Genomic DNA, 56,105 nt, shown 5'->3' on the forward strand with positions numbered 1-56,105 from the left:
GGTGTAGCTCAGTTGGTTAGAGCGCCGGCCTGTCACGCCGGAGGTCGCGGGTTCGAGCCCCGTCACTCGCGCCACTTTCCCTGACCGGAAAGTCGGAAGGTAAACAGATTTGCATCATCTGGTGGCCATGGGTCACGATAGGATGCCGCCCTGCGCGGGTGTAGCTCAGTTGGTTAGAGCGCCGGCCTGTCACGCCGGAGGTCGCGGGTTCGAGCCCCGTCACTCGCGCCACTTCATTCCCGAAGTGATCTGATCGCCAGGCGATCCTTTTTTCTCACATCGATACAGGCCAGCGGGCCGACACCAACGGCATCGGCCCGTGACGATTCGTCTCAGAGATGCTCGCCGGTCACATGCGGCGGCAGCGGTTCGTTGGCGAGCCAGCGATAGACGCCGCCGGCGGCCAGCGCGCCGATGATCGGCGCCACCCAGAACAGCCAGAGCTGATGCAGCGCCAGCCCGCCGACCAGCAGGGCTGGGCCGGTGCTGCGCGCCGGATTGACCGACGTGTTGGTGACCGGGATGCTGATCAGATGGATCAGCGTCAGCGCCAGGCCGATCGCGATCGGGGCAAAGCCCGCCGGCGCGCGGCTGTCGGTCGCGCCCAGGATGACGCTCAGGAAGCCGAAGGTCAGCACCATCTCGATCGCCAGCCCCGATTCGAGCGTGTAGCCGCCCGGCGAATGCAGGCCATAGCCATTGACCGCCAGGCCGTTGGGCGCCAGCTCATAGCCCGGTTGGCCGCTGGCGATGAACAGCAGCAGGGCGGCTGCGATCACCGCGCCCACCAGTTGCACGACGACATAGGGGGCGATGTCGCGGGCCGGGAAGCGGCCGCCGGCCCACAGGCCGATCGTCACCGCCGGATTGAGGTGGCAGCCCGAAATATGGCCGATCGAAAAGGCCATGGTCAGCACCGTGAGGCCGAAGGCCAGGGCCACGCCCAGCAGGCCGATGCCGACATCGGGAAAGGCCGCCGCCAGCACGGCGCTGCCGCACCCGCCAAACACCAGCCAGAATGTACCGAAACATTCGGCAAATAGCCGCTTGCTCAATGGAACCATCAACGCCTCCTGTTGCACTGTGCGCCTGCCACCGGACATGGCTTGAAACCGGTGCGGGGTGGCGCCGCCCGGAGAATGCAGGATGATCGATGGGAGCGGTCCGCGGCATGGGCGGCCGATGCTGGTGACTGGCGCATGGACATGCCGTTGCCCCCGTTTCCGGCGAGCCGCCTGCATCGCGCTAAGCCGCGATGCGTCCGCTATGGTCGCCTAACGCTCAGGGATAAGGCGAAAGGCCATGGGCTGGGCATCGGGATTAACCCTGACGCCAGCGCCCCGTTTCCATCCAGGCGAGCAGCCGCCGCAGCGGCAGGATCCAGATCCAGATCAGGCCCAGGAAAATATAGACCGGCACCTGGCCCCACATCGGCAACTGGCCGATCAGCGGCGACAGGCTGCCGACCAGCACGGCCCAGCCCAGGATCAGCCCCAGGATCGCGAACATGCCGGCCGGCTTGCGCCAGCTGGGCTGATGATAATGGCGCGGGTCGATGCTCATCGGGGTCAGGCTGCCTCGATCACGGCGGTTTCGGTCAGGATCATGTCGAGCGGCAGATCCCATGGGTCGGCCGGCACATCATCCAGTTCCTGCGCCGACCAGGCAAGGCCGACGCGCAAGGCATCGGGATGGCGGGCAAAGGCGCGGTCATAATAGCCGCCACCCTGGCCAAGGCGGTTCATCCGCTGGTCGAAACCCAGCAGCGGCGCGATGATGACATCCGGCACCACCGCACCGCCGGATGGCTCGGGGTGGCTGGTGCCGAACAGGCCGGGGAACAGTTGGTCCTCCGGCCGCCACAGCAGGAAGTCCATGCTGCCCAGCCGATCGAGCACGCGCGGCAACGCCACCTGCTTGCCCATCACGCCCAGTTGCGGGGCCAGACGCTGCGCCGGCGCCTCGTCATCCAGCGCCATGTAGAGCGCGATCACCTGCGCGTCGGCGATGCGCTGGGCGAGCGGGGAGGGGACGGCCTTGAACGCCAGCCTGTGGGTCAGCGCGTCGAGAGAGGCAACGAAGTTGCGCCGCCGCTGCCGGGCGATCGCGCGCAGGGTCGGCTTGTCGGCGGCATCACTGTCGTCGGGCATGGGGTGCCTTTGCTGGTAGGGGCAGGGTGACGGGACCGCCTTGGCCGTTTGCTGGAATATCCTCTGACGCCTCAACGTCAGGTGGGGACCATGTAGATCGGGCCAGAGCCCGCCCAGGGACAGCCCCCGTGGATGTGATTATCGCCTCAGGGATGTTCGCTAAAGCTCGCACCAGGCAGTGCCCGTCGCCGCCAATCTAGGCGTCGGCGGCGCGGGCGGCAAGAGCCTCGCTCAGCTTTTCTACGCGCGCGGCCAATGCCTCGACCGCGCGGGCGGCCGGCTCGTCATCGCCATCCAGCGCTAGCTGCTCCTGCCGGCCGGCTGCGGCGCGCTTCAGTTCGTTGAGTTCGTCCGCCATGAACAGCGCCGCGAACAGCAAGGTGCGCACCTCGGTCAGGCCCGGCGTGCTGCGCTGCGCCTGATAGGCCTTGTCCTCGATGATCTGGGCCAGATGTGCCATATGCGCTTCCTCGCCATCGCGGCAGCGCAACTGATAGGGGCGGCCGGCGATCTGCAACATGATTTCAGCCATCGGTGCGCCCTCGCAATTCTCCGATCAGATCGTCCAGCGATTGCAATGCCGCCTGGGCGGCCATCTGGTCGATGCCGGAATTGCCATGGGGGACAGCCTGCGAAAGGCTGGCCACATTCTGTTCAAGCCGACTGATCGCGCGCTCCAGCGTGCCGATCGCCTGCATCATGCGGTCGCTTGCCATATTTTCTGCATAGCCAATGTTTTCGCCTTGCAAAAGCGCTGTTTGGACGGCTTGCCGCGCACCACGCCCCGCCTGCGGTTGACGCATGGGGATTGACGCGACAAAGGGAACCCAAATCGACTCGCCCGTTCGCGCGGGCATTCCATGCCAGTCATGAAAGACATCTTCCCGCTATGACCGTTTCCGACACGCAGCTCGCCAACGCCATCCGGGCGCTTTCCATGGACGCCGTGCAGGCTGCCAATAGCGGCCATCCCGGCATGCCGATGGGCATGGCTGACGTCGCCACCGTGCTGTTCAAGGATTATGTGAAGTTCGATCCGGCTGCGCCGAAATGGGCCGACCGCGACCGCTTCGTGCTGTCGGCCGGCCATGGCTCGATGCTGATCTACTCGCTGCTGAACCTGACCGGCTATGCCCGTCCGACGATGGACGACATTCGCAACTTCCGTCAGCTCAGCAGCCCCTGCGCCGGCCACCCGGAGAATTTCGAGCTGGCAGGGGTCGAAGCGACCACCGGCCCGCTGGGTTCGGGCCTCGCCACCGCCGTCGGCATGGCGATTGCCGAGCGTCACCTGAACGCCGAGTTCGGCGACGATCTGGTCGATCACCGCACCTGGGTGATCGCTGGCGACGGCTGCCTGATGGAAGGCATCAACCATGAGGCGATCGGCCTTGCCGGTCACCTCAACCTCTCGCGCCTGATCGTGCTGTGGGACGATAACAAGATCACCATCGACGGCGCCGTCAACCTGTCGAGCAACGAAGATGTCCGCGCCCGCTATGCCGCCACCGGCTGGCATGTCGTGTCGTGCGACGGCCATGACGTTGCCGATGTCCGCCGCGCCATCGACGAAGCGCTGGCCGATCCGCGTCCCTCGCTGATCGCCTGCGCCACCAAGATCGGTTATGGCGCGCCGAACAAGGCCGGCACCTCGGGCGTCCATGGTTCGGCGCTGGGCGAGGCCGAAGTCGCCGCCGCCCGCGAGTTCCTCGGCTGGACCGCCGAACCCTTCGTGGTTCCCGCCGACATCGACGCCGCCTGGAAGGCGATCGGTGCCAAGGGCGGTGATGTTCGCGCTGCATGGGAAGGCCGCCTGGCAAATGCCGCGGAAGGCGCTGAATTTTCGCGCCGCATGGCGGGCGAACTGCCGGCCGGCTTCTCGCTGGACGCCTATATCGACAGCCTGATCGCCAACCCGCAGAAGGTCGCCACCCGCAAGGCCAGCGAACTGGCGCTGGGCGCGATCAATGATCTGCTGCCCGAAACCGTCGGCGGCTCGGCCGACCTTACCGGCTCGAACAACACCAAGACCAAGTCGACCGGCCCGCTGACCCGCGACGATTATTCGGGCCGCTATGTCTATTATGGCATCCGCGAATTCGGCATGGCCTGCGCCATGAACGGCATGGCGCTGCATGGCGGCGTGATCCCCTATGGCGGCACCTTCCTGGTCTTCTCCGACTATATGCGCGCCGGCATCCGCCTCGCCGCGCTGCAGGAACAGCGCGTGATCCACGTCCTCACCCATGACTCGATCGGTCTGGGCGAAGACGGCCCGACCCACCAGCCGATCGAGCATGTCATGTCGATGCGCATGATCCCGAACCTCGACGTCTATCGCCCGGCCGACATCGTCGAGACGGCGGAGTGCTGGGAACTGGCACTGAAGGATGCGACCGGCCCGTCGGTGCTGGCGCTGACCCGCCAGAACCTGCCGCAGCTGCGCCTGGAAAAGAGCGAGAATCTGTCGGCCAAGGGCGCCTATCGCCTGGTCGCCGCGACCGCCGATCGCAAGGTCGTGCTGCTCGCCACCGGTTCGGAAGTCGAGATCGCCGTCGCCACCGCCAAGGCGCTGGAAGAACAGGGCATCGGCGCCGACGTCGTCTCGATGCCCAGTTGGGCCCATTTCGACGCGCAGGACGCCGCCTACAAGGCCGACATCCTGCCCGCCGGCGTGCTGCGCGCCTCGATCGAGGCCGGCACCACCTTCGGCTGGGAACGCTATACCGGCCTTGACGGCCTGCGTTTCGGCATCGACAGCTTCGGCGCGTCGGCCCCGGCCGAAGTGCTCTACGACCATTTCGGCCTGACCGCCGCCAAGATCGCTCCGCAGATCAAGGCCGCGCTCGGCGCCTGAGCCCAAGACCTACACGCAAACCGGGAGACAAGTGCAGTGGCAACGAAGGTAGCAATCAACGGTTTCGGCCGCATCGGTCGTCTGGTGGCGCGCGCCATCCTCTCGCGCACCGACCATGATCTGGAACTGGTGAGCATCAACGACCTGGGCGATGCCAAGGCCAATGCCCTGCTGTTCAAGCGCGACTCGGTCCATGGCAACTGGGCTGGTGAAGTCAGCGTCGACGGCGATTTCTTGGTGGTCGACGGCAAGAAGATCAAGGTGACGGCGGAGCGCGATCCCGCCAACCTGCCGCACGCCGAACTGGGCGTCGAAATCGCCCTGGAATGCACCGGCATCTTCACCAGCAAGGACAAGGCCGGCGCCCACCTGACCGCCGGCGCCAAGCGCGTCGTCATCTCGGCGCCGGGCACCAACGTCGACAAGACTGTCGTCTTCGGTGTCAACCATGACGAGCTGACTGCCGACGACATCATCATCTCGAACGCCAGCTGCACCACCAACTGCCTGGCGCCGCTTGCCAAGGTGCTGAACGATTCGATCGGCATCGAACGCGGCTTCATGACCACGATCCACAGCTACACCAACGACCAGAACACGCTGGACCAGATCCACAAGGACATGCGTCGCGCCCGCGCCGCTGCCCTGTCGATGATCCCGACCACCACCGGTGCCGCCCGCGCCGTGGGTGAGGTTCTGCCCGCGCTCAAGGGCAAGCTGGATGGTTCGTCGGTCCGCGTGCCGACCCCGAACGTCTCGGTCGTCGACCTGAAGTTCATCCCCAGCCGCGCCACCACGGTCGAGGAAGTCAACGGCCTGCTCAAGGCTGCGTCGGAATCCGGCCCGCTCAAGGGCATCCTGGGCTATTCGGACGAGCCGCTGGTCTCGATCGATTATAATGGCGATCCGCGCAGCTCGACCGTCGACAGCCTGGAAACGGCCGTGATCGAGGGCAACCTGGTCCGCGTGCTTAGCTGGTACGACAATGAATGGGGCTTCTCGAACCGCATGATCGACACCTCGGGTGTCATGGCGAAGTTCCTCTAAGCCTTCTCAGCCCCGCCGGACCAACCGGCGGGGTTTTTCTTCTGACATAATTTCCAAATTCTAGGAGCGATCATGGCCAAGCCGTTCAAGACACTCGACGACATGGGCGACATCACCGGCAAGGTGGTGCTGGTGCGCGAGGATCTGAACGTGCCGATGCAGGACGGTTCGGTCAGCGACGACACCCGTCTGCGCGCGGCGATGCCGACCATCCTGGAACTGGCCGATCGCGGCGCCAAGGTGCTGATCCTGGCCCATTTCGGCCGGCCCAAGGGCCAGAAGAATCCGGAATTTTCGCTCAGCAAGATCACCCGTCCGCTGACCCAGGTGCTGGGCCGCGAGGTGCAGTTCATTCCCGACTGCCAGGGTGAGGCCGCGACCGACGGCATCAAGGTGATGCGCAACGGCGACATCGCGATCCTCGAAAATACCCGCTTCCATGCCGGCGAGGAAAAAAATGATCCCGCGCTGGTCGACGCGATCGCCGCGATCGGCGACCTCTATGTCAACGACGCCTTTTCCGCCGCGCACCGCGCCCATGCCTCGACCGAGGGGCTGGCCCACAAGCTGCCCGCCTTCGCCGGCCGCTCGATGGAAAAGGAACTGGACGCGCTCGAAGCCGCGCTCGGTGCTCCGGTCAAGCCGGTCGCGGCCGTCGTCGGCGGCGCCAAGGTGTCGACCAAGCTCGACGTGCTCAACAATCTCGTCACCAAGGTCGATCACCTGATCATCGGCGGCGGCATGGCCAACACCTTCCTCCACGCCCGCGGCGTCGATGTCGGCAAGTCGCTGTGCGAAAAGGATCTGGCCGACACGGCCGACGCCATCTTCGACAAGGCGGAAGAAGCCGGCTGCATCATCCATCTGCCCTATGACGTGGTCGTGGCGAAGGAATTTGCCGCCAACCCGCCGTCGGTCCGGACCTGCAACGTCCATGAAGTCGCCGAGGACGAGATGATCCTCGACGTCGGTCCGGCCGCGGTCGAGGCGCTGGGCGATGCGCTCAAGAATTGCCGCACCCTGGTGTGGAACGGCCCGCTCGGCGCGTTCGAGATCGCGCCCTTTGATGCCGCGACTGTCGCCCTCGCCAAGACGGCGGCGGCGCTCACCAAGGAAGGCCAGCTGGTCTCGGTCGCGGGCGGTGGCGACACCGTCGCCGCGCTCAACCATGCCGGCGCGGCCGCCGACTTCACCTTCATCTCGACCGCCGGCGGCGCCTTCCTCGAATGGATGGAAGGCAAGGAACTGCCGGGCGTGAAGGCGCTCTACGCCTAAAGCCTTTTGGCGGCAGGGGCGTCAGCGCGTGGCGCTGGCGCCCCGGTCGAACAGGATGAAGACCAGCGCGGCCACGCCGCCGATCGCCGCACCGGCGATCGCGCTCAGGCTCCAGCCGCCCGCTTCATAGGTGGTCGACCCGATCACCGATCCCAGCGCGCCGACCACGAACATCACCGTCATATAGGCCGCGTTGATCCGGCCGCGGGCATGGGGATCGAGCGAGAAGATCAGCTTCTGCCCGGTGATCTGGCTGACCTGCACCGCCGCGTCGATCAGCACCGCCATGATGGTGAAGCCGATCAGGCTGCCCGCTGCCACCGTCCAGTCCGCCAGCAGGAAACCGATGGAGAGCGCAATCAGTGCGCCGAGCGAGGCCGGGCCGGTCAGTCGCCGGTCGGCCAGCCAGCCCGCCACCGGGGCCACCAGCGCGCCGCCAGCGCCGGCCAGGGCAAAGGCACCGATGCCATTATGGCTGAGGCCAAAGTCATGGATCAGGCTCAGCGGCGCAGCGGTCCAGAACAGGTTGAACGCCGCGAACATCGACGCCTGATAGAAGGCGCGCATCCGCACGACGCGATATTTGCCGAGCTGCGAGAAGGTCGAGGCCAGCACTTCGCCATAATGCATGCCCCCCTTGGGCCGGCGCTGCGGACAGGCGATCAGCAGCGCGATCGCGACCAGCGCGATCACCCCGGCCGACAGCAGGAAGGTCGCACGCCAGCCCATCGATCCGGCGAGGAAGCTGGCGATCGGCCGCGACAGCATGATGCCGAACAACAGGCCGCTCATCACCGTGCCGACCACGCGCCCCTGCCGCTCGGGCGGGGCGAGGTGGGATGCCAGCGGGATCAGCACCTGCACGCCGGTCGCGCCCACGCCGGTCATGACCGACGCGATCAGGAAGGTCGCGGGGCCATTGGACAGGGCGATGGCGATACAGCCCAGCACCGTCGCCACCGCCGATATCAGCACGATCCGCCGGTTTTCGAACAGGTCGGCCAGCGGCACGACCAGGATGATGCCCAGGCCATAACCCAACTGCGTCAGCGTGGTGATGAGGCCCGCGACCCCTGCCGACATGCCGATTTCCGGCCCGATCACATCGATCAGCGTCTGGGCATAATAGAGGTTGGCCACCATCGTCCCGCACGCGACCGCCATCAGCAATATGGCGAAGCGGGACAGGGGCGCATCATCGCGCGGTAGGGGCAGGGCGGCAGAATGGGTCATGCCGCCCTAATGGTCCCGCCATGGCCGGCTTTCAACCGGATGACGGAAATTTCATTGTGCAATGCAACGGAAATTGGCCTCAGGCGGGCGGCTGTTCGTTGAGCAAGGGCACCAGCAGCGCATTGAGATCCTCCAGATCGAACGCGCCTGACTTGGCGTAGCGCAGCCGGCCCGCCCGATCGATGACGAAATTGGTCGGCACCCCGGTCAGTGGGCCATAAGGCCCCTTGATCCTTTTGGCCGACGGGATGTGCATCGCCGCGAACAATTGCTTCAGCTGCGCGATCGGCACCGATCCTTCGGTCGTTATCGCAAATACCCTCAGCCCATGTTTTCGGTTGATGCCATAATAGCTGTCGAGCGTCGGCAATTCCTTGCGGCACGGCACGCACCAGGTCGCCCAGAAATTGAGCAGCACCACCTGGCCCTTCAGCTCCGCCAGCGACACCTTGCTGCCGTCGATCAGCGTCAGCTCGAAATCCGGCGCCATCTCGCCGACGACCGGCTTGGTCGCCGCCTGCGCTGCCCCGATATCGATCAGCCCCAGCATCAGCGCGGCCGCCATGACGGGCCGCATCTTCCCGATCCCCATTCTTCCCCCGATTCAGACATTTGGCCACAGCCTATCAGGCACTTTCGCACGCGCCAACGATATTGGCGGCCGCCCCGTCGCCGCGCGGGGTCAAGCATCTTGCGGTGCGACATGGGACTAGCTAACAGCCCGGATACCGGCGGGCCTGACGGCGCGCTACAGTCATGCCCTCGGGTTCGCCCGATGGCTTCCATCTTTCCGCGCTGCCGAGGGGGCGGCGCGCCCCAAGAGAAGGTATGTGCAGATGCTGGATCAGGACATGGTCAAGAAGGTTTCCGACGGTCAGGGCTTTATCGCCGCGCTCGACCAGAGCGGCGGTTCCACGCCCAAGGCGCTCAAGGGCTATGGCGTCGAGGAAAGCGCCTGGAGCAATGACGAGGAGATGTTCGGCCTGATCCATGGCATGCGCAGCCGCGTCATCACCTCGCCCGCCTTCACCGGCGACAAGGTGCTGGGCGCGATCCTGTTCGAACGCACCATGGACGGCACCGTCGACGGCAAGCCGACCCCGACCGCGCTGATCGAACGCGGCGTCGTGCCCTTCATCAAGATAGACAAGGGCCTGGAGGATGAAGCGAACGGCGTGCAACTGATGAAGCCGATGCCCGAACTCGACGCGCTGCTCGCCCGCGCCAAGGGCCTGGGCGTGTTCGGCACCAAGGAACGTTCGGTCGTCAACCTCGCCAATCGCGAGGGTATTGCCGCCGTGGTCGCGCAGCAGTTCGAAGTCGGCAAGCAGGTGCTGGCCGGCGGCCTGATGCCGATCATCGAACCCGAAGTGAACATCAAGTCGCCCGAACGCGCCGAGGCCGACCAGATCCTGCTCGAGGAAATCCTCAAGCAGCTCGACGCCCTGCCCGAAGGCGAGCAGGTGATGCTCAAGCTCTCGCTGCCCGCCAAGGCCGGCCTGTTCGATCCGCTGGTCGATCATCCCAAGGTGCTGCGCGTCGTCGCCCTGTCGGGTGGCTTCAGCCGCACCGAAGCCTGCGCCGAACTCGCCAAGAATCGCGGCATCATCGCCAGCTTCAGCCGCGCGCTGCTCAATGACCTGCGCCACCAGATGAGCGACGACGAATTCAACGCGTCGCTGGGCGAGGCGATCGACGAAATCTACGCCGCGTCGGCCACCAAGACCCCGGTCGCGGCCTGACGCATATGGACGGCGCCGGGCAGGGGGAAAATCCCGCCGGCGCCGCCTTTATCGTAGCCTTCGGCCTACGACACCCGCACCCTGGCCCGTTCGCTTCGAGCGTGTCGAGAAGCGGATAGCGCAGCACTTCCGCTTTACGGCTTGCCCTTCAGCATAGGCAGCGCCTTGTCGAGCGGCAGCGCCTCTGCCGTGCCGCGATTGCCGACCACCGTCTGCGCCTTGAACAGCGCGTTCAGCACCGCTTCCTCGGTTGCCTCGATGGTCGCCTGGAACAGCGGCGACATGCGGTCATTGGGCAGGTCGTCCAAGGCCGCCACCGCATTGCGCTTCGCCGCCGTGCGCCGCACCGCGTCGCTGGTCGAGAAAGCGATGGCATAGTCGCCCGACCCGTTGGAGAAGCTGGAGCCGGTCCGCGCGATGCCGCCAAAGGCGCGTTCGGCGACGCGGCGCAGATTGCGGTCGGACAACGGTGCATCGGTCGCGATCACGATCACGACAGAGCCGTCCGCCTTCTTCTCCTCGACCTGCTGGCGATAGTCATAGCGGCCAAGCTTCACCCCCACCGGCACGCCCGCGATCGTCAGCACCCCGCCATAATTGGCCTGCACCAGCACGCCCACGGTCCAGCCGCCCAGCGACGCCGGCAGCTTGCGCGACGATGTGCCGATCCCCGCCTTGAAGCCGAAGGCCACCGTGCCGGTGCCCGCGCCCACGCCGCCTTCCTCGACCGGGCCGGCCTTGGCGCTCTCGATCGCGCGCCGCGCGTCGGCGATGGTGACATGCCGCCCGCGAATGTCATTGAGCATGCCGTCATTGGTCTCGCCCACCACGGCATTGACCGACCGCACCTCCTCATTGCCGGCCTGCGCCAGCGTCCATTCGACCGAGGCCGCGCCGGCCTCCGCCACGTTCAGCGTATTGGTCAGCAGGATCGGCGTCTCGATCTCGCCCAGCTCCGCGACCTGGGTCGATCCCATGAACTTGCCGAACGCATTATAGGCGACGAAGCCGGCCGGCACCTTGTCCTGGAACAGGTTGCCGCCATGGGGCAGGATCGCGGTGACGCCGGTGTTGACGTCCTTGCTGCGCAGCAAGGTCACCTGGCCCACCTTCACCCCCGCGACATCGGTGATCGCGTTGAGCGGGCCGGGCTGGAGGATGCCGACGGTTACGCCCGCTTCCCGCGCGCGTGGCCGCGGCGCCTCCTGCGCCAGCACGGGCGCGGCGGACAGGAGCAGCAGGGCGGCGAAAGCGTGGCGCATGGAATATCCTTCGGTTCTTTGCTTGCGGTCATAGCCGCACTTGGCGCGGCCGCGCGAGCGGCTATAAGGCGCGCATGACCGATTTCACTGACGAAGAACTGGCGCTCGACCCCCATTTTGCCGAGCAGTTCGAAAAGGGCTTTCGCCCGGCCTGCCAACTCTATCTGATTTCGCCGCCGGCGATTGACGAGACTTTCGTCGATCAGCTCGCCCAGGCGTTCGACGGCGGCAAGGTCGCCGCCTTCCAGCTGCGCCTGAAGGGGATCGACGATCATGCCATCGCCGCGCTCGCCGGGCCGATCCAGGCGCTCTGTGCCGAGCGCGAGGTCGCCTTCATCATCAATGACAGCATCGGCCTTGCCAAGCGGCTGAACGCTGATGGTGTCCATCTGGGGCAGGAAGATGGCGACCCGCGCGAGGCGCGCAAGCAGCTTGGCCCCAAGGTCCAGATCGGCGTCACCTGTCACGACAGCCGCCATCTGGCGATGGAAGCGGGTGAGGCGGGGGCCGACTATGTCGCCTTCGGCGCCTTCTACCCGACCACGACCAAGGAAACGACGCACCGCGCCGAACCGTCGATCCTGGGCTGGTGGACCACCCTGTTCGAACTGCCCTGCGTCGCGATCGGCGGCATCACGCCGGACAATGCCGCCCCCCTGATCGCGGCGGGTGCCGACTTCCTGGCGGTCAGCGGCACGGTGTGGAATCACCCCGAAGGGCCCAAGGCCGGCGTCGCCGCCTTCGCGTCGGTGCTGGGCGGGGCCTAATCGCGGGTTTATCCCGATAGGCAAAGGGCCGCCGCCGGGCCAGCATCCCCGCAATCGGGCAAGGGGTGCTGGGCATGGCGTTGGAAGAATTCGTCCATCAGTTGGCGGAATATGTCGCGCTGCTGGTCAATCTGCTGGCGATCCTGGCGATCGCCATCGGCTCGGTTCAGGGCGCGATCGGCCTGACGGGGCTGCTATTGTTCAAGGCGGACGAATCGAAGCTCATGCCGGTCTGGATGAGCTTTGGCCGCTGGGCGGTCGCCGGGCTCAGTTTCCAGCTTGCGGCCGATATCGTGGAAACCAGCATCGCCCCGACCTGGGCGGAAATCGGCAAGCTCGGGGCGATCGCGGCCATCCGCACCTTCCTCAACTATTTCCTCGACCGGGATCTTGAGGGGATACGCGAGCGCGAGAAGGCCAAGGCGGAGGCCGAAGCTATCTGATCGCAGCGGCACAGGCAGCTTTCCGCCGCCTGCTGCGTTGTCTCTTCCATGATGTGGGAGAGTATCGCCTTGAAATATCGTCTTCTCGGCCTGCCGCTACTGTGCGCGGCCTGCAATGTGTCGACCACCGACGCCAATGAAAGCCAGCCAGCCGCGCCAACCAACCAGGCACCGATCAACCAGACACAGGCCGCGTCCGATCCCTCGGCCGCCTATGCTTTCCAGGTGGTCGAGGAACCCGGCGGCAAGCCCTGGCAGCCCAACCAGATATTGCAGGCGCAGGTGGCGCTCGATCGCTGGGGCTTCTCGCCCGGCGTGATCGACGGCAAGGACGGCATGAGCTTCAAGGCGGCCTTGCGCGGCTTCCAGGAGGCGAACAAGCTGCCCGTCACCGGCGATTATGACCAGAAGACCTCGGCCGCGCTGCTGGAGGGGGAGGCGAAGCCGACCACCTGGCTGGTGCGCATTCCCGACGGCTTTGCCCGCGGGCCCTTCTTCGACATTCCCAAGGGGCTGAACAACCAGGCGAGCCTGCCCGCGCTCACCTATCGCAACCTGCTCGAAAAACTGGCGGAGCGCTTCCATACCACGCCCGAAGTGCTGACCGGCATGAACCCGGCCAATACGAAGGTCGCCGCCGGCGCGACCATCCGCGTGCCGGCGATCGCCAACCAGCCGGTGGCACAGATCGATGGCGACGAGCGCGGCTGGGGCGAAACGCTCGCCAGCCTCGGCGTCGCCAAGGACCAGCCACAGGCCGACCATCTGGTGGTCGACAAGTCGGAAGGGCTGCTCAAGGTCTATGGTGCGGACAACCGCCTGATCGCACAATTCCCGGTCACCACCGGGTCACAGCATGATCCGCTGCCGCTGGGCGAATGGACGATCAAGGGCGTCAGCCGCAATCCCGACTTCCATTATAATCCCGACCTGTTCTGGGATGCCGCGTCCAAGGATCAGAAGGCGGTGCTGAAGCCCGGCCCCAACGGCCCGGTCGGCGTCGTGTGGATCGATCTGTCCAAGGATCATTATGGCATCCATGGCACGCCCGAACCGCAACTGATCGGCCGCACCGAAAGCCATGGCTGCATCCGCCTCACCAACTGGGACGCCGCGCGGCTGGCACAGATGGTGAAGAGCGGCGTCAAGGCCAAGTTCCAGGCATGAATGTCCGGCTGTGGGGCGGTATCGCGGTCGCGCTGCTGCTCTGCATCGCCTTCGCCCGCTATTGCGTGCGGATCGTCCCGGCCGATGCGCCGGTGCGATCCGCTGCATCCGCGCCGCCAGCCGTCAGCGACGGTGCGCTGCTGATCCCGGTGGAGGGCGTGCCGGCCTCCGCGCTCAGCGACACCTTCACCCAGGCACGGGCAGGCGGCGCCCGTCCGCATGATGCGATCGACATCATGGCGGCGCGGGGCAGGGCGGTGCTGGCTGCCGCCGGCGGCCGGATCGAGAAGATCTTCTGGAGCGAGGCGGGTGGCCGCACCCTCTATGAGCGCTCGCCCGACGGGCGCACCCTCTATTATTATGCCCATCTCGACAGCTATGCGCCGGCCCTGCGCGAAGGGCAGGCGGTCAGGCGCGGGCAGCGCATCGCGACCGTGGGCAGCACCGGCAATGCCGATGCCGCCGCGCCGCACGTCCATTTCGCCGTCAACCGCATGGCGCCGGCTGATCCCTGGTATGGTGGCCAGCCGATCAATCCCTATCCGCTGCTGGTCGGCCAATGACCTGTCCTATCGGCCCGCGATCGGCTATCATTGGGGCCAGCCGCGATCGAAAATTGCTCAAGTAGGAAAGCGAATTTCAAAATGTGCGGGAAATGTGCGAAGTTAAGCGGAAACGCCGCCCTCTTGCCCTTGGCGCCGTCTCGCGGTAAAGGCGCGGCCAGCCTCGCAGAGGCCGGCTCTTTTCCACATTCAGACATATAGGCAGGCTCTTCCCATGAAGATCAGCGGCGTGGACATTCGTCCCGGCAACAATATCGAATATGAGGGTGGCCTGTGGCGCGCCGTCAAGATTCAGCACACCCAGCCCGGCAAGGGCGGCGCCTATATGCAGGTGGAACTGAAGAACCTGATCGATGGCCGCAAGAACAATGTCCGCTTCCGCTCGGCCGAGAGCGTCGAGCGCATCCGCCTCGACACCAAGGATTTCCAGTATCTCTACCCCGAGGGTGACATGCTGGTGTTCATGGACACCGAAACCTATGACCAGATCAACCTGCCGATGGACCTGGTCGGCGATGCCGCCGCCTTCCTGCAGGACGGCATGATGGTCATGCTGGAAATGTATGAAGAACGTCCGATCAGCGTCCAGCTGCCCGAGACGGTCGAAGCGACCATCGTCGAAGCCGACGCCGTGGTGAAGGGCCAGACCGCATCGGCCAGCTACAAGCCGGCGATCCTTGACAATGGCGTCCGCGTCATGGTTCCGCCGCACATCGTCACCGGCACGCGCATCGTGGTCGATGTCTATGAGCGCGAATATGTGAAGCGGGCCGACTGATGCGGTTCGGGCGCAGCACGGCAGTCGCCGCCATCCTCGCGATCGGCGCTGTGCCGGCTGCGCTCCCTGCCCAGACGGTCAACAAGCCGTCCAAGGCGCAGATCGACAGTGCGGCCTATGTGCTGCAGGTCATCAGCAGCGCATTGGAGTCGAAGGAGGTCGAGGCGCCGGTCAAGACCGCGCTGTTCGAATGCCTCTACAGCAATTCGCTGTCGCAGATCAGTGCGGCGACCGACAAGGTGATCGCGGGCAATCCGGGCAAGGTGAACCGCAAGGATCCCTCGCAGATGCTGGCGGTGATCGCCGGCACCTGTGGCTATCGTCCGGCCGCCGCCAAGCCCGCCCCCAAGAAATAAAGCAAAGGCCGCCCACCGGGGCGGCGGAGATTTTACATGGTATCCCATTCCGGCCTTCTCACCGTCATGGAACGCGCCGCCCGCAAGGCCGGCTCCAAGCTGCGCCGCGACTTCGGCGAGGTCGAGCATCTGCAGGTGTCGCGCAAGGGGCCGGCGGACTTCGTGTCCAAGGCCGACAAGCAGGCCGAGCAGACGCTGGTCGAGGAACTGCAGAAGGCGCGTCCCGACTGGGGCTTCCTGCTGGAAGAGGGCGGGGTGATCGAGGGCGATCCCAACAAGCCGCGCTGGATCATCGATCCGCTCGACGGCACCACCAACTTCCTGCATGGCATCCCGCACTTCGCCATCTCGATCGCGGTCGAGGAGCCTTTGTTCGGTGGCAAGCGCGAAGTGACCTCGGGCCTGATCTATCAGCCGGTCACCGACGAAAGCTATTGGGCGGAAAAGAATCGCGGCGCCTGGCGTCATGACCAGCGTCTGCGCGTCTCGGCCCGCCGTGACCTTGCCGACTGCCTGATCGCCACCGGCATCCCGTTCATGGGCCATGGCAACATGGCCGAATGGACCCGGATCTTCGGTGCGGTGGCGCCTTCGGTCGCTGGCCTGCGTCGCTTCGGTGCCGCCTCGCTCGACCTCGCCCATGTCGCTTCGGGCCGCTATGACGGCTTCTGGGAAAGCGGCCTCCAGCCCTGGGACGTGGCGGCTGGCATCCTGATGGTGCGCGAGGCCGGCGGCTTCGTCAGCGACTTCCGTGGCGGCGACCAGATGATCGACCGCAAGGAAGTGATCGCCGGCAATGACGCGACCCACAGCAAGCTGCACAAGCTGGTGGCCGGCGCGCTGCGCTAAGAGCCTGGTCGCGATTGGGGGAGGTGCTTCGCGTTTCCGCCGATGGCGTGAATCAGGCTCTGCTAAGCTTCTGATTTAAGAGCAAAGGGCGTCGGCCCACCGCGGCGAGTCTTCGGACTTCCAGAGGTGGTCCGGCGCCTGTTTTTTTGTGTCTGCGGCAATCGTCTCTTGCGCTTTTGGTAACGCGATCAAGCCTTTGCAATTGTTGCGAATCATTCTCATGGGTTCGCCCCTTGCTTCGCATATGCAGCAGGCCTAAAGGCCCCCCAGAACAATTTTCGCCCAGGGGATTCCATTGGTCGATCTCAGCCAATATCTGCCGATCCTGATCTTTCTCGGGATCGCTCTGCTGCTCTCCAGCACCTTCGTCTTCTTGCCGATGCTGGTTGGCCGCCTGACCGGTGCGCACAAGCCCGATCCTGCCAAGCTGTCCGAATATGAATGCGGCTTCCCCGCATTTGAAGAGCCGCGCAGCCAGTTCGACGTGCGTTTCTACCTTGTCGCCATCCTGTTCATCATTTTCGACCTGGAAGCGGCATTCCTCTTTCCCTGGGCGGTGAGCCTTGACCAGATCGGCTGGGCCGGCTGGGCGACGATGATGATCTTCATAGCGGAGCTGGTGCTCGGCCTCGTCTATGCGTGGAAGAAGGGAGCACTCGATTGGGAGTAGAACTGACCAGCCCCATTCCCGGCACCATGCCGCCGATGGGGACGCAGCCCGACCAGGACTTCTTCAACGCGCTCAGCAGTGAAGTCAGCGACAAGGGTTTCCTTGTCACCTCGACCGAGGAACTGTTCCAGTGGGCCCGCACGGGTTCGCTGTGGTGGATGACCTTCGGTCTGGCCTGCTGCGCCGTGGAGATGATTCACGTCAACATGCCGCGCTACGACATGGAGCGCTTCGGCGCCGCGCCGCGCGCGTCTCCGCGCCAGTCGGACGTGATGATCGTCGCGGGCACGCTGTGCAACAAGATGGCTCCGGCGCTCCGCAAGGTCTATGACCAGATGTCTAACCCGAAATATGTGATTTCGATGGGCAGCTGCGCCAATGGCGGTGGTTACTACCACTATAGCTATTCGGTCGTCCGTGGCTGTGACCGCATCGTGCCGGTCGACATCTATGTGCCGGGCTGCCCGCCCACTGCCGAAGCTCTGCTCTACGGCATCATGCAGCTGCAGCGGAAGATCCGCCGGATCGGGACGATTGAGCGTTAATATGGGCCATTCTGCACCCAAGATCGTGAACCCCGAAGGGATCGCCGGGGAAATCGGCGCCCTGCTGGGTTCGATGCTGATCGAAACCATCGATCATGCCGATGAGTTGACCTTCGTTGTCGCGCGCGACGACCTGGCCAATGCCATGGTCGCGCTGCGCGACATGGCGCATTACCAGCAGCTGATGGAAATTGCCGGCGTCGACTATCCGGAGCGTCCGGACCGGTTCGAGGTCGCCTATCACCTGCTCAGCGTCACGCGGAACCACCGCGTCCGCGTCAAGGTTTCGACCGACGAGGATACGCCGGTGCCGACCGTCACGCACCTCTGGCCGGTCGCCGGCTGGCTGGAGCGCGAAGTGTTCGACATGTATGGCGTCATCTTCGACGGCAATACCGACCTGCGTCGCATCCTGACCGACTATGGCTTCAAGGGGCATCCGCAGCGCAAGGACTTCCCGCTGACCGGCTATGTCGAGCTGCGCTATTCGGAAGAAGACAAGCGCGTCGTCTATGAGCCGGTGAAGCTGGCCCAGGACTTCCGCAGCTTCGACTTCATGTCGCCCTGGGAAGGCGCGCAATATGTGCTGCCCGGGGACGAGAAGGCGGCGGCACCTGCTGCGCCGGCTCCTGCGCCCGCAGCCGCACCCACGCCCAAGGCGACGGAAAGCAAGGCCGACACCGGTGCCGGCGATGCCGCCAACAAGAAGGCCGAGGAAAAGTCGGCCGACGCGCCGGCCAAGTCCGCCGCCGAAACCGATGAAGGCAAGGGGGCTGCCAAGCCCGAAGGTAAGGCCTGATGTCCGACTATCTCGAAAAGATGGATCATGTCACCGATGCGGCCGACCCGGCCTATGGTGACACGGAAATCCAGAACTACACGATCAACTTCGGTCCGCAGCACCCTGCAGCGCACGGCGTTCTGCGTCTGGTCATGGAACTGGACGGCGAAATCGTCGAGCGCTGCGACCCGCATGTCGGCCTGCTGCATCGCGGCACCGAAAAGCTGATCGAGCACAAGACCTATATGCAGGCGCTGCCCTATTTCGACCGGCTGGACTATTGTTCGCCGCTCGGCATGGAGCATAGCTATGTTCTGGCGGTCGAAAAGCTGCTGAACCTGGAAGTGCCGCTGCGCGCGCAATATCTGCGCGTGTTCTTCGCGGAACTGACCCGTATCTGCAATCACATGCTGAACCTGGGTTCGCACGTCATGGACGTTGGCGCGATGACGCCGAACCTGTGGCTGTTCGAAATCCGCGAGGATTGCCTCAACTTCTTCGAGCGCGCTTCGGGCGCCCGCATGCATTCGGCCTATTTCCGGCCGGGTGGCGTCCATCAGGACGTGCCGCTCAAGCTGCTGACTGACATCGCCGACTGGCTCGACACCCGTCTGCCGCGCCTGTTCGAGGACGCGATGAGCTTGGTCGTCGACAATCGCATCTTCAAGCAGCGCAATGTCGACATCTCGATCGTCAGCAAGGAAGATGCGCTGAAGTGGGGCTTCTCCGGCCCGATGTTGCGTGGTTCGGGCATTGCCTGGGACATCCGCAAGGCGCAGCCCTACGACGTCTATGACCGCATGGAATTCGACGTTCCGGTCGGCACCGCGTTCGACTGCTATGACCGGTTCATGGTCCGCGTCGAGGAAGTGCGCCAGTCCGCGCGCATCATGAAGCAGTGCCTCAGCGAAATGCCCGAAGGGCCGATCGCCAGCTTCGACCGCAAGGTCTCCCCGCCCAAGCGCGGCGAGATGAAGAAGTCGATGGAAGCGCTGATCCACCATTTCAAGCTCTATACCGAGGGCTTCCACGTCCCCGCGGGCGAAGTCTATGTGGCGACCGAAAGCCCCAAGGGCGAATTCGGCGTCTATCTGGTCAGCGACGGCTCCAACAAGCCCTATCGCTGCAAGATTCGCCCGACCGCCTTCAGCCATCTGCAGGCGATGGACTTCATGATGAAGGGCCACATGCTGGCCGATACAACCGCTGTACTGGGCGCGATGGACATCGTGTTCGGAGAATGTGACCGATAATGGCTGATGCAGTTCATATCCCCGATGAGGCCGAAACCCGCGCGCGCTGGGGCGCGTTCGAGTGGACGCCCGAAAATGCCGAGCAGGCAAAGAAGGTCATCGCGCGCTATCCCGCCGGTCGCCAGCAGTCGGCGGTGATGCCGCTGCTCGACCTGGCCCAGCGCCAGGTCGGTGCGGAAACCCAGACCAATGGCTGGCTGCCGGTTCCGGTCATGGAATATATCGGGCGTCAGCTCGATATGCCGTACATGCGCGTCTATGAGGTGGCGACCTTCTACACCATGTACAATCTGGCGCCGGTCGGTCGCTACCATGTGCAGGTTTGCGGCACGACGCCGTGCATGCTGCGCGGGTCGGACGATGTCTTTGCCGCGTGCAAGAACAAGGGCCTGGTCAAGGGCGGCACGACCCCCGACGGCCTGTTCACCCTCAATGAGGTCGAATGCCTTGGTGCCTGCGCCAACGCGCCGATGGTCCAGATCAACGACGATAATTTCGAAGATCTGACCTACGACAGCACCATCGCCATCCTGGAAACGCTGGCCGCCGGCGGCCAGCCCAAGATCGGTCCGCAGATCGATCGCCAGACCAGCGCGCCGGAAGGTGGCCCGACCACCCTCAAGGAGATGGTCGGCGAAAATCACGACTATCGCGGTCAATGGAACGAAGGAGCGACGGCATGACCGATGCACCCGCACCGGCCCCCTTCGTCGGGCCGCTGTCCGACAAGGACCGCATCTTCACCAACGTCCACGGCTTCCAGGATTGGGGCGTCGACGCCGCGATGAAGCGTGGCGATTGGGACAATACCAAGAAGCTGATGGAAATCGGCCAGGACGCGATCATCGACACCATCAAGGCGTCGAACCTGCGCGGCCGTGGTGGCGCCGGCTTCCCGACCGGCATGAAGTGGAGCTTCATGCCCAAGGAAAGCAAGGACGGCCGTCCCAGCTTCCTCGTCATCAACGCCGACGAATCCGAACCGGGTTCGTGCAAGGACCGCGAAATCATCCGCCACGATCCGCACAAGCTGATCGAAGGCGCGCTGATCGCCGGTTTCGCGATGCGGGCGCGTGCCGCCTACATCTATATCCGCGGTGAGTTCATCTACGAGGCGAAGGTGCTCTTCGCCGCCGTCGAGCAGGCCTATGAAAAGGGCTTCATCGGCAAGAATGCCTGCGGGTCGGGCTATGATTTCGACGTGTTCGTCCATCGTGGCGCCGGCGCCTATATCTGCGGCGAGGAAACCGCCCAGATCGAAAGCATCGAGGGCAAGAAGGGCCAGCCCCGCCTGAAGCCGCCTTTCCCGGCCGGCGCGGGCCTCTATGGCTGCCCGACCACCGTCAACAACGTGGAATCGATCGCGGTTGCGCCGACGATCCTGCGTCGCGGCGCCGCCTGGTTCAACGGCTTCGGTCGTGAGAACAACCGCGGCACCAAGCTGTTCCAGATTAGCGGCCATGTGAACAAGCCCTGCGTCGTCGAGGAATCGATGTCGATCCCGTTCCGCGAACTGATCGATCGCCATTGCGGCGGCATCCGTGGCGGCTGGGACAATCTGCTCGCGGTCATTCCGGGCGGGTCGTCGGTGCCGCTGGTTCCTGCGAAGGAAATCATGGACGCACCGATGGACTTTGACGGTCTGCGCGCGCTGGGCTCGGGCCTGGGCACCGCCGCCGTCATCGTCATGGACAAGTCGACCGACATCGTCCGCGCCATTTCGCGTCTCTCCTACTTCTACAAGCATGAGAGCTGCGGCCAGTGTACGCCGTGCCGCGAAGGCACCGGCTGGATGTGGCGCGTCATGGAGCGTCTGCGCACCGGCGACGCGGACCAGAGCGAAATCGACATGCTGTTCCAGGTGACCAAGCAGGTTGAAGGCCACACCATCTGCGCGCTTGGCGACGCAGCGGCATGGCCGATCCAGGGGCTGATCCGGCACTTCCGTCCGGAAATCGAGCGCCGGATCAACGAGAACAAGGGTAGTGCCCCCGTCATGGAGGCAGCGGAGTAACCATGCCGAAGGTCAAAGTAGACGGCGTAGAACTCGAAGTCCCGGCGGGCGCCACAGTCCTCCAGGCTTGCGAGCAGGCGGGGAAGGAAATCCCCCGTTTCTGCTATCATGAGCGCCTTTCCATCGCCGGCAATTGCCGCATGTGCCTGGTCGAGGTGAAGCCTGGGCCGCCCAAGCCGCAGGCGTCGTGCGCGCTTCCGGCCACCGAAGGCCAGGAAATCCGCACCGACAGCGAAATGGTCAAGAAGGCCCGCGAAGGGGTGATGGAGTTCCTGCTCATCAACCACCCGCTGGATTGCCCGATCTGTGACCAGGGTGGCGAGTGCGATCTTCAGGACCAGTCGGTCGCCTATGGCCGTGGTTCGTCGCGCTATGACGAGAATAAGCGCGCCGTCACCGAGAAGAATATGGGGCCGATCGTCAAGACGGTCATGACCCGCTGCATCCAGTGTACCCGTTGTGTGCGCTTTGCAGAGGAAGTCGCGGGCGTGCCGGAAATCGGCGCCATCTATCGCGGCGAGAATATGCAGATCACCACCTATCTCGAACATGCCGCCAAGAGCGAGCTGTCGGGCAATGTGGTCGACCTGTGCCCGGTCGGTGCGCTGACCGCCAAGCCCTACGCTTTCGAAGCGCGTCCGTGGGAACTCAAGAAGACCCATGCGATCGACGTGATGGACGCGCTCGGCACCAACATCCGCCTCGACAGCCGTGGTCGTCAGGTGCTGCGCGCCGTGCCGCGCATCAATGACGACGTGAACGAGGAGTGGGCGTCGGACAAGACCCGTCACAATGTCGACGGTCTGGTCCGCAAGCGTCTCGACAAGCCGTTCGTCCGCAAGGATGGCAAGCTGGTTCCGGCGACCTGGGCGGAAGCCTTTGCCGCCGTCGCCGCCGTCCAGCATGGCGGCAGCGTCGCGGCGATCGCCGGCGACCTGCTCGACTGCGAAACCATGTTCGCGGGCAAGGCGCTGGTCGAAAAGCTCGGCGGTTCGCTGCTGGAAGGCCGTCAGACCGGCCTGTCCTACGATGTGTCGAGCCTGTCGTCGGTGGTGTTCAACACCCCGCTCGCCGATCTCGAAACCGCGGACGTCATCCTGCTGGTCGGCACCAACCTGCGCTGGGAAGCGCCGCTGGTAAACACCCGCATCCGCAAGGCGATCAAGAAGGGCGCGAAGGTCTTCGCCGTCGGTCCCGAATTCGACCTGACCTACAAGGTCGAATGGCTGGGCAATGACGCGTCGCTGCTGGCCAAGCTGCCGGACGCCGTGCTCGAAGCCTTCAAGGGCGCTGCCCGTCCGGCGATGATCGTCGGTGGCGGCGTGCTGGCCAAGGACGGTGCGCATGGCGACACGCTGGCACTGGTCGAGACGCTGGGCCTGATCAAGGACGGCTGGAACGGTTACAACGTCCTGCACTTCGCGGCGGCCCGCATGGGCGGCCTGATGCTGGGCTATGCGACCAAGGGCGGCATCAAGGCCGTGGCTGCGGCTGCACCGAAGCTGCTCTTCTCGCTCGGCGCCGACGAAGTCGACTATTCGGCCTTCGAAACCAGCTTCAAGGTCTATGTCGGCCATCATGGCGACAAGGGCGCCCATGCGGCGGACGTGATCCTGCCGGGCGCAAGCTATGCCGAAAAGGCCGGCACCTACGTCAACCTGGAAGGCCGGGTGCAGTTCGGTGAAAAGGCCGTGTTCGCGCCGGGCGACGCCCGCGAGGACTGGTCGATCCTGCGCGCCCTGTCGGAAGCGCTGGGTGCCAAGCTGCCGTTCGATACCTTCGACGCGCTGCGCGCCGAAATGGTCAAGGCGGTTCCCGCGCTCGGCGTCGAAGGTATCGCCAACTATGGCTGGTCGGTGCCGTCGCTGCCCACCGGTGCGACCGGCGAGCTGGGTTCGCCGATCAAGGATTTCTACCTCACCAACGCGATCTGCCGCGCCAGCCCGACGATGCAGCAATGCTCGGCCGAGCTGATCCATGGTGAAAGCTTCGCGGAGGCCGCAGAGTGACCGCTTTCTTCCAAGGCCTCGGCCTGCCTTTCGAGGGCGCCTGGCTGCTTTCGACCATTGTCGGTATCCTGGTCATCGCACTGCCGCTGATGCTGGCCGTCGCCATGATCATCTATGCCGACCGCAAGATCTGGGCCGCCATGGCGCTGCGCCGTGGTCCCAACGTCGTCGGCCCGCTGGGCCTGCTTCAGTCCTTCGCGGACGGCCTCAAGGTCTTCCTGCAGGAAACCATCGTTCCCTCGGCGTCGAACAAGGCCCTGTTCCTGATCGCGCCGATCATCACCTTCACCGTGGCGCTGATGGCCTGGGCCGTCATCCCCTTCGGCGTCGGCGTGATGGTGTCGAACGTCAATGTCGGCCTGCTCTACATCCTCGCCATCTCGTCGCTCGGCGTCTATGGCGTGGTGCTGGCGGGCTGGGCGTCCAACTCCAAATATCCCTTCTACTCCGCGATCCGCGCCAGCGCGCAGATGATCTCCTATGAAGTCTCGATCGGCTTCATCCTGATCACCGTCGTGCTGTGGGCCGGCAGCTTCAACATGTCGGCGATCGTGGAAAGCCAGAAGGGCTATTATGGCTTCCTCAACGGCAACGGCTTCAACCCGCTGCTGTTCCCGATGGCGATCATGTTCCTGATTTCGGCCATGGCGGAAACGGCGCGCGCGCCGTTCGACCTGACTGAAGCGGAATCCGAACTGGTCGCGGGTTACCAGACCGAATATTCGTCGATGGCCTTCGCTCTGTTCTGGCTCGGCGAATATGCCAACGTCATCCTGATGTGCGGCCTCAACGCGATCCTGTTCTGGGGTGGCTATCTGCCGCCGTTCGACTGGGCGCCGCTCTATCTGGTGCCGGGCATCATCTGGTTCCTGCTCAAGATCGCCTTCTTCTTCTTCGTCTTCTCCTGGGTGAAGGCGACGGTGCCCCGCTACCGTTATGACCAGTTGATGCGGCTGGGCTGGAAGATTTTCCTGCCGACCTCGCTCTTCTTCGTCTTCCTGGTTTCGGGCTTCCTCATGCTGACGCGCTATGGAGGCGCACAATGAGCCTCGGTTACTACGTCAAAAGCTTCACCCTCTGGGAGTTCGTGAAGGCGCACTGGCTGACCTTGAAGTATTTCTTCAAGCCCAAGGCGACGATCAACTACCCGTACGAGAAGAACCCGATTTCGCCGCGTTTCCGTGGTGAACATGCGCTGCGCCGCTATCCCAACGGGGAAGAGCGCTGCATCGCGTGCAAGCTGTGCGAGGCCATTTGTCCGGCGCAGGCGATCACCATCGAGGCGCAGCCGCGCGACGATGGCAGCCGCCGTACCACGCGCTACGACATCGACATGACCAAGTGCATCTATTGCGGCTTCTGCCAGGAAGCCTGCCCGGTCGATGCGATTGTCGAGGGCCCGAACTTCGAGTTCGCGACCGAAACCCGCGAGGAGCTGATCTACGACAAGGCCAAGCTCCTGGAAAACGGTGACAAGTGGGAGCGTGCCATCGCTGCCAATCTTGCTGCCGATGCCCCCTATCGTTAAGCCGCCGGCGTCAAAGGGAATATGAACCTGTGATCCACGTCCTCGCCTTTTACCTGTTCGCCATTCTGGTGGTGAGCAGCGGCGCGCTCACGATATTGTCGCGCAACCCGGTCCACTCGGTCCTCTGGCTGATCCTGGCCTTCTTCAACGCTGCCGGTCTGATGATCCTGCTCGGCGCCGAATTCATCGCGATGCTGCTTGTCATCGTCTATGTCGGCGCGGTCGCGGTGCTGTTCCTGTTCGTCGTCATGATGCTCGACATCGACTTCGCCGAACTGCGCGCCGGCTTCGTCAGTTATCTGCCGTTCGGCCTGCTGATCGCGCTCGTGCTGCTGGCGGAAATCGTCCTCGGCATCGGCCTGTGGAGCGCCGGCCCGATCGAACTCGCGCAGCGTGCGGCCCCGGCCAATCCGGAACTTTCCAACATCCAGGCGATCGGCGGCATTCTCTACACCCGCTACATCTTCCTGTTCGAGGCGGCGGGTATCGTCCTGCTGGTCGCGATGATCGGCGCCATCGTGCTGACCCATCGTGCCCGTGGCGGCGTCCGTGGTCAGAATGTTGCCAAGCAGAACCGCCGTCGTCCGCAGGACGCCGTGCGCAACATCAATCAGCCCGTGGGGCAGGGGGTGGAGCTGTGATCGGCCTTCAACATTATATGGTGGTCAGCGCCATCCTCTTCGTGATGGGGGTGCTCGGCATCTTCATCAACCGCAAGAATGTCATCATCATCCTGATGGCGATCGAGCTGATCCTCCTCAGCGTGAACATCAACCTCGTCGCCTTCAGCGCCTTCCTGGGTGATCTGGTGGGCCAGGTCTTCTCGATGTTCGTGCTGACCGTCGCGGCGGGTGAAGCGGCCATCGGCCTCGCCATCCTCGTCATTTACTTCCGTGGTCGCGGCACCATCGCCGTCGACGATGTCAACCGGATGAAGGGCTGAGCCAAATCCCATGATCCAGCTTATCGTCCTTCTCCCGCTGCTCGCCGCAGCCATCGCCGGCCTTGGCAACAAGGCTCTGGGCAAGCTGCCCGCTAAGATCGTCACGACCGGCGCGCTGTTCGCAGCCTGCGCCATGTCCTGGCCGATCTTCATCAGCTTCCTGACCGGCCACGCCGAACCCTATGTCGCGCCCGTCTTCACCTGGATCGAAAGCGGCAGCTTCGATGCCCAGTGGGCGCTGCGGGTCGACACCATGACGGCGGTCATGCTGGTGGTCATCACCAGCGTGTCCAGCCTCGTCCACCTCTATAGCTGGGGCTATATGGACGAAGAGCCGGACCAGCCGCGCTTCTTCGCCTATCTCTCGCTCTTCACCTTCGCGATGCTGATGCTCGTGACCGCGAACAATCTGCTGCAGATGTTCTTCGGTTGGGAAGGCGTGGGTCTGGCCTCCTACCTGCTGATCGGTTTCTGGTTCCGCAAGCCGTCGGCCAATGCGGCCGCGATCAAGGCGTTCGTCGTCAACCGCGTCGGCGACCTTGGCTTCATGATGGGTATTTTCGGCACCTATCTGGTGTTCAACACCATCTCGATCCCGGAAATCCTGGAAATGGCCCCGTCGATGGCGGGTTCGACCATCGGCTTCCTGGGTCACCGCTTCGACACCATGACCGTGCTCTGCCTGCTGCTGTTCGTCGGCGCGATGGGCAAGTCGGCGCAGCTCGGCCTCCACACCTGGCTTCCCGACGCGATGGAAGGCCCGACCCCGGTGTCGGCGCTGATCCACGCGGCCACCATGGTCACCGCCGGTGTCTTCATGGTCTGCCGTCTGTCGCCGATGTTCGAAATGTCGCCGACCGCGCTGACCGTGGTCACCTATATCGGTGCCGCCACCTGTCTGTTCGCCGCCACCGTCGGCACCGTGCAGACCGACATCAAGCGCGTCATCGCCTATTCGACCTGTTCGCAGCTGGGCTACATGTTCTTTGCGGCCGGTTGCGGCGCCTATGGCGCGGCGATGTTCCACCTCTTCACCCATGCCTTCTTCAAGGCGCTGCTGTTCCTGGGCGCCGGCTCGGTCATCCATGCGATGCACCATGAGCAGGACATGCGTTACTATGGCGGCCTGCGTAAGAAGATCCCCGTGACCTTCTGGACCATGACGCTCGGTACCCTCGCCATCACGGGCGTCGGCCTGCCGCTCGTCGGCGTCGGTTTCGCCGGCTTCTATTCGAAGGACGGCATTCTCGAAGCGGCCTTCGCGTCGGGCGGTGCGGGCATCGGTGCCTATTATGTCGGCGTGTTCGCCGCGCTGCTGACCAGCTTCTACAGCTGGCGCCTGGTCTTCCTGACCTTCTTCGGCAAGCCGCGCTGGACCCAGTCGGAACATATCCAGCATGCCCTCCATGACTCTCATGGGCACGACGATCACGCCCACGCCCATGCCGGCCATGATCATGACGATCATGCCCACGCACACGCCGATCATGGCCATGATCATCATGCCCATGACGCTGGCGACGGCACCGGTGGCTACCACCCGCACGAAAGCGGCCTGGTCATGCTGATCCCGCTGCTGGTCCTCAGCCTGGGCGCCGTGTTCGCCGGCTTCGTCTTCCACGACCAGTTCATTGGTCCGGAAGGGGGCATCGAGTTCTGGAAGGGCGCCCTGGCGTTCGACAGCCACCTAATGCACGCCGCGCATGAAGTGCCGACCTGGGTCAAGTTCGGTCCGTTCACCGTGATGCTGACCGGCCTGGTCATTGCCTGGCTCGCCTACATCAAGAACACCGACTGGCCGCAGCGCTTCGTCGCCACCTTCGGCGCCCTGCACCAGTTCCTGCTCAACAAGTGGTACTTCGACGAGCTGTACAACTTCCTGTTCGTCAAGCCCGCCTTCGCCATCGGCCGCTTCTTCTGGCAGTTCGGTGACGTCGGCTTCATCGACCGCTTCGGCCCCAACGGGCTGGCTGCTCTGGTCGTGCAGGGCAACAAGATCACCCGTCGGCTTCAGTCCGGCTACCTCTACACCTATGCGCTGGTGATGCTGATTGGCCTCGCCGCGGCTGCAACCTGGGCGATGACACGATAATGGACGGCTTCCCCATCCTCTCCCTGATGATGGCAGTGCCGATGGCTGGTGCCATCGCCTGCCTCTTCGCTGGCGCCAATAACGCGCGCTGGATTGCGCTGATCGCCACGCTGGTCGATCTGGTCCTGGGCATCGTCCTGTGGGTCAATTTCGATCAGTCGGGCGCCGGTGCCCAGTGGCAGTTCACCGAATATGCGCCGATCTTCGGCCGCTTCGCGTGGGCGCTCGGGATCGACGGCATCGCCTTGCTGCTGATCGCACTGACGGTGTTCCTGATGCCGATCTGTATCGGTGCCAGCTGGAACGCGATCAACAAGCGCGTCGGCGAATATATGGCGGCGTTCCTGTTCATGGAGGTGCTGATGATCGGCGTCTTCACCGCGCAGGATCTCTACCTCTTCTACATCATGTTCGAAGCCGGCCTGATCCCGATGTATCTGATCATCGGTATCTGGGGGGGTGCGAACCGTATCTACGCCTCGTACAAATTCTTCCTCTACACGCTGCTCGGCTCGGTCCTGATGCTGATCGCGATGATGTGGATGGTGCATGAGGCCGGCACGACCCGCATCCCCGACCTGATGGCCTACAACTTCGATCCGAAGATCCAGATCTGGCTGTTCCTCGCCTTCTTCGCCAGCTTCGCGGTGAAGATGCCGATGTGGCCGGTCCACACCTGGCTGCCCGACGCGCACGTTCAGGCGCCGACCGCTGGTTCGGTCATCCTGGCAGGCGTGCTGCTGAAGATGGGTGGCTACGGCTTCATCCGCTTCTCGCTGCCGATGTTCCCGGAAGCCTCGGCGCAGATCGCGCCCTGGGTCTGGGGCCTGTCGATGGTCGCCGTCGTCTATACCAGCCTCATCGCGCTGGTTCAGTCGGACATGAAGAAGCTGATCGCCTATTCGTCGGTCGCGCACATGGCGATCGTCACCATCGGCCTGTTCGCCTTCAACCAGGCGGGCCTGGAAGGCGCGATGATGGTCATGCTGGGCCACGGCCTCGTCTCGGGCGCGCTGTTCCTGTGCGTCGGCGTGATCTATGACCGCCTGCACACCCGTGAGATCAACCGCTATGGTGGCCTCGCGATCAACATGCCGCGCTACGCCGTGCTGTTCCTGCTCTTCACCATGGCTTCGGTCGGTCTGCCGGGCACCAGCAACTTCGTCGGCGAATTCCTGTCGCTGATGGGCATCTATCAGGTCTCGACCTGGGCGGCGCTGATCTGCACCACCGGCATCATTCTGGGTGCGGCCTATATGCTCTACCTCTATCGCCGCATCTGCTACGGCGATCAGGTGAACGCCGATGCCGCCGCCATGCCCGACCTGTCGGCGCGTGAAATCTGGCTGCTCGCCCCGATCGCCGCGGCGGTGCTCTGGATGGGCGTCTATCCGGAAAGCTTCCTGGCCCCGATGCGTCCCGACATCCGCGCGCTCGAAGCGCGTCTCGCCCCTGCGGCTCCCGCAGGAGATTCCCAGATCAAGATGGGTGCGCCCAAGCCGGTAGGCGAGGGCCATCATGAAGAAGCCGCTGCGCACGGGGAGGCGCACTAATGATCGAAACCGCTTCCCTTCTGGCCGTACTGCCGGAACTCATCCTCACCGGCTCCGGCCTGGTGCTGATGCTGATCGCCGCCTTCGGTGGTGACCGCTCGACCCATGCCGTCAACTGGCTGGCGGTGCTTGCACTGCTCGCCGCCGGCCTCAGCCTCTGCACCTCGATGGCGCATGGCCCGGTCGCGTTTGACGGCCTGGTCCGTGCCGACGCCTTCTCGGTCTATGCCAAGGCGCTGATCTATGGCGCGGCCGGTGCGGCCATCCTGCTGGCCCCGCGCTTCTTCGCCACCGGCGGCGCGCTGCGTCCCGAATATGCCGTCCTGATCGTCTTTGCCGCCATCGGCATGGGCATGATGGTTTCGGCTGGCGACATGCTGACGCTCTATGTCGGCCTGGAAATGAACAGCCTCGCGTCCTACGTGTTGGCCAGCTTCATGCGCCAGGACGAGAAGTCGTCGGAAGCGGGCCTGAAATATTTCGTGCTCGGTTCGCTGGCCAGCGGCATCCTGCTCTACGGCATCTCGCTGCTCTACGGCTTCACCGGTTCGACCGCGTTCGACGGCATCGCCATCGCCATGGGCGACGGCGTGTCGAAGGGCGAGTTGTTCGGCCTGGTCTTCGTGCTCGCGGGCCTCGCCTTCAAGATCAGCGCCGTGCCGTTCCACATGTGGACGCCCGACGTTTATGAAGGCGCGCCGACCCCGGTCACCGCCTTCTTCGGCAGCGCGCCCAAGGTCGCTGCGATGGGCCTGATGGTCCGCGTCGCGATCGAAGCGCTCGGCCCGGCCGGCCTCGACTGGCAGCAGATCATCATCTTCGTTGCGCTCGCGTCGATCCTGTTCGGTGCGGTCGCGGCGATCGGCCAGACCAGCATCAAGCGTCTGATGGCCTATTCGTCGATCAACAATGTCGGCTTCGCGCTGGTCGGCCTCGCCGCCGGCACGCCCGCCGGCGTTGCCGCGACGATGAGCTACATGGCGATCTACGTCGTCATGACCATCGGCGCCTTCGCCTGCATCCTCCAGATGCGGGATGCCGACGGCAAGCCGGTCGACACGATCGCCAGCCTTGCCGGCCTGTCGCAGTCGCGCAAGGGCCTGTCGGCCGCCTTCGCGATCTTCATGTTCTCGATGGCTGGTATCCCGCCGCTGTTCGGCTTCTGGGCGAAGTTCCTGGTGTTCGATGCCGCGGTCGCCGCCAACCTGACCGCGCTCGCCGCCTTCGGCATCGCCATGTCGGTGATCGGCGCCTTCTATTATCTCAAGATCATCAAGACGATCTATTTCGACGAGCCGGCCGCGCCCTATGAGGCGAAGGGCGGGGCGGTCGAGAATATCATCATGGCCGCCTGCGCCATCGTGATCGTCTTCGGTTATCTGCTCAACCCGCTGCTGGACAAGGCCAGCGCGGCTGCGGCGGCTTCGCTGTTCTGACGCAGTTTCGCACCGTAGAAGAAACCGGCTCCACCAATGCCGACATGCTGGCATTGGCGGAGCAGGGTGAAACCGAGGGCCTCTGGCTGCGCGCAAAGCGGCAGTCCGGAGGCCGCGGTCGTTTGGGCCGGGCGTGGGAAAGTCCGGTCGGCAATCTCTATTGCTCCACCCTGATCCGGCTGCAGCCGGGCGACCCGATTGCGCACACGCTGGCGCTGGTCGCGGCGAACGCCGTCCATGCGCTGGTCGCGCCGCTCTGTGCCGGGCAGGCGCGGATCAAATGGCCCAATGACATTTTGGTCGACGGCGCGAAGATAGCCGGCATCCTGCTGGAACGCACCGGCGATGCCGTGGTCGTCGGCATCGGCATCAACGTCACCCATTTTCCGCAAGACCTCGACCGTCCGGTCACCAGCCTCGCAGCGCAAGGCGCGACCGGGGAGGGGGCGGACGCCGCCGCGCTGCTGGAGCGCCTCGCCCAGCTCTTTGGCCATTGGCTGGCGATCTGGCGCGCCCAGGGCCTCGATCCGGTGCGCACGCACTGGCTGCTCAATGCCCATCCGACCGCCACGCCGATGCGCGTCGTTCAGCCCGACGGCGACGTGGTGGAGGGCGGCTTCGGCACGCTCGACAGCCAGGGCATGTTGATCCTGCGCTTGGCGAATGGCGATACCCGTGCCATTCATGCCGGCGATATCTTTCTCATCTGAGGGTTCGGCCATGCTTCTCGCGATCGACGCGGGCAACACCAATGTCGTTTTCGCGCTGCTCGACGGGCGTGAGATCAAGACGCGCTGGCGCATCGCCACCGACCCGCGCCGCACGGCCGACGAATATGCCGTGTGGCTGAACCAGCTGCTGATGCTGGAAGGCTATGCCATGGCCGATGTCGACGCGGTGATCGTCGCCACGGTCGTGCCGCGCGCGCTCCACAATCTTCAGGTGCTGGCCGACAAATATTTTAGGACGACCGCGCTGGTCGCCGGCCAGGGGCTGGTCGACTGGGGCATTGAACTGGACGTGGCGGAACCGGCCTCGGTCGGCGCCGACCGGGTTGTAAACGCGATCGCGGCCCACCATCTTTATGAGGGCGACCTGATCGTCATCGACTTCGGCACGGCGACCACCTTCGACGTGGTGGATTATCGCGGCGCCTACAAGGGCGGCATCATCGCGCCGGGCATCAACCTGTCGCTCGATGCGCTGGTGGCGGCCGCAGCCAAGCTGCCCCGCATCGCCATCGCCCCACCAGAGAACCGATCGGTTATCGGTCGGACCACGGCCGACGCCATGCTGATCGGCGTCTTCTGGGGCTATGTGGCGATGATGGAGGGGCTGGTCGCCCGGATGCGGGCCGAGATCGGCCGCCCGACCAAAGTGATTTCGACCGGAGGACTCGCCGTCCTCTTCAATGACAATAGCGATATTTTCGATGCGATCGCGCCCGACCTGACGATCCAGGGCCTCGCATTGCTGTACGAACGGAGTTTACAGACAGAATGACACCCAAGGACGAGCTGCTCTTCCTGGCCCTTGGCGGCTCGGGCGAGATCGGCATGAACGTCAATCTTTATGGTTGCCAGGGCAAATGGGTCATGGTCGATCTCGGCCTGACCTTTGCCGACCCGCTTTATCCCGGCGTCGAACTGGTGCTGCCCGACCTTGCCTTCATTGAGGAGCGCAAGGACGATTTGCTCGGCATCGTGCTGACCCATGGCCATGAAGATCATATCGGCGCCATCCCCTATCTGGCGGCGGACCTGGGCGTGCCGCTCTATGCCACGCCCTTCACCGCGGGCCTGATCCGGCTGAAGCTGGAAGAGGAAGGCCTGACCAAGGAGGTCAAGCTCCACGTCATCGAGAATGAAGGCAGCTTCAATCTTGGTCCGTTCGGCTTCCGCTACGTGCCGCTGGCCCATTCGATCCCGGAGGGCAATGCCGTCCTGATCGACACGCCGCACGGCCGCATCTTCCACACCGGCGACTGGAAGCTGGACGCCGCCCCGCTGCTTGGCCAGCCCTCCACCCCGGAGGAACTGACCGCGATCGGCGACGAGGGCGTGCTGGCCTTGGTGTGCGACAGCACCAATGTCTTCAATCCAGAACCGTCGGGTTCTGAAAGCACCGTGCGCGATGGCCTGATGCAGACCGTCGCGGCGGCGAAGGGCCGCGTGCTGGTAACCACCTTCGCCTCCAACGCCGCGCGCGTGCAGACCCTGGGCGAGGTCGCGGCCGCCACCGGGCGCAAGCTGTGCGTCGCCGGCCGCTCGCTCGATCGCATCATCAGCACCGCCAAGGCCGCCGGCTATCTCAAGGATTTCCCGCCGCTGGTCGACTGGGATGATGCGATGGACCTGCCTCGATCGGAAGTGATGTTCATCGCCACCGGCGGCCAGGGCGAGGCGCGCGCCGCGCTCTCGCGCATCGCCTTTGACAGCCACCCGATCAAGCTGGCCGAGGGCGACACCGTCGTCTTCTCGTCCAAGCAGATTCCGGGCAATGAAATCGCGATCGGCCGCATCCAGAATGCGCTGGCGACCAAGGGCATCATCATGGTGACCGACCGCCAGGCCGAGGTCCATGTCTCGGGCCATCCGGGCCGCCCGGAACTGGAATCCATGTATCGCTGGATCCGCCCCGCCATCCTGCTGCCGGTTCATGGCGAGCGTCGCCACATGGCGGAACAGGCGCGGCTTGGCCTCGCCACCGGCATCCCCGATGCCGTGGTCCAGTCGAACGGCGACCTGCTGCGCCTGGCACCGGGCAAGCCGACGATCATCGGTCATGAGGATACCGGCCGTCTGGTGCTTGACGGCGACGTCATCCTGCCCGCCGACGGCGCGACCATGAACGAACGGCGCAAGCTCGGCCTGCACGGCCAGATCAGCGTCGCCGTGGCGCTCGACGCCAAGAACCGCCTGATCGGCGAACCCGTGCTGCGCACCCAGGGCGTGCCGGTGGAGGAAGACAAGGATGCCTTCCTTGCCGAAGCGGCCGAGGAAGCGGCGGCAGCCGTCGCCAAGGGATCTATGGAGCAGGAAGCCCTGCGCGAACGCCTGCGCCTCGCCGTGCGCCGCACCGCGACGCGCTGGACCGGCAAGAAGCCGATCGTCGACGTGCTGCTGATCCGCGCATGATATGAGAGTGCCGTTCGCCATCCTGCGGGAGCAAGGCGAACGGCGCTTTCGCTGACAGCCGGAAGCCGAAAAAGTAGAGCCTGATTCACGCCATCGGTGAAAGCGCAAAGCGCTTCCACCTCAAACGATCAGGCTCTAGGCTCGGGCTGATCAAAATTGAATCGTCATGGCGCGCGAAGTGCCGCGATGACGGGAGAGGATAGGGGCATGCGCTGCAATAACGGGCGGGCCGGATGAACTGGTACGCCATCTTCGCCATCTATGTGCTGTTCTGGGTGATCAGCGCCTTCCTCGTCCTGCCGTTCGGCCTGCGCACGCCCGACGAAACGGGCGAGCTACTGCTGAAAGGCCAGGCGGACAGCGCCCCCAGCAACTTCCGCCCCGGCCGCGTCATGCTCCGCGCCACCCTGCTGTCGGCCGTCCTGTTCGGCCTCTATTATGCCAATTATGTGCAGGGCTGGGTCACGATCGACAACATCCCCGGCCTCCATCCGCCACGCTGAGCGGGGATGACGGAGTTGGGTTGGAACAAGACATAGCCCCTCCCTTCCAGGGAGGGGTTGGGGTGGGTGGCGAGCGTAGCGAGCTTCTGCCCTATCGACCGTAGACCGCCGCTACGCGGCGCACCCACCCCCAGCCCCTCCCTGAAAGGGAGGGGAGTAGGAAACGTCCGCAAGTGGTCGCTATCTTCCATTCCCAACCCCGTCATGCCGGGCTTGACCCGGCTCCCGCTTGTCTCGCTTTGCGAGCGCGCCCCGACCAAGAGCGCGCACCCTCTGCCCTATTCGGCCCGTTCATGATCTACTCCAGCCATGAACGGCCGTCTCTCGCTCGCAAGCATGTCTAGAATTGTCGCGCCGCTGTCGCGTCCCTGTCGCCTGACTGTAGCGTCGGTGGTGCGGGACAGTGACCCTGATCGTGACGCAATAGCCGCGCCACAGGCGCGTGGGTGTCGCGTCGCTGGCGCGTGACAGGTGCAAAAGGCCCGAAATGGCCCGACGACACTGTGAACTTCGGGCCGAAATAAACTGTCGCGTCAACCACCCGACACGCCGACCCTCAGGGGTGGCGAATTCGCGCTGTCCTACACCGCGCGCCTCCGCCATAATGCGGACGGCTCTTTGACCTGTCGGATATACCCGCGCGCCGCGGAGGCCAGCCCTAGGGGCGATCGACATTCAGATGATGACGTGACGAAAATGGTGGTTTTCCGTGACCCGGAGCGCAGCGTACTTAAAGTACGTGAGCACCGGAAGCGCGGGAAACCGCCATTTGCAGGCCGTCAGGGCTGGATGTCGATCGCCCCTACCGCTTGCGCGTCAGCTCCCGCATAGCCTCGTCCAACCCCTCCAGCGTCAGCGGATACATGCGCTCGTTCATCAGGTCGCGGATGATGCGGGTCGACTGGCTATAGCCCCAATGTTCCGCCGGCGCGGGGTTCAGCCACACGGTCGCGGGATAGGTATGGGTGACGCGCTGCAGCCAGACGGCACCGGCTTCCTCGTTCATATGCTCCACCGATCCGCCGGGATGGCTGATCTCATAGGGGCTCATCGCCGCGTCGCCGACGAAGATAACCTTATAGTCATGGCCATATTTGTGCAGTACGTCCCAGGTCGGGGTGCGCTCGGCAAAGCGGCGGCGATTATCCTTCCACACGCCTTCATAGAGGCAGTTATGGAAGTAGAAGAATTCCATATTCTTGAATTCGCTGGTCGCGGCCGAAAACAGCTCCTCGCACAGCTTGATATGCGGGTCCATCGATCCGCCCACGTCCAGGAACAGCAGCAGCTTGACCGCATTGTGCCGCTCGGGCCGCATCCGGATATCGAGCCAGCCCTGCCGCGCGGTGCCGCGGATCGTGGCGTCCAGGTCCAGTTCGTCGGCCGCGCCCTCCCGCGCAAAGCGGCGCAGCCGCCGCAGCGCCACCTTGATGTTGCGGGTGCCGATCTCGCGATTGCTGTCCAGATTGGCGAATTCGCGCTTTTCCCACACCTTGATGGCGCGCTTGTGTCGGCTTGTCCCCCCGATCCGCACGCCTTCGGGATTATAGCCGCCATGGCCGAAGGGGGACGTGCCGCCGGTGCCGATCCACTTGCTGCCGCCCTGGTGGCGCTCCTTCTGCTCCTCCAGCCGTTCCTTCAGTATCTTCATGATCTCGTCCCAGTCGCCCAGCGACTTGATCTTCTCCATCTCCTCGGGGCTGAGGAACTTCTCCGCGACCAGGCGCAGCCATTCCTCGGGTATCTCCGCCTCGACCCCGTCCTGGCCCAGCAGCCCCTTGAACACGCGGGCAAAGACCTGATCGAACCGGTCGATCAGCCCCTCATCCTTCACATAGGTGGCGCGGGCGAGATAATAGAAATCCTCCGGTCGCCGCTCGATCACGTCGCGGTCCAGCGCTTCCAGGAGCAGCAGATGCTCCTTGATGCTGGCGGGGATGCCGGCGGCGCGCAGCGCGTCGAGGAAATTGAGCATCATGGTGCCGATCTTGTCGGCCAGCGCGCCGGGCGATGCAAGCGCCGGGCGGATCGCATTGGCGAAATATTAAGTGTTGCGCCGCACGGTAAACAGTTCAGTATTCATTGTGACAGTTAAGTTGCGGGGGCGGCTTGGAAAACGGAGAATTGTTGGCTGACCTGGGGGAACGGTCGGGCGACATAGCATTGCAATGCAGCGAAACCGCTGGATTTCTGGGCGAAGTGAACCGCCGGATCCAGGGCGATTCGGCGCGCCTGTCGGACTTGCAGGCGAACATGCAGACGCTGACCGCAAGCCAGAATGAGAGCGTGGCGGCGGCCCAGGAACTGAGCCTCACCGCCGGACGCGCCGGGCGCATCATTGCCGAGGGGCATGATGTCATCACCCTGTCGCTGGGCGAGGTGGCGGGGCTGGTCGAACATGTCACCGGCCTTGAAGGCCATCTGCGCCAGTTCCTGCAGGTGATTGAGGCGGTGGGCGGCATTTCCGACCAGCTCGGCACGATCGCCCGCCAGACTCGCCTGCTGGGTGTCAACGCCGCGATCGAGGCGGCGCGCGGCGGCGAGGCGACGATGGGTTTTGCCGTGGTGGCGGAGGAAATCCGCCGGCTGGCCGAACAGGCGGCCGAATCCTCGGCCTCGGTCGGCAGCAAGCTTGGCCAGCTCGACCGCGATGCCCGCCATCTGATCGGCGGGGTGGAGGCGAATATCCAGCGCGGCCGCGACGTCGGCACCCATATCGACCAGCTGCGCCTGTCGATGGCGGAAATCGCCTCGCTGGTGACCCAGTTCGGCGAGCGATCCAGCGCGATCGTCGCCTGCACCGACGAGGCGGACGCCCATGTCGCGGCGCTGGATCAGGGGCTGGCGCTGTTCGGCCGCTCCTCGACCGAAAGCGCGGGGCGTGTCGACATGGCCCGCGACAAGATCGAGACGCTGGAGAGCCTGGCCAACGACATGCTCAACACCGCAGCGCAGAGCCGCCTGCGCACCCGCAACAGCCATTATATCGCGCTGGCCGAGGATGGCGCGGCCGAGGTCGCGGCGCTGATCGAGGATGCGCTGGCCCGCGGCGAACTGTCGCAACAGGCGCTGTTCGATCGCAGCCATCGACCGATCGCGGGGTCTGAACCGACCCAATATCAGACCGGTTTCACCGCCTATGCCGATCTGCGGGTGCGGCCGCTGCTCGACCGCGATACCGCGAAGGACGCGACCATCATCGGCTGCTGCCTGATCGACATGGACGGCTATCTGCCCACCCATATCAGCGCGCGCAGCCAGCCGCAGCGCATCGGCGATCCGCGCTGGAACATGGAACATGCCCGCAACCGGCAAATCTTCATGGACGCCCAGACCCGCCGCGCGCTCGACGGCGACGATGATTTCTACCTCTTCACCTATCGCCAGAATCTGGGGGAGGGGCGCTACCGGGCACTGCGCAGCGTGTTCGTGCCGCTGCGCTTCGCCGGGCGCCGCTGGGGTCTCTATGAGGTCGGCTATCTGATCTGATCCACCCGCCTTATGCCGTGGATCAGCGAGACCAGCACGAAGGAGATGATCATCAGCAGATACCAGGCGCCCAGCTTCATCAGGCTGACCATCTCCCATCCATGGCGCTGGCTGGGGTAGGTCCAGGCATTGGCGAAGGTGCCGATATTCTCCGCCAGCCAGATGAACAGCGCGACCAGGAAGAAGCCGAGCAGCAGCGGCATCCGCCGTGGCTCGCGCCAGGGCGTGAACCAGATCCAGCTGCGCCCGAACAGCAGAATGGCGGCAGCGAACAGGGCGATCCGCACATCGGGCAGCCAGTGATGGGCGAAGAAATTGACATAGATGGCGCTCGCCAGCAGCACTGTCGCCCAGACCGGCGGATAGCGGCTGAAACCGAAGTCGAAGATGCGCCAGACCCGCGCGATATAGCTGCCGACGGCGGCATACATGAAGCCGGAAAAGAGCGGCACCGGGCCGACATGGAGCAGGCTTGCCTCCGGATAGACCCAGCTTCCCGCATGGGTCTTGAACAATTCCATGATCGTGCCGATGAGGTGGAAGGCGCAGATGACCAGCGCCTCGCGCGGACTTTCCAGTCGCAGGGCCAGCATCGCGATCTGGATCGCGATCGCCGACAGGGTCAGGAAATCATAGCGATGCAGCGGCGCGCCGGCGGGATAGAAAAGATGGGTCGCGAGTAGCAGGGCCAGCATCAGTCCGCCGAACAGGCAGGCCCAGCCCTGCTTGAAGCCGAACAGCAGGAACTCATAGGTCCAGGCGCGTGGCCCCGCCGCGACGCGGACCGATTCCAGATGGGCGCGTATCCGCGCAAAGCGGGTCGCGCCCGTGGGGTCGTTCATGTCCCGATGTCTAGCGCGCCACGGCCCGGACGCCAATCATTCCGGCCCCGACGAAAGGGCTTTGCAGCGCGCGCATGATCGTTAAGCTGACGGAACGACAAAAAATGAGGAGAGGCTGCCGATGGCGGGACGGCGATGGACGCGGGGTCTGGCTTTGACGCTGCTCGGCGCGTCGGGCGCGGCGCTGGGGACCGATACGCCCCAGCAGGCCGAGGACGAGATCGTCGTGATCGCCGCCCGGATGAAGATCATCAACATCGAATATGCGCTTCGTGGCCCCTGGCTCAAGGCCTGCAATCTCGACGGGACGACCGGCACGCCGGCGGCCGACCGGGCGATCTGCATGTTATTGCAGCAATGCCTGCTCGACGGGAAGACAAGGCGCGAAGAGGCCAAGCAATGCGTCAATGCCCGGATCGATGATCTCGCCAATCATCGGGGCACCCTGCCTGCACTGGTAAGCGAGGCTGCGCTTGAAACCGCCGCTGCCGGGCAGGATGCACAAGCGGACGAAGCGGAAAAATCGGACGCGATCATCGTCACCGGCGCGCGCCATGCCATCAATCCTGGCCTGTGGCGCTTTACCGAGATCGGGACCTATGTAAGCAGCATATCCGGACATCATCCTCCCGGCACCCGCCAGTGGGAGGCGTGCATCCCCGATCGCCGCGATGACCTGGCGATCCGCTATGCCGTGGAGGGGCCACCCCGGCCGGCTGGGGCCGGTGGCCCGCATGGATGCCGCCAATGGCGGGTCACTGTGTCAGGGCGAAAATTCGAGGGGCGACTATATTGCGGCCGTGCGCATGGCGGCTTTTCCTATGGCAGGATGAACGGAACGGTCACGGGCGATGGGTTGGAGGCATCTGCCGAACACAAGACGGTTGGCGGACGGGGGCCGCGCGGGAAGGGGCCCGAGAAGCCGCGCTTCTTCGGGAGCCTGAAGACGGAATTGTCGGGGGAGCGCGTCGGCGTGTGCCCCGGTCGCTGATCGGAAGCGAAAGGGCGCTCCGGATAATGTCCGGAGCGCCCAGGATTTTCTAAAACCGCCTCAGTTGGGCTTGCGCGCGCCCTGGCTGATCGTAACCTCTCCATTGGCGGCATAAAGTGCCGTGGCTTCGGCCTGGGCGGTCTGGGGATCCTTGCCGTCCAGGATCGCGGCGATCTGACGGCCGCTGGGCACCTTGTCATAAACGCCGTAGAGATCAGTCTGGCCGACCATATGGATCGACAGTTGATAGCCAAGGTCGCGGGTGGCGGGATCGAAGGCGAGGACGGTGCCGCTATCGTCGACCGGCACGATGATCGCGCCATCGCTGCGCCCCGTCTGCTGCAGCATGTCATAGCTGCCCTGCGCGGTCTGGACGGTGCCGCGAATGCACAGATTATCCTTGCCCTCGCGCGGGATGCGGACTTCCTGCGGTACGGGCTGGCCGGCGGTGCCGCTTGGCACGGCCTTGGTCAGACGCGCGTCGCCGCCATCACCGGTTGGACAGGCACCGAAGCTGGCCGGGCTGGTCGCGTGCAGGCTCGCAGCATCGTCGAACTTCAGGCCGGCCAGCATGCCGTCCAAACCGGCCAGCACCTCGGCGCGGCGTTCGGTCGGCCCTGTGACGCGCAACTTCACCATCCAGCGTCCGGCATGGGCAAAAGCGGCGGCCGTCGTCAGCGCGCCATCGGCGGCATCATCATAGACGGCGCGGATGGCCGTGCCCGCGCGGCCGCCGGCGGCGACGCTGTCATAAGCGGTGCGATGGGTCTTGCCGCCGAACCGCTCCATCACCGCCTTGTCGGTCATGTAGGCCGCAAGCGAAGCGTCGGCATAGGCGGGCAGATAGACATAGAGGGTCGCCTGGATGGCGCCATCCTGCGAGATATATTGGGCATAATTGTCGATGCCCTTGCCGCCGTTCGATACTTCGCCGCTCTTGGTCAGCGACAGGCTGGTGACCGTCTGCGGCAGGCTGATGCCGGCGGCGGTGGCACGTATGGCAAAATCGCTGGGCGTCCATGCCTCGATATCGTCCGCCGCCTGCGCCAGCGAGGGCAGGGCCAGGCAGAGGGCCATCGAACATAGGAACAACGCACGTCGGAGCATTGGCATCCTCTCTCTCGATCCAGACCGTCTTGGCGCGGCCTTGAATGACAGGGGATCAGGAAATCACGTATTCCGCAGGGGCGCAAGCCGCCTTCACGCTGCCGGTGCTATTTGCCCCGGAAATTGCGACAATTGCGGGCCGTGACAGGCCCATTGCGGTGCAGCATCGGTCCGGATGACGCCTTCGGCCACGACTAGGCCGGGTTCGCCCCATGTGAGGAGCGCGATTCGGCAAGGCTGGCGGGCGGCCTCAGCGCCCCTGGCGTCGCGCCATGAAGGCCAGCCGTTCGAACATCATGATGTCCTGTTCATTCTTGAGCAGCGCGCCATGCAGCGGCGGGATCGCCTTGCTCGGATCGGCATTCTGCAGCACGTCGAGCGGCATCTCCTCGTTCAGCAGCAGCTTCAGCCAGTCGAGCAGTTCGGATGTGCTGGGCTTCTTCTTGAGGCCCGGCACTTCACGAATGTCATAGAAAATGTCCATCGCCCGGCTGACCAGCATCTTCTGGATGCCGGGGAAATGGACATCGACGATCGCCTGCATCGTCTCGCGATCCGGGAACTTGATATAGTGGAAGAAACAGCGGCGCAGGAAGGCGTCGGGCAATTCCTTCTCGTTGTTCGAGGTGATGATGACGACCGGCCGTTCCTTGGCCGCGACCGTCTCGCCGGTTTCATAGACATGGAAGGCCATGCGATCGAGTTCCTGCAACAGGTCGTTGGGAAATTCGATATCGGCCTTGTCTATCTCGTCGATCAGCAGGACGGGCAGGGTGGGGGAGGTGAAGGCCTCCCATAGCTTGCCCTTGCGGATATAGTTGGCGATGTCATGGACCCGCTCGTCGCCCAACTGGCCGTCGCGCAGGCGGGCGACCGCATCATATTCATACAGGCCCTGATGCGCCTTGGTCGTCGACTTGACGTTCCATTCGATGAGGGGGGCGTTAATGGCCTTGGCGATTTCCTGGGCCAGCACGGTCTTGCCGGTGCCCGGTTCGCCCTTCACCAGCAGCGGCCGGCGCAGCAGCACGGCGGCATTGACCGCGACCTTCAGATCGTCGGTGGCGACATAATCCTGGGTGCCTTCAAAGCGCATGGCTCTCTTCCGTTCCATCCTTGCTGGAGGACCGGACTAGGCAAAGCGGGATTGGGGCGCAACGCGTTTGTGCGTTGCGGCAAGCGGTGGGGCGATGGATCAGGCTGGCTGTTGCCGGCGGATGGCGGCGCGCGCCTCCAGCACATCCCACAGGCCGCGATGCTGGGCCAGGAGCTGGCGTATGCCGAACTGGATCGCGCGATCAACGGCCGGATCGCCACCAATGGCGCGCGCCACGTCCAGCGTTGCCCGATGATCGGGCAAAGAGCAGGGAACCGGTTCGATGCCGGCACGAAGCGCGGCAATGTCCAGCAGCTTGCGCACGGCGCGCCAGTCCAGCACCAGCGCGATCGCTGCGCCCATGGCGCAACCGCGCCGGTCGGACTGGGCCAGCATGTCGAGCGCATGGCGCTGCTGGCTGATGATGGTTTCGCAACTGCTCTGGCCCGCCGTGCTGGGGGCGGGGCCGGCGGCCACGGTGACCTGGGTCAGATAGGCGCGCTCCCGCGCAAAGGCGTCGGCGGCCTCGATCAGCCAGCGGCGCGCAGCATTGTCGACCGAGCGGGTGGCCGCGTGATTGATCACGCCAGGATGGCGACCATGGAGCAGGCAGAGATAATAGGCGGCATCGGCAAGGTCGGGCAGGCCAAGGCCATCGCGCGAGCGGGCATCCTGGCTCGCCTGGGCCAGATAGCTGTGGCTATAGCTGCCATCGGCCCGAACCAGCATGTCCAGGATTTGCGCAATATCGTCGCCCCGGCGCAGCGCCGTCACTTCGCTCATAGAAATTTCCCTGTGGCAACGGCGTAAGGGGCGCCGCTGGGCACAATTTAGGGCAAGGTGCGTAAACGCCGGGTTAAACTTGTCGCTTCGGCTGGTCGCAAATGTGGCACCAATGGTCTAGGCCGTTATGGTTAACAAATGATGCTATCGTCTTGAAAAACAAAAGGCCCGGCTGGAATGTCCGGCCGGGCCCTTGTTTGAAGCGATAATCTGACCGGATTTACTGGTCGAGGAAGCTGCGCATCTTGCGGCTGCGGCTGGGGTGCTTCAGCTTGCGCAGCGCCTTCGCCTCGATCTGGCGGATACGCTCGCGGGTCACGCTGAACTGCTGGCCCACTTCCTCCAGCGTATGGTCGGTGTTCATGCCGATGCCGAAGCGCATGCGCAGTACGCGTTCCTCGCGCGGGGTCAGGCTGGCAAGGACGCGGGTAACCGTTTCCTTGAGGTTCGCCTGGATCGCGGCATCCACCGGGATGATCGCATTCTTGTCCTCGATGAAGTCGCCCAGATGGCTGTCTTCCTCGTCGCCGATCGGCGTTTCGAGCGAGATCGGCTCCTTGGCGATCTTCATCACCTTGCGCACCTTTTCGAGCGGCATCGACAGGCGCTCGGCCATTTCCTCCGGCGTGGGCTCACGGCCCTGCTCGTGCAGGAACTGGCGGCTGGTACGGACCAGCTTATTGATCGTTTCGATCATGTGGACCGGGATACGGATGGTCCGCGCCTGATCCGCGATCGAACGGGTGATCGCCTGACGGATCCACCAGGTCGCATAGGTGCTGAACTTGTAGCCGCGGCGATATTCGAACTTATCGACTGCCTTCATCAGGCCGATATTGCCTTCCTGGATAAGGTCCAGGAACTGCAGACCGCGGTTCGTGTACTTCTTCGCGATGGAGATGACGAGGCGCAGGTTCGCCTCGACCATCTCCTTCTTCGCGATGCGCGCTTCACGCTCGCCCTTCTGCACCATGTTCACGATGCGGCGGAATTCGCTGAGCGACATGCCGGTCGCCTGGGCGATCTCGCTCACTTCGTTGCGGATGCGCTCGACCGCGCGGCCTTCGGCAGCAGCAAAGGCGGCCCATTTCTTGTCGAGGCCCTGCACCTTTTCCAGCCAGGCATCGTCCAGTTCATGGCCCATATAGCGCTCAAGGAAGTCCTTGCGGCTGACCTTGTGGCGCTCTGCCAGGCGCAGCATCTGGCCACCCAGCGCGGTCAGGCGCCGGTTATAGGCATAGAGCTGGTCGACCAGATATTCGATCTTCTGCTGGTGGAACTGGACGCTCTCGACCTCGGCGGTCAGCTGCTCGCGCAGCTCATGATAGCTGTCCTCGGCCTTCTGGCTCAGGCTCTCGCCGTTCGCCATGGCGACCATGCGCGATTCCTGGGCCTTGGAGAAGGCGCGGAAGATTTCGGTGATGGTCGCGAACTTCTCCAGCGCCATCGGCTTCAAAGTCTCTTCCATCTGGGCGAGGGACAGGGTGTTGTCCTCTTCCTCGTCCTCCTCGCGACGGGCGCGGGGCGCACCATCCTCGTCCTCGTCGCCGTCGGCGGATTCCTCCTCCGGCTCTTCCTCTTCCTTGAAGCTGGGGCCAGCGGTCTTCTCGCTGATCTCGCCATCATCATCCTCGGCGCCTTCCTCCATATTTTCAGGAGCAGGATCCTTGGACAGCATGGCGTCGAGATCCAGGATCTCGCGCAGCTGCATCTCGCCATTGTTGAGCGCGGTCGACCATTCGATGATCGCGTTGAAGGTGGTCGGGCTTTCGCACAGACCCAGGATCATCGTGTCGCGGCCGGCCTCGATGCGCTTGGCAATGGCGATTTCGCCCTCGCGGCTGAGCAGTTCGACGGCGCCCATCTCGCGCAGATACATGCGCACGGGATCGTCGGTGCGATCGACCGTTTCCTTCTTTTTCTCGGTGACGAGCTTGGGGCCGTCATCGTCGCTCGAATCATCGTCGGCGTCGTCGGCTTCCTCGCGCTCGCGCTGCTCGTCGCCGTCTTCGCTCGCCTCTTCATTCTCGACGATGTTGACGCCCATTTCGTTGAGCGCCGACATGATGTCCTCGATCTGCTCGGAGGACATCTGATCCTGCGGCAGGGCGTCGTTCAGTTCGTCATAGGTGATGTAGCCGCGCTTCTTCGCGCGGGCGATCAGCTTCTTGACGGACGCTTCGTTGAGGTCGAGCAGGGGGGCATCGCCATCCTCGCCATCGCCCATCCCGCCATTCTTGCTGTTCGCCTTGGTCGCCATCTATTCGCCTTAACTCCGTCGTCCCAACAGGAACGAGCCTCAATCAAACAATGTCTTCGGACTGCGCCAGTTCCGCCAGGCGGCTGTCGTGATCGGCTTTCAGCGCGCGGATGCGCTGCTGTTCAGCGAAATTCTCTTCGCTGAAGTCGCTCTCGAACCGTCTAGTAGCCTCCGCCAGCGCCGTTTCCAGCTCCGGTCCTTGCGCCATCACCCGGATGGCCTCGTCCAGGTCGCGTTGCACGCGACTGGGGTCGGTTGTCATCCTATGTGGGGTGAATGTGAACGTATCGGCCCGGAGCATCCCCTTAGCCATATTATACAAGTCACCTTGCCCCAATATGGTAAGGAGGGCCTGCGTTTCAACTGTTTCTTTGCGGAAGGATGCGGCGATCATCGCATCCAGCAATCGCGCCAGCGCGGGATCACCGATTCGCAGGCCTGACAGCGTCTCGCGGTGTGGGGCAATCTGCTCAGGATCGCGCAGCAGGCTGGCCAATATCGCCCGCAGCAGCCGATGTTCCATGCCGCTCGCGCCGATCTCCCGCGCCTCGTTGCCGGCGGGCGGGACGGGGGGCTTCCAATTGCCCTTCTTGTCGCGCTGCCAGCCGGCGCGGGCGCCACCGCCACCTCGCGGGGCGCGCTGGCCGCCGCCAAACCGATCCGGCCGGGCAAAGAAGAGCGCATCATAACGCTCCCGGAATGTCTGGGCATAGAGCGCGCGGACATCGGGATGCTGGATCGAGTCGCTATGGGCGGCTAGCCGCTGCTTGAGCGCCGCCTTCTGTTCGGGCGTGTCGAGCGGACCGACTTTCTGCTCATGCTCCCACAGGCGATCGACCAGCGGCTGGGCGCCAGCCAGCACGGCGTCCATCGCGCGCGGCCCCTCGGCACGGAGCAGGTCGTCGGGGTCTTGCCCGGCGGGCAGGGTGGCGAAGGCCAGGCTGTGACCAGGGCGCAGCAGGGGGAGGGCGCGGGTCGCCGCGCGGATCGCCGCCTTCTGCCCGGCGGCATCGCCGTCGAAGCACAATATCGGCACCTCGACCATCTTCCACAATCGTTCGATCTGATGCTCGGTCAGCGCCGTGCCGAGCGGCGCGACCGCATCGCCGAAACCGGCCTGGGCCAGCGCGATCACGTCCATATAGCCCTCGACCACGATCACCCGGCCGCTCTGCCGGCTGGCGGGGGAGGCGCGGTCGATATTGTAGAGGGTGCGCCCCTTGTCGAAGAGCGGCGTGTCGGGCGAGTTCAGATATTTGGGTTCGCCCTGGCCGATGATGCGGCCGCCAAAGGCGATCACCCGTCCGCGAATGTCGCGGATCGGCAGCATGAGGCGACCACGGAACCGGTCATATGTGTCACGTTTTTTGGTTTGGCCGCCATCCGGCTCGGCACCGTCAGGGTCGATGAGCAAGCCGGCCTCGACCAGCATCGGCTCGCCAAATTCCTTGAGCGCGCCTTTCAGCTTCCCGCGCGAATCCGGCGAATAGCCAAAGCCGAACGTGCGCCGGGTCGCATCGCTGATGCCGCGCTTGGCGAGATAGGCGCGGGCGTCGCCGCCGTCGATGCCGCCAAGCTGGTCCTCGAAGAAGCTCTGCGCCGCCGCCATTGCGTCATGCAGCCCCTTGGCCTGCTCGGCGCGCTTGGCTGCGCGCGGATCGGCGGCGGGCACTTCCATGCCGGCGGTTGCCGCCAGTTCCTTCACGGCCTCCATGAAGGGCAGGCCGCGCTGGTCGGTCATCCAGCGGATCGCATCGCCATGCGCTCCGCAGCCGAAACAGTGATAGAAACCCTTCTCGTCGTTGATCGTGAAGCTGGGCGTCTTCTCGTTATGGAAGGGGCAGCAGGCCTTATACTCGCGGCCCGCCTTCTGCACCTTCACGGTCTTGCCGATCAACGTCGAAAGCGACGTCCGCGCGCGCAACTCATCCAGCCATTGGGGCGTGAGGGTCAACTTAAAGCCCCTCCCTTCGAAGGGAGGGGGTGGGGTGGGTGATCTTCTGCCTTTCCGGCATGGCGCGGGCACGATCCAGAATGACGCTCAGCACGCCTTCCAGATTGTCCCGAATGTCGAAGTTGGAGAAGCGCAAAACCAGATAGCCCTGATGTGCAAGGTCAAAGTCTCTATCTCGATCCTTGATAGCATCATGGCTATCATCATCGACTTCTATGATGAGGCCGAGGAGGGGGCAGAGAAAGTCACAGATATAGGGTTCGATCACGGCTTGTCGGCGGAATTTGAAGCCTTCCAGCTGGGAGCCGCGTAGGGCGCCCCAAAGGCGGCGTTCATATTCCGTAGGCTCGCGCCGCATCTCGCGCGCAAATTGACCGAGTCTCGCATTGATGCGCAGCGCCATCACCCACCCCAACCCCTCCCTTGGAAGGGAGGGGCTATTATGTCAGTATCGCACGCGCATGTCAGCCCAGCGAGAGCTCAGCTCAGCGCCGCCTTCACCAGCCCGCTCGCCTTGCTCATGTCGATCACCGCGCCATGGCGTTCCTTGAGCACGGCCATCACCTTGCCCATGTCCTTGACGCTTTCCGCGCCGATCTCGGCCTTGATGCCCTCGATCGCGGCGCGGGTCTCGTCCTCGCTCAACTGCGCGGGCAGGAAGGTTTCGATCACGTCCAACTCGGCCTGTTCCTTGGCGGCCAGTTCGTCGCGGCCACCGCTCTTGAACATGTCGATCGATTCGCGGCGCTGCTTCACCATCTTCTGCAGCACTTCCACGACGACGGTGTCGTCGTCGGGCACAGTGCTGGCGGTGCGCAGTTCGATGTCGCGATCCTTGAGCTTGGCCAGGATCAGGCGCACGGCAGCCAGGCGATCCTTGTCGCCGGCCTTCATGGACTCCACTTGGGCGCTCTTGATGGTGTCGCGAATCATGGGCGAATTAATCCTGTTTCTCGGGAAAGGAGTAGATATAATGCGAAAAGAGATTTTTAACAGACGTTGACCTTCACGCGTTGCGGGAATAGGTGACCGGCCGTTTAACCCGCACCAGACGGGTTCCCGCAAAAGCATAAAGGACCGCAGACCATGGCTGACGCCAAGACCCTCATTGTGCCCAAAGGAGCGACAGGGGTATTGGTTTTTGCCGATGGCTCCGCCGTCTTCGGTCGCGGCTTCGGCGCGGTCGGCGACGCGGTCGGCGAACTCTGCTTCAATACCTCGATCACCGGCTATCAGGAGATCATGACCGATCCCTCCTATGCCGGGCAGATCATCACCTTCACCTTCCCGCATATCGGCAATGTCGGCACCAATCTCGACGACGTCGAAGCTGACAGCCCCTATGCGCTGGGCTGCATCGTGCGCCAGGACGTCACCGCGCCCAGCAATTTCCGCAATGTCGAACCGTTCGACCAGTGGATGAAGGACAAGGGCCGCATCGGCCTCGCCGGTGTCGATACCCGCGCGCTGACCCGCATGATCCGCGAGAAGGGCGCGCCCAACGTCGTCATCGCCCATGATCCGGATGGCAATTTCGACATCGCCGCGCTTGCTGCCAAGGCGGCCGCCTGGCCGGGCCTTGAAGGCATGGACCTCGCCATCGAAGTAACGGGCAAGGAAAGCCGCCTGTGGAAGGACGGCATCTGGACCATCGGCCATGGCTATGGCCTCAATGAAGCGGGCGAGGAACGCCCCCATGTCGTCGCCATCGATTATGGTGCGAAGAACAATATCTTCCGGAACCTGGTGAAGGCCGGCGCGCGCGTCACCGTGCTGCCCGCCACCGCGACCTTTGACCAGGTCAAGGCGCTCAATCCAGACGGCGTGTTCCTGTCGAACGGCCCTGGCGATCCGGCCGCGACCGGCGAATATGCCGTACCGGTGATCCAGCAGGTACTGGCCGCCGACATCCCCGTCTTCGGCATTTGCCTTGGCCACCAGCTTCTGGGCCTCGCCGTCGGCGCCAAGACGATCAAGATGCATCAGGGCCATCGCGGCGCCAATCATCCGGTCAAGCGCCTGTCGGACGGTCTGGTCGAGATCACCAGCATGAACCATGGCTTCGCCGTCGATGTCGACACGCTGCCGGCCAATGCGCGCTCGACCCATGTGTCGCTGTTCGACGGCAGCAATTGCGGCATCGAACTGACCGACAAGAGCGCCTTCTCGGTCCAGTATCACCCCGAAGCCTCGCCCGGCCCGCAGGACAGCTTCTACCTGTTCAAGAAGTTCGTCGACGGCCTCAAGGGCGCGGTCGCCGCGTGAGCCAGAACCTGCCCCCGGTTGACGAAGCGCGCCTTGCCGCAGAGTGGGAGGCGGACAAGGCCGTCCTCGCCAATCTCAAGCGCAACGGCGACGTCGCGCGTCTCGCGCGGCCCGTGGATGTCAGCTTCCGGGGCAGCGAGAAGGATTTCGAGCGCGTCCTGACCATCGCCAGCCAGTTCGGCTTCGTCGAACTGGACCGCGAGGAAGATGAGGAAGGCGACCTGTTCCTGTTCCTGGAATGCGTGCAGCCGGTCGACGAAGCCTCGATCCGCGCGCTGACCAAGAAGTGCCTCCAGATCGAAATCCTCTGCGGCGTCGAATATGACGGCTGGGGCTGTGAGGCGCAGGCGGGGGGCGTGCATTGACCGCCATTATTCAAATTGTGCGCGTGAGCGCCTTCAACTGTAAATCAGAGGCCAAATAATGCCCAAGCGCACAGACATCTCCTCCATCCTCATCATCGGCGCTGGTCCGATCATCATCGGCCAGGCGTGCGAGTTCGATTATTCGGGCACGCAGGCGGTCAAGGCGCTGAAGGAAGAGGGCTATCGCATCATCCTGGTGAATTCCAACCCGGCCACCATCATGACCGATCCGGAATTTGCCGACGCGACCTATGTCGAGCCGATCACGCCCGAAATCGTGGCGAAGATCATCGAGAAGGAGCGGCCCGATGCGGTGCTGCCGACGATGGGCGGCCAGACCGCGCTGAACACGGCGCTGGCGCTGTTCAACGACGGCACGCTGGAGAAGTACGGTGTCCAGATGATCGGCGCCGACGCCGAGGCGATCGACAAGGCGGAGGACCGGATCAAGTTCCGCGACGCCATGGACAAGATCGGCCTGGAATCGGCCCGCTCGCGCATCGCCCATACCATGGAAGAGGCGATGGAAGCGCTGGAGTTCACCGGCCTTCCCTCGATCATCCGTCCCAGCTTCACCATGGGCGGCACCGGCGGCGGCATCGCCTATAATCGCGACGAGTTCATGAACATCGTCCGCGGCGGCCTGGATGCCTCGCCGACCACCGAAGTCCTGATCGAGGAATCGCTCCTCGGCTGGAAGGAATATGAGATGGAAGTCGTGCGCGATCGCAACGACAATTCCATCATCATCTGTTCGATCGAGAATGTCGATCCGATGGGCGTCCATACCGGCGACTCCATCACCGTCGCGCCGGCGCTGACGCTGACCGACAAGGAATATCAGATCATGCGCAACGCCAGCCTGGCGGTGCTGCGCGAGATCGGCGTCGAGACCGGCGGTTCCAACGTCCAGTTCGCGGTCAATCCCAAGGATGGCCGCCTGGTCGTCATCGAGATGAACCCGCGCGTGTCGCGCTCCTCGGCGCTGGCGTCGAAGGCGACCGGCTTCCCGATCGCCAAGGTCGCGGCGAAGCTGGCCGTCGGCTACACGCTCGACGAGATCGAGAATGACATTACCGGCGCGACCCCGGCCTCGTTCGAGCCGACCATCGACTATGTCGTGACCAAGATCCCGCGCTTCGCCTTTGAAAAGTTCAAGGGCGCCGAGCCGCTGCTGGGCACCGCCATGAAGTCGGTCGGCGAAGTCATGGCGATCGGCCGCAACATCCATGAATCGATGCAGAAGGCGCTGCGCGGTCTGGAAACCGGCCTGTCCGGCTTCAACCAGGTCGATCATCTGGTCGGCGCGCCTAAGGACGACATCATCGCCGCCCTGGCACAGCCGACGCCCGATCGCCTGCTGGTCGCCGCGCAAGCCCTTCGTGAAGGGCTGACCGTCGCGGAAATCCACAATATCGCCAAGTTCGATCCCTGGTTCCTGGAGCGCCTCAAGGAAATCGTCGAGGCCGAGAATGAGGTGCTGGAACATGGCCTGCCGCGCGACGCGGACGGCATGCGCCGCCTCAAGGCCATGGGCTTTTCCGACAAGCGTCTCGCCTGGCTGGCGCTCAAGTCGGCCAATCTGCGCGGCAATGAGCGCGGCGTCGCGCGCGGCAGCGGACTGATCCACGATGCCGTCGTCGCCATGACCGGCGGCGTCACCGAGGACGAAGTGCGCAGCCTGCGCCACAAGCTGGGCGTGCGTCCGGTGTTCAAGCGCATCGACACCTGCGCCGCCGAGTTCGAGGCGAAGACGCCCTACATGTATTCGACCTATGAAGCCCCGATCTTCGGCGAGCCGGAGAATGAGGCGCAGCCCAGCGACCGCAAGAAGGTCGTCATCCTGGGCGGTGGTCCCAACCGCATCGGCCAGGGTATCGAGTTCGACTATTGCTGCGTCCATGCCTGCTTCGCGTTGAGCGAAGCCGGCTATGAGACGATCATGGTCAACTGCAACCCGGAAACCGTGTCGACCGACTATGACACGTCCGACCGCCTCTATTTCGAGCCGCTGACGGCTGAGGACGTGCTGGAAATCCTGCATGTCGAAATGTCGAAGGGGACGCTGGCCGGCGTGCTGGTGCAGTTTGGCGGCCAGACGCCGCTCAAGCTCGCGCAGGCGCTGGAAGATGCCGGCATCCCGATCCTGGGCACCAGCCCGGACGCGATCGACCTGGCGGAGGACCGCGAGCGTTTCGCCGCGCTCATCGACAAGCTGAAGCTGCGCCAGCCGGCCAACGGCATTGCCCGCAGCCGCGAGGAGGCGATCGCGGTCGCCAACCGCATCGGCTATCCGGTGCTGATGCGTCCGTCCTACGTCCTTGGCGGTCGCGCCATGGAAATCGTCGACGGCCAGGCCCAGCTGGAAGAATATATCACCACCGCCGTGCAGGTGTCGGGCGACTCCCCGGTGCTGATCGACCAGTATCTGCGTGATGCGGTCGAGGTGGACGTGGACGCGCTGTGTGACGGCGACGATGTGGTCGTCGCCGGCGTGCTGCAGCATATCGAGGAAGCCGGCGTTCACTCCGGTGACTCGGCCTGCTCGCTGCCGCCCTACAGCCTGTCGGATGAGGTGATTGCCGAGATCGAGCGTCAGACCGAAGTGCTGGCCCGTGCCCTGTCGGTCCGTGGCCTGATGAACATCCAGTTCGCGGTCAAGGACGGCATCGTCTATCTGATCGAGGTCAATCCGCGCGCCAGCCGGACCGTGCCCTTCGTCGCCAAGGCGATCGGCACTCCGATCGCCAAGATCGCCTCGCGCGTCATGGCCGGTGAAAAGATCAAGGATCTGCCCAAGATCGATCGCAATGCGATCGACCATGTCGCGGTCAAGGAAGCCGTCTTCCCGTTCAACCGCTTCCCGGGCGTCGACCCCGTGCTCTCGCCGGAAATGAAGAGCACCGGCGAAGTCATGGGCATCGACAGCAATTTCGCGACCGCCTTTGCCAAGGCGCAGCTGGGCGCGGGCACCGTGCTGCCGACCAGCGGCACCGTCTTCGTGTCGGTCAAGGACAGCGACAAGCCGGTGATCCTGCCGGCGGTGCAGAAGCTGGCGGGCATGGGCTTCACCATCATCGCCACCGGCGGCACCGCCACCTATCTGGAAGGGCAGGGGATTGCCGTCGAGCATGTGAACAAGGTGGCCGAAGGGCGCCCGCACATCGTCGACCGGATCACCGATGGCGACGTGCAGCTGATCTTCAACACCACCGAAGGCTGGCAGTCCCTGAAGGACAGCAAGGCGATCCGCACCAGTGCTCTACGCGCAAAGATTGCAAGTTTCACCACCGCGACCGCCAGCGTCGCTGCGGCGGACGCAATCGAGGCTTTGCGGGACCGCGCCCTTGAAGTGCGCTCGCTCCAGTCCTATTATCCCGGGTCGCACGCCTGATCCCCTTCACCAGGAAGCATGCTGCGGGTGGCGCCACGTTCGGCGCCGCCAAAGGGAAGTTTTGACGAAGGATTTGCAATAATGGCGACCGTCGAGAAGATGCCGATGCTGCAGGTGGGCTATGACAAGCTCAATGCGCAGCTCCGCGAACTGAAGGCCGAGCGCCCTCTGATCGTGGACGCCATCGAGGAAGCTCGTGCCCACGGCGACCTGTCGGAAAATGCCGAATATCACGCCGCCAAGGAACGGCAGGGGCAGGTCGAGGCAACGATTTCCGACCTGGAAGACAAGCTGTCGCGCGCCCAGATCATCGATCCGACCACCCTGTCGGGTAACAAGATCGTGTTCGGCGCGACCGTGACCCTGCTGGACGAGGACGACAAGCCGGTCAAATATCAGATCGTGGGCCAGGCCGAGGCGGATGCCAAGGCGGGCATGATCAGCTATAACAGCCCGCTGGGCCGTGCGCTGATCGGCCGCGAGGTCGGTGACGAGGTGGAAGTGTCGGTCCCGTCGGGCGACAAATTCTACCTGGTCGACAAGATCGCGTTCATCTGATCCCGTGAAACTGCCTGCCGGACGCACGACCAACGCGATCGCGCTGGTCACGTTCGTCCTGTTCCTGTTGCTGCTGGCAACCGGGCAGATCGACAATGCGGCCTTGCTGGGCGGGTTCATGCCCGCCCGCATTGGCAATCCCGGCCTGCTGGACGGCATGGCGGCGGTGCCCTGGTGGCTGACGCCGCTCAGTTGCACCTTCGTCCATGCCGGCTGGCTGCATATCGCCTTCAACCTGCTGATGCTGCTTTTCTGCGGGCGGCAGGTCGAGCATGTGCTGGGCCGCACCGGCACGCTGATCCTCTATGTCGTTGGTGCCTATGCCGCCTGCTTCGCGCAATGGGCGATCACGCCGGAATCGATCAATCCGATGGTCGGGGCGAGCGGCGCGATTTCCGCGATCATCGCCACCTATGCGCTGCTTTACAGCCAGCAACAGGTGCGGCGGATCGGGCCGTTGTCGGCCAATTTCGTGCGGGTGCTGTGGCTGGCAGCCGCCTGGATCGCGATCCAGTTGATGATCGGCGTGGCGACGGCGGGGGGATTGGGCGATCTGGGTCAGATCGCGATTGCCGCGCATATCGGCGGCTTCCTGGCAGGGCTGGCCTTGACCCGGCCCTTGCTGCGCTGGCGCTTCCGTAAACGGCCCCAGGCTATCAATTGATCGTTCGATAATATGTGTTCGGGCGAAACCGGGGCATGATCCGGTCTCGCCCGAAACGGGTCATCAGGCTGCCGGCAGTTCAGGCTCCAGCAGGCGGTGCAGATGGACGATCACATAGCGCATTTCGGCGTCATCGACGGTGCGCTGCGCCGCGCCGCGCCAGGCCTTTTCGGCCGAGGCATAGTCAGGGAAGACGCCAACCAGGTCGACCTTGCTGAGGTCCTGGAATTCCAGCGTCTGCGGGTTGGTTACGCGGCCGCCCATCACCAGATGCATCTTGCTCATGGCGTTATATGTTCTCCTTTGACTGATCGCGGTGCCTTAGCATCGTCCCTGCGATCCGCCAAGGAAAGCGGTCTTTGTGTCGATTGCGTTTGCGGCAATCGCGATTAGCTTTTCGGCAATCGCGCCTTGATCGCGTCGCCCAGCGCCTCGACGCGGGTGGAAACGAGCGCGACCAGTTCGTCCGCCAGCTTCGATGCCTTGCCGCCAAGATCGGCCGATGCCGCAGCGTCACGGGCCGCCGTCGCGGTGTCGCTGGCGCTTTCCTTGGCGCTCGACAGCGCATGGCTTGCCGTTTCGCGGGCCTTGCTGAGCACTTCACCGGCATTGTCTCGCGCACTGGCCAGCGCTTCGCCTGCATTGTGGCGCAGCGACTCGCTATTCTCGCTCGCGGCAGTGCGGGCGGTGGCGGCCGCCTCCAGCACGCGGGCGCCGGCGGTGGCGGCCAGGCCCGGCAGCGCCTTCATCACCTTCCGGCTCTTGGGGAACATCCAGGCGATGACCGCACCGGCCGCGACCGCGCCGGCGACTGCCGCCACCGGATGCTCCTGAATGATCTCGTTTGCGCGGGCAGCAACCCGCTGGCCCCGGTCGCGCGCGTCGCCATAGGCTTCGCTCGCCTTGTCCTTGCCGGTCTGGATCAGTTCGCCGGCGCTTTCGCGCGCCTTGCCGGTGCTGTCCTTGATCATGTCGGTCGCGCTGCCGGCGGCATCATTGGCCGCTTCGCGGACGCGGCTCAGTTGGGCGCGGATGTCAGCCATCATCAATCTCCGAAATTTCCGTGTTACGGTTCCTCAGTCGAACGAACAGGCGTCCGAAAAGTGCCGTGAGGGGGCGGCGGAAGAGAAACAGGACGATGCCGGTTGCCGCCGCGCCGGTTGCAACCGGCCGCTGGCGCACCTTGGCACCGACATAGGCGACGCCGTCGAGCGCAGTCGCCGTGATCTTCGCCTCGACATCGGCCTTCAGCCGATCGGGTGCGATCCGCGCCTGGGCATCGGCAAGGCTCAGGACCGCCTTGCTGCGCAGATGCACCGCGCGTTCGGTCGCTTCGCGATAGGCCTGTTCCCGGTTCATGACTTGATCGTCTTCAACATATGGC

Annotated in this window: 57 protein-coding genes, 1 tRNA gene and 1 other RNA gene (1 of these 59 running past the window's edge); 37 read left to right on the plus strand and 22 right to left on the minus strand. The window is 64.3% G+C overall.

The features are described 5' to 3' along the window. The first annotated feature begins 154 nt into the window (after window positions 1-154). Window positions 155-231, plus strand: a tRNA-Asp gene (locus AC0KVN_RS19005). 101 nt (window positions 232-332) lie between these two features. Here AC0KVN_RS19005 and aqpZ read toward each other — a convergent pair. From aqpZ to AC0KVN_RS19035, 6 genes are all read right to left on the minus strand, one after another. Next, complete coding sequence (gene aqpZ, locus AC0KVN_RS19010) at window positions 333-1,064, minus strand: aquaporin Z (protein ID WP_435567736.1); 732 nt, start codon at window positions 1,062-1,064, stop codon at window positions 333-335. Between the two features lie 256 nt (window positions 1,065-1,320). Further along, complete coding sequence (locus AC0KVN_RS19015) at window positions 1,321-1,563, minus strand: DUF2842 domain-containing protein (protein ID WP_010337236.1); 243 nt, start codon at window positions 1,561-1,563, stop codon at window positions 1,321-1,323. Window positions 1,564-1,568: 5 nt separating this feature from the next. Continuing rightward, the gene (locus AC0KVN_RS19020; protein WP_435567735.1) at window positions 1,569-2,150 is read right to left on the minus strand and encodes a 5-formyltetrahydrofolate cyclo-ligase; all 582 of its coding nucleotides are present in this window, start codon (window positions 2,148-2,150) and stop codon (window positions 1,569-1,571) included. A 28-nt stretch (window positions 2,151-2,178) separates the two neighbouring features. Beyond that, window positions 2,179-2,335: non-coding RNA, 6S RNA (gene ssrS / locus AC0KVN_RS19025), on the minus strand. Window positions 2,336-2,346: 11 nt separating this feature from the next. Then, window positions 2,347-2,682, minus strand: a complete 336-nt coding sequence (locus AC0KVN_RS19030; RefSeq protein WP_004211707.1) for a cell division protein ZapA — start codon at window positions 2,680-2,682, stop codon at window positions 2,347-2,349. After that, window positions 2,675-2,953 (minus strand): hypothetical protein, encoded by a 279-nt coding sequence (locus tag AC0KVN_RS19035; protein WP_017501797.1) that lies wholly within the window; start codon window positions 2,951-2,953, stop codon window positions 2,675-2,677. Before AC0KVN_RS19035 ends, AC0KVN_RS19030 begins: the two co-directional genes overlap by 8 nt. Before the next feature lie 86 nt (window positions 2,954-3,039). On the opposite strand from AC0KVN_RS19035, the gene tkt reads away from it, so the two are divergent. From tkt to AC0KVN_RS19050, 3 genes are all read left to right on the plus strand, one after another. Next, the gene (tkt, locus tag AC0KVN_RS19040; protein WP_435567734.1) at window positions 3,040-5,007 is read left to right on the plus strand and encodes a transketolase; all 1,968 of its coding nucleotides are present in this window, start codon (window positions 3,040-3,042) and stop codon (window positions 5,005-5,007) included. A 36-nt stretch (window positions 5,008-5,043) separates the two neighbouring features. Next, the gene (gap, locus tag AC0KVN_RS19045; protein WP_004211711.1) at window positions 5,044-6,054 is read left to right on the plus strand and encodes a type I glyceraldehyde-3-phosphate dehydrogenase; all 1,011 of its coding nucleotides are present in this window, start codon (window positions 5,044-5,046) and stop codon (window positions 6,052-6,054) included. A gap of 72 nt (window positions 6,055-6,126) precedes the next feature. Further along, on the plus strand, window positions 6,127-7,329 hold the full coding sequence (locus AC0KVN_RS19050; protein ID WP_037507546.1) for a phosphoglycerate kinase: 1,203 nt from the start codon (window positions 6,127-6,129) through the stop codon (window positions 7,327-7,329). Between the two features lie 21 nt (window positions 7,330-7,350). Here the strand turns inward: AC0KVN_RS19050 and AC0KVN_RS19055 are convergent, their stop codons facing one another. Continuing rightward, window positions 7,351-8,562 carry an MFS transporter gene (locus tag AC0KVN_RS19055; protein WP_159365679.1) on the minus strand — a complete coding sequence of 404 codons (1,212 nt, stop codon included), beginning with the start codon at window positions 8,560-8,562 and terminating at the stop codon, window positions 7,351-7,353. Window positions 8,563-8,641: 79 nt separating this feature from the next. Further along, a complete protein-coding gene (locus AC0KVN_RS19060) occupies window positions 8,642-9,139 on the minus strand; it encodes a TlpA family protein disulfide reductase (protein ID WP_435567733.1) in 498 nt (165 codons plus the stop codon). Window positions 9,140-9,398: 259 nt separating this feature from the next. Between AC0KVN_RS19060 and AC0KVN_RS19065 the strand changes: the two genes are divergently transcribed. Continuing rightward, entirely contained in the window at window positions 9,399-10,304 is a 906-nt protein-coding gene (locus AC0KVN_RS19065) for a fructose bisphosphate aldolase (RefSeq protein WP_435567758.1), read from the plus strand. Window positions 10,305-10,438: 134 nt separating this feature from the next. Here AC0KVN_RS19065 and AC0KVN_RS19070 read toward each other — a convergent pair whose 3' ends face one another. Further along, entirely contained in the window at window positions 10,439-11,566 is a 1,128-nt protein-coding gene (locus AC0KVN_RS19070; RefSeq protein ID WP_483656328.1) for a DmpA family aminopeptidase, read from the minus strand. Window positions 11,567-11,640: 74 nt separating this feature from the next. On the opposite strand from AC0KVN_RS19070, the gene thiE reads away from it, so the two are divergent. The 25 genes from thiE to AC0KVN_RS19195 all read left to right on the plus strand — a co-directional run bounded on the left by thiE (window position 11,641) and on the right by AC0KVN_RS19195 (window position 34,953). Further along, entirely contained in the window at window positions 11,641-12,333 is a 693-nt protein-coding gene (gene thiE / locus AC0KVN_RS19075; RefSeq protein WP_010337227.1) for a thiamine phosphate synthase, read from the plus strand. Between the two features lie 74 nt (window positions 12,334-12,407). Beyond that, a complete protein-coding gene (locus tag AC0KVN_RS19080) occupies window positions 12,408-12,776 on the plus strand; it encodes a DUF1622 domain-containing protein (protein ID WP_004211722.1) in 369 nt (122 codons plus the stop codon). A gap of 48 nt (window positions 12,777-12,824) precedes the next feature. Continuing rightward, on the plus strand, window positions 12,825-13,943 hold the full coding sequence (locus AC0KVN_RS19085) for a L,D-transpeptidase family protein (RefSeq protein WP_435567731.1): 1,119 nt from the start codon (window positions 12,825-12,827) through the stop codon (window positions 13,941-13,943). Next, the gene (locus AC0KVN_RS19090; RefSeq protein WP_483656329.1) at window positions 13,940-14,506 is read left to right on the plus strand and encodes a M23 family metallopeptidase; all 567 of its coding nucleotides are present in this window, start codon (window positions 13,940-13,942) and stop codon (window positions 14,504-14,506) included. Before AC0KVN_RS19085 ends, AC0KVN_RS19090 begins: the two co-directional genes overlap by 4 nt. A gap of 214 nt (window positions 14,507-14,720) precedes the next feature. Continuing rightward, window positions 14,721-15,284, plus strand: a complete 564-nt coding sequence (gene efp, locus AC0KVN_RS19095; protein WP_004211725.1) for an elongation factor P — start codon at window positions 14,721-14,723, stop codon at window positions 15,282-15,284. Next, window positions 15,284-15,640 (plus strand): hypothetical protein, encoded by a 357-nt coding sequence (locus AC0KVN_RS19100; protein WP_435567728.1) that lies wholly within the window; start codon window positions 15,284-15,286, stop codon window positions 15,638-15,640. The genes efp and AC0KVN_RS19100 overlap by 1 nt, the downstream gene beginning before the upstream one ends. Before the next feature lie 36 nt (window positions 15,641-15,676). Continuing rightward, window positions 15,677-16,489, plus strand: coding sequence for an inositol monophosphatase family protein (locus AC0KVN_RS19105; RefSeq protein ID WP_004211727.1), 813 nt, complete (start codon window positions 15,677-15,679; stop codon window positions 16,487-16,489). 295 nt (window positions 16,490-16,784) lie between these two features. Next, window positions 16,785-17,159, plus strand: a complete 375-nt coding sequence (locus AC0KVN_RS19110; protein WP_004211729.1) for an NADH-quinone oxidoreductase subunit A — start codon at window positions 16,785-16,787, stop codon at window positions 17,157-17,159. Next, window positions 17,150-17,704 carry a NuoB/complex I 20 kDa subunit family protein gene (locus AC0KVN_RS19115; protein WP_004211730.1) on the plus strand — a complete coding sequence of 185 codons (555 nt, stop codon included), beginning with the start codon at window positions 17,150-17,152 and terminating at the stop codon, window positions 17,702-17,704. The genes AC0KVN_RS19110 and AC0KVN_RS19115 overlap by 10 nt, the downstream gene beginning before the upstream one ends. A 1-nt stretch (window position 17,705) precedes the next feature. Continuing rightward, window positions 17,706-18,503 carry an NADH-quinone oxidoreductase subunit C gene (locus tag AC0KVN_RS19120; protein ID WP_435567726.1) on the plus strand — a complete coding sequence of 266 codons (798 nt, stop codon included), beginning with the start codon at window positions 17,706-17,708 and terminating at the stop codon, window positions 18,501-18,503. Next, a complete protein-coding gene (locus tag AC0KVN_RS19125) occupies window positions 18,503-19,738 on the plus strand; it encodes an NADH-quinone oxidoreductase subunit D (RefSeq protein ID WP_004211732.1) in 1,236 nt (411 codons plus the stop codon). Before AC0KVN_RS19120 ends, AC0KVN_RS19125 begins: the two co-directional genes overlap by 1 nt. Beyond that, window positions 19,738-20,421: a complex I 24 kDa subunit family protein gene (locus AC0KVN_RS19130; RefSeq protein ID WP_004211734.1), complete on the plus strand. Its 684-nt coding sequence runs from the start codon at window positions 19,738-19,740 to the stop codon at window positions 20,419-20,421. The genes AC0KVN_RS19125 and AC0KVN_RS19130 overlap by 1 nt, the downstream gene beginning before the upstream one ends. After that, complete coding sequence (gene nuoF, locus AC0KVN_RS19135; RefSeq protein ID WP_004211735.1) at window positions 20,418-21,752, plus strand: NADH-quinone oxidoreductase subunit NuoF; 1,335 nt, start codon at window positions 20,418-20,420, stop codon at window positions 21,750-21,752. Before AC0KVN_RS19130 ends, nuoF begins: the two co-directional genes overlap by 4 nt. A 2-nt stretch (window positions 21,753-21,754) precedes the next feature. Then, complete coding sequence (gene nuoG / locus AC0KVN_RS19140) at window positions 21,755-23,761, plus strand: NADH-quinone oxidoreductase subunit NuoG (protein WP_435567725.1); 2,007 nt, start codon at window positions 21,755-21,757, stop codon at window positions 23,759-23,761. After that, complete coding sequence (gene nuoH / locus AC0KVN_RS19145) at window positions 23,758-24,807, plus strand: NADH-quinone oxidoreductase subunit NuoH (protein WP_435567724.1); 1,050 nt, start codon at window positions 23,758-23,760, stop codon at window positions 24,805-24,807. Before nuoG ends, nuoH begins: the two co-directional genes overlap by 4 nt. Further along, window positions 24,804-25,289 (plus strand): NADH-quinone oxidoreductase subunit NuoI, encoded by a 486-nt coding sequence (nuoI, locus tag AC0KVN_RS19150; protein WP_004211738.1) that lies wholly within the window; start codon window positions 24,804-24,806, stop codon window positions 25,287-25,289. The genes nuoH and nuoI overlap by 4 nt, the downstream gene beginning before the upstream one ends. A 29-nt stretch (window positions 25,290-25,318) precedes the next feature. Continuing rightward, entirely contained in the window at window positions 25,319-25,930 is a 612-nt protein-coding gene (locus AC0KVN_RS19155; RefSeq protein WP_004211740.1) for an NADH-quinone oxidoreductase subunit J, read from the plus strand. After that, the gene (gene nuoK, locus AC0KVN_RS19160; RefSeq protein WP_004211745.1) at window positions 25,927-26,232 is read left to right on the plus strand and encodes an NADH-quinone oxidoreductase subunit NuoK; all 306 of its coding nucleotides are present in this window, start codon (window positions 25,927-25,929) and stop codon (window positions 26,230-26,232) included. Before AC0KVN_RS19155 ends, nuoK begins: the two co-directional genes overlap by 4 nt. 10 nt (window positions 26,233-26,242) lie before the next feature. Then, entirely contained in the window at window positions 26,243-28,324 is a 2,082-nt protein-coding gene (gene nuoL / locus AC0KVN_RS19165) for an NADH-quinone oxidoreductase subunit L (protein ID WP_435567723.1), read from the plus strand. Next, the gene (locus AC0KVN_RS19170; protein ID WP_435567722.1) at window positions 28,324-29,877 is read left to right on the plus strand and encodes an NADH-quinone oxidoreductase subunit M; all 1,554 of its coding nucleotides are present in this window, start codon (window positions 28,324-28,326) and stop codon (window positions 29,875-29,877) included. The genes nuoL and AC0KVN_RS19170 overlap by 1 nt, the downstream gene beginning before the upstream one ends. Beyond that, complete coding sequence (gene nuoN / locus AC0KVN_RS19175; RefSeq protein WP_004211750.1) at window positions 29,877-31,313, plus strand: NADH-quinone oxidoreductase subunit NuoN; 1,437 nt, start codon at window positions 29,877-29,879, stop codon at window positions 31,311-31,313. Before AC0KVN_RS19170 ends, nuoN begins: the two co-directional genes overlap by 1 nt. Next, window positions 31,310-32,023, plus strand: coding sequence for a biotin--[acetyl-CoA-carboxylase] ligase (locus AC0KVN_RS19180; RefSeq protein ID WP_435567757.1), 714 nt, complete (start codon window positions 31,310-31,312; stop codon window positions 32,021-32,023). Before nuoN ends, AC0KVN_RS19180 begins: the two co-directional genes overlap by 4 nt. Before the next feature lie 10 nt (window positions 32,024-32,033). After that, window positions 32,034-32,816, plus strand: coding sequence for a type III pantothenate kinase (locus tag AC0KVN_RS19185; protein WP_435567720.1), 783 nt, complete (start codon window positions 32,034-32,036; stop codon window positions 32,814-32,816). Next, on the plus strand, window positions 32,813-34,450 hold the full coding sequence (locus AC0KVN_RS19190; protein ID WP_037507521.1) for a ribonuclease J: 1,638 nt from the start codon (window positions 32,813-32,815) through the stop codon (window positions 34,448-34,450). The genes AC0KVN_RS19185 and AC0KVN_RS19190 overlap by 4 nt, the downstream gene beginning before the upstream one ends. A 233-nt stretch (window positions 34,451-34,683) precedes the next feature. Further along, window positions 34,684-34,953, plus strand: coding sequence for a DUF1467 family protein (locus tag AC0KVN_RS19195; protein ID WP_007714730.1), 270 nt, complete (start codon window positions 34,684-34,686; stop codon window positions 34,951-34,953). 802 nt (window positions 34,954-35,755) lie between these two features. Here the strand turns inward: AC0KVN_RS19195 and AC0KVN_RS19200 are convergent. Continuing rightward, window positions 35,756-36,931 carry a vWA domain-containing protein gene (locus AC0KVN_RS19200; RefSeq protein ID WP_435567719.1) on the minus strand — a complete coding sequence of 392 codons (1,176 nt, stop codon included), beginning with the start codon at window positions 36,929-36,931 and terminating at the stop codon, window positions 35,756-35,758. A 146-nt stretch (window positions 36,932-37,077) separates the two neighbouring features. On the opposite strand from AC0KVN_RS19200, the gene AC0KVN_RS19205 reads away from it, so the two are divergent. Continuing rightward, on the plus strand, window positions 37,078-38,442 hold the full coding sequence (locus AC0KVN_RS19205; RefSeq protein WP_483656330.1) for a methyl-accepting chemotaxis protein: 1,365 nt from the start codon (window positions 37,078-37,080) through the stop codon (window positions 38,440-38,442). Here AC0KVN_RS19205 and AC0KVN_RS19210 read toward each other — a convergent pair. Next, a complete protein-coding gene (locus AC0KVN_RS19210) occupies window positions 38,430-39,284 on the minus strand; it encodes a DUF817 domain-containing protein (protein ID WP_435567718.1) in 855 nt (284 codons plus the stop codon). The two genes, AC0KVN_RS19205 and AC0KVN_RS19210, sit on opposite strands and share 13 nt — an antisense overlap. Window positions 39,285-39,405: 121 nt before the next feature. On the opposite strand from AC0KVN_RS19210, the gene AC0KVN_RS19215 reads away from it, so the two are divergent. Further along, complete coding sequence (locus AC0KVN_RS19215; protein ID WP_435567717.1) at window positions 39,406-40,275, plus strand: DUF3617 family protein; 870 nt, start codon at window positions 39,406-39,408, stop codon at window positions 40,273-40,275. 60 nt (window positions 40,276-40,335) lie between these two features. Here the strand turns inward: AC0KVN_RS19215 and AC0KVN_RS19220 are convergent, their stop codons facing one another. The 7 genes from AC0KVN_RS19220 to AC0KVN_RS19250 all read right to left on the minus strand — a co-directional run bounded on the left by AC0KVN_RS19220 (window position 40,336) and on the right by AC0KVN_RS19250 (window position 48,408). Next, the gene (locus AC0KVN_RS19220) at window positions 40,336-41,382 is read right to left on the minus strand and encodes a hypothetical protein (protein ID WP_483656331.1); all 1,047 of its coding nucleotides are present in this window, start codon (window positions 41,380-41,382) and stop codon (window positions 40,336-40,338) included. Window positions 41,383-41,632: 250 nt separating this feature from the next. Beyond that, window positions 41,633-42,478, minus strand: coding sequence for an AAA family ATPase (locus AC0KVN_RS19225; RefSeq protein ID WP_435567715.1), 846 nt, complete (start codon window positions 42,476-42,478; stop codon window positions 41,633-41,635). A gap of 99 nt (window positions 42,479-42,577) precedes the next feature. Further along, window positions 42,578-43,261, minus strand: a complete 684-nt coding sequence (locus tag AC0KVN_RS19230) for a DUF6975 family protein (RefSeq protein ID WP_435567714.1) — start codon at window positions 43,259-43,261, stop codon at window positions 42,578-42,580. A gap of 220 nt (window positions 43,262-43,481) precedes the next feature. After that, window positions 43,482-45,521, minus strand: a complete 2,040-nt coding sequence (gene rpoD, locus AC0KVN_RS19235; protein ID WP_004211766.1) for an RNA polymerase sigma factor RpoD — start codon at window positions 45,519-45,521, stop codon at window positions 43,482-43,484. A gap of 43 nt (window positions 45,522-45,564) precedes the next feature. Beyond that, entirely contained in the window at window positions 45,565-47,475 is a 1,911-nt protein-coding gene (gene dnaG / locus AC0KVN_RS19240) for a DNA primase (protein WP_483656332.1), read from the minus strand. A gap of 1 nt (window position 47,476) precedes the next feature. Further along, window positions 47,477-47,878 carry an endonuclease domain-containing protein gene (locus tag AC0KVN_RS19245; RefSeq protein WP_435567712.1) on the minus strand — a complete coding sequence of 134 codons (402 nt, stop codon included), beginning with the start codon at window positions 47,876-47,878 and terminating at the stop codon, window positions 47,477-47,479. A gap of 77 nt (window positions 47,879-47,955) precedes the next feature. After that, a complete protein-coding gene (locus AC0KVN_RS19250) occupies window positions 47,956-48,408 on the minus strand; it encodes a GatB/YqeY domain-containing protein (RefSeq protein ID WP_037507510.1) in 453 nt (150 codons plus the stop codon). Window positions 48,409-48,561: 153 nt separating this feature from the next. Between AC0KVN_RS19250 and carA the strand changes: the two genes are divergently transcribed. The 5 genes from carA (at window position 48,562) to AC0KVN_RS19275 (ending at window position 54,721) form a co-directional block, all read left to right on the plus strand. After that, complete coding sequence (gene carA, locus AC0KVN_RS19255; RefSeq protein WP_435567711.1) at window positions 48,562-49,740, plus strand: glutamine-hydrolyzing carbamoyl-phosphate synthase small subunit; 1,179 nt, start codon at window positions 48,562-48,564, stop codon at window positions 49,738-49,740. Then, entirely contained in the window at window positions 49,737-50,105 is a 369-nt protein-coding gene (locus AC0KVN_RS19260; protein ID WP_435567710.1) for a ribonuclease E inhibitor RraB, read from the plus strand. The genes carA and AC0KVN_RS19260 overlap by 4 nt, the downstream gene beginning before the upstream one ends. Window positions 50,106-50,163: 58 nt before the next feature. Next, window positions 50,164-53,499 carry a carbamoyl-phosphate synthase large subunit gene (gene carB, locus AC0KVN_RS19265; protein ID WP_010337195.1) on the plus strand — a complete coding sequence of 1,112 codons (3,336 nt, stop codon included), beginning with the start codon at window positions 50,164-50,166 and terminating at the stop codon, window positions 53,497-53,499. Between the two features lie 81 nt (window positions 53,500-53,580). Then, window positions 53,581-54,057, plus strand: coding sequence for a transcription elongation factor GreA (greA, locus tag AC0KVN_RS19270; protein WP_004211784.1), 477 nt, complete (start codon window positions 53,581-53,583; stop codon window positions 54,055-54,057). A gap of 4 nt (window positions 54,058-54,061) precedes the next feature. Continuing rightward, window positions 54,062-54,721, plus strand: coding sequence for a rhomboid family intramembrane serine protease (locus AC0KVN_RS19275; RefSeq protein WP_069335868.1), 660 nt, complete (start codon window positions 54,062-54,064; stop codon window positions 54,719-54,721). Between the two features lie 63 nt (window positions 54,722-54,784). On the opposite strand, the gene AC0KVN_RS19280 is transcribed toward AC0KVN_RS19275, so the two are convergent. From AC0KVN_RS19280 to AC0KVN_RS19295, 4 genes are all read right to left on the minus strand, one after another. Next, complete coding sequence (locus AC0KVN_RS19280) at window positions 54,785-55,006, minus strand: DUF4170 domain-containing protein (RefSeq protein WP_004211788.1); 222 nt, start codon at window positions 55,004-55,006, stop codon at window positions 54,785-54,787. Between the two features lie 104 nt (window positions 55,007-55,110). Beyond that, complete coding sequence (locus AC0KVN_RS19285; RefSeq protein WP_435567756.1) at window positions 55,111-55,764, minus strand: hypothetical protein; 654 nt, start codon at window positions 55,762-55,764, stop codon at window positions 55,111-55,113. Continuing rightward, window positions 55,757-56,080 (minus strand): hypothetical protein, encoded by a 324-nt coding sequence (locus tag AC0KVN_RS19290; protein ID WP_017501338.1) that lies wholly within the window; start codon window positions 56,078-56,080, stop codon window positions 55,757-55,759. Before AC0KVN_RS19290 ends, AC0KVN_RS19285 begins: the two co-directional genes overlap by 8 nt. After that, window positions 56,077-56,105 carry the end of a phage holin family protein gene (locus tag AC0KVN_RS19295; RefSeq protein ID WP_097382636.1) on the minus strand. The gene runs 346 nt beyond the window's last position, so the window shows 29 of its 375 coding nt (coding positions 347-375); its start codon lies off the right edge, out of view — the gene reads right to left on this strand; it ends in the stop codon at window positions 56,077-56,079. Before AC0KVN_RS19295 ends, AC0KVN_RS19290 begins: the two co-directional genes overlap by 4 nt.

The organism is Sphingobium sp. SG1 (assembly GCF_057063145.1).

Coding starts and splice junctions, on each gene's coding strand:
- aqpZ (WP_435567736.1), bottom strand. CDS start 1,064: ATGGTTCCATTGAGCAAGCGGCTATTTGCCGAATGTTTCGGTACATTC.
- AC0KVN_RS19015 (WP_010337236.1), bottom strand. CDS start 1,563: ATGAGCATCGACCCGCGCCATTATCATCAGCCCAGCTGGCGCAAGCCG.
- AC0KVN_RS19020 (WP_435567735.1), bottom strand. CDS start 2,150: ATGCCCGACGACAGTGATGCCGCCGACAAGCCGACCCTGCGCGCGATC.
- AC0KVN_RS19030 (WP_004211707.1), bottom strand. CDS start 2,682: ATGGCTGAAATCATGTTGCAGATCGCCGGCCGCCCCTATCAGTTGCGC.
- AC0KVN_RS19035 (WP_017501797.1), bottom strand. CDS start 2,953: ATGCGTCAACCGCAGGCGGGGCGTGGTGCGCGGCAAGCCGTCCAAACA.
- tkt (WP_435567734.1), top strand. CDS start 3,040: ATGACCGTTTCCGACACGCAGCTCGCCAACGCCATCCGGGCGCTTTCC.
- AC0KVN_RS19050 (WP_037507546.1), top strand. CDS start 6,127: ATGGCCAAGCCGTTCAAGACACTCGACGACATGGGCGACATCACCGGC.
- AC0KVN_RS19055 (WP_159365679.1), bottom strand. CDS start 8,562: ATGACCCATTCTGCCGCCCTGCCCCTACCGCGCGATGATGCGCCCCTG.
- AC0KVN_RS19060 (WP_435567733.1), bottom strand. CDS start 9,139: ATGCGGCCCGTCATGGCGGCCGCGCTGATGCTGGGGCTGATCGATATC.
- AC0KVN_RS19065 (WP_435567758.1), top strand. CDS start 9,399: ATGCTGGATCAGGACATGGTCAAGAAGGTTTCCGACGGTCAGGGCTTT.
- AC0KVN_RS19070 (WP_483656328.1), bottom strand. CDS start 11,566: ATGCGCCACGCTTTCGCCGCCCTGCTGCTCCTGTCCGCCGCGCCCGTG.
- thiE (WP_010337227.1), top strand. CDS start 11,641: ATGACCGATTTCACTGACGAAGAACTGGCGCTCGACCCCCATTTTGCC.
- AC0KVN_RS19080 (WP_004211722.1), top strand. CDS start 12,408: ATGGCGTTGGAAGAATTCGTCCATCAGTTGGCGGAATATGTCGCGCTG.
- AC0KVN_RS19085 (WP_435567731.1), top strand. CDS start 12,825: ATGATGTGGGAGAGTATCGCCTTGAAATATCGTCTTCTCGGCCTGCCG.
- AC0KVN_RS19090 (WP_483656329.1), top strand. CDS start 13,940: ATGAATGTCCGGCTGTGGGGCGGTATCGCGGTCGCGCTGCTGCTCTGC.
- efp (WP_004211725.1), top strand. CDS start 14,721: ATGAAGATCAGCGGCGTGGACATTCGTCCCGGCAACAATATCGAATAT.
- AC0KVN_RS19100 (WP_435567728.1), top strand. CDS start 15,284: ATGCGGTTCGGGCGCAGCACGGCAGTCGCCGCCATCCTCGCGATCGGC.
- AC0KVN_RS19105 (WP_004211727.1), top strand. CDS start 15,677: ATGGTATCCCATTCCGGCCTTCTCACCGTCATGGAACGCGCCGCCCGC.
- AC0KVN_RS19120 (WP_435567726.1), top strand. CDS start 17,706: ATGGGCCATTCTGCACCCAAGATCGTGAACCCCGAAGGGATCGCCGGG.
- AC0KVN_RS19125 (WP_004211732.1), top strand. CDS start 18,503: ATGTCCGACTATCTCGAAAAGATGGATCATGTCACCGATGCGGCCGAC.
- AC0KVN_RS19130 (WP_004211734.1), top strand. CDS start 19,738: ATGGCTGATGCAGTTCATATCCCCGATGAGGCCGAAACCCGCGCGCGC.
- nuoF (WP_004211735.1), top strand. CDS start 20,418: ATGACCGATGCACCCGCACCGGCCCCCTTCGTCGGGCCGCTGTCCGAC.
- nuoG (WP_435567725.1), top strand. CDS start 21,755: ATGCCGAAGGTCAAAGTAGACGGCGTAGAACTCGAAGTCCCGGCGGGC.
- nuoI (WP_004211738.1), top strand. CDS start 24,804: ATGAGCCTCGGTTACTACGTCAAAAGCTTCACCCTCTGGGAGTTCGTG.
- nuoL (WP_435567723.1), top strand. CDS start 26,243: ATGATCCAGCTTATCGTCCTTCTCCCGCTGCTCGCCGCAGCCATCGCC.
- AC0KVN_RS19170 (WP_435567722.1), top strand. CDS start 28,324: ATGGACGGCTTCCCCATCCTCTCCCTGATGATGGCAGTGCCGATGGCT.
- nuoN (WP_004211750.1), top strand. CDS start 29,877: ATGATCGAAACCGCTTCCCTTCTGGCCGTACTGCCGGAACTCATCCTC.
- AC0KVN_RS19185 (WP_435567720.1), top strand. CDS start 32,034: ATGCTTCTCGCGATCGACGCGGGCAACACCAATGTCGTTTTCGCGCTG.
- AC0KVN_RS19190 (WP_037507521.1), top strand. CDS start 32,813: ATGACACCCAAGGACGAGCTGCTCTTCCTGGCCCTTGGCGGCTCGGGC.
- AC0KVN_RS19195 (WP_007714730.1), top strand. CDS start 34,684: ATGAACTGGTACGCCATCTTCGCCATCTATGTGCTGTTCTGGGTGATC.
- AC0KVN_RS19200 (WP_435567719.1), bottom strand. CDS start 36,931: ATGATGCTCAATTTCCTCGACGCGCTGCGCGCCGCCGGCATCCCCGCC.
- AC0KVN_RS19210 (WP_435567718.1), bottom strand. CDS start 39,284: ATGAACGACCCCACGGGCGCGACCCGCTTTGCGCGGATACGCGCCCAT.
- AC0KVN_RS19215 (WP_435567717.1), top strand. CDS start 39,406: ATGGCGGGACGGCGATGGACGCGGGGTCTGGCTTTGACGCTGCTCGGC.
- AC0KVN_RS19220 (WP_483656331.1), bottom strand. CDS start 41,382: ATGCTCCGACGTGCGTTGTTCCTATGTTCGATGGCCCTCTGCCTGGCC.
- AC0KVN_RS19225 (WP_435567715.1), bottom strand. CDS start 42,478: ATGCGCTTTGAAGGCACCCAGGATTATGTCGCCACCGACGATCTGAAG.
- AC0KVN_RS19230 (WP_435567714.1), bottom strand. CDS start 43,261: ATGAGCGAAGTGACGGCGCTGCGCCGGGGCGACGATATTGCGCAAATC.
- rpoD (WP_004211766.1), bottom strand. CDS start 45,521: ATGGCGACCAAGGCGAACAGCAAGAATGGCGGGATGGGCGATGGCGAG.
- AC0KVN_RS19245 (WP_435567712.1), bottom strand. CDS start 47,878: ATGGCGCTGCGCATCAATGCGAGACTCGGTCAATTTGCGCGCGAGATG.
- AC0KVN_RS19250 (WP_037507510.1), bottom strand. CDS start 48,408: ATGATTCGCGACACCATCAAGAGCGCCCAAGTGGAGTCCATGAAGGCC.
- carA (WP_435567711.1), top strand. CDS start 48,562: ATGGCTGACGCCAAGACCCTCATTGTGCCCAAAGGAGCGACAGGGGTA.
- carB (WP_010337195.1), top strand. CDS start 50,164: ATGCCCAAGCGCACAGACATCTCCTCCATCCTCATCATCGGCGCTGGT.
- greA (WP_004211784.1), top strand. CDS start 53,581: ATGGCGACCGTCGAGAAGATGCCGATGCTGCAGGTGGGCTATGACAAG.
- AC0KVN_RS19280 (WP_004211788.1), bottom strand. CDS start 55,006: ATGAGCAAGATGCATCTGGTGATGGGCGGCCGCGTAACCAACCCGCAG.
- AC0KVN_RS19285 (WP_435567756.1), bottom strand. CDS start 55,764: ATGGCTGACATCCGCGCCCAACTGAGCCGCGTCCGCGAAGCGGCCAAT.
- AC0KVN_RS19290 (WP_017501338.1), bottom strand. CDS start 56,080: ATGAACCGGGAACAGGCCTATCGCGAAGCGACCGAACGCGCGGTGCAT.